This window comes from Streptococcus suis (assembly GCF_002960425.1).
Classification (GTDB): Bacteria; Bacillota; Bacilli; order Lactobacillales; family Streptococcaceae; genus Streptococcus; species Streptococcus suis_S.
In genome coordinates this window covers 1-57,671 of sequence record NZ_POIZ01000043.1, presented here as the reverse complement: position 1 = coordinate 57,671, position 57,671 = coordinate 1, and the positions used below count along the sequence as shown (strand labels likewise).

Annotated in this window: 53 protein-coding genes, 3 tRNA genes and 3 pseudogenes; 44 read left to right on the top strand and 15 right to left on the bottom strand. The window is 41.3% G+C overall.

From position 1 onward, the window contains the following. Positions 1-25 precede the first annotated feature (25 nt). Positions 26-505, top strand: a complete 480-nt coding sequence (gene rlmH / locus C1G57_RS05605; RefSeq protein WP_105114106.1) for a 23S rRNA (pseudouridine(1915)-N(3))-methyltransferase RlmH — start codon at positions 26-28, stop codon at positions 503-505. A 24-nt stretch (positions 506-529) separates the two neighbouring features. Continuing rightward, on the top strand, positions 530-1,204 hold the full coding sequence (locus tag C1G57_RS05600) for a YoaK family protein (protein WP_105114105.1): 675 nt from the start codon (positions 530-532) through the stop codon (positions 1,202-1,204). 7 nt (positions 1,205-1,211) lie between these two features. Here C1G57_RS05600 and C1G57_RS05595 read toward each other — a convergent pair. Next, positions 1,212-1,285, bottom strand: a tRNA-Arg gene (locus C1G57_RS05595). A gap of 113 nt (positions 1,286-1,398) precedes the next feature. Here C1G57_RS05595 and C1G57_RS05590 point away from each other — a divergent pair. Next, positions 1,399-1,470 (top strand) — tRNA-Glu (locus tag C1G57_RS05590). A 5-nt stretch (positions 1,471-1,475) separates the two neighbouring features. Next, positions 1,476-1,548 (top strand) — tRNA-Asn (locus C1G57_RS05585). A gap of 77 nt (positions 1,549-1,625) precedes the next feature. On the opposite strand, the gene C1G57_RS05580 is transcribed toward C1G57_RS05585, so the two are convergent. From C1G57_RS05580 to C1G57_RS05570, 3 genes are all read right to left on the bottom strand, one after another. Further along, positions 1,626-4,205 carry a YfhO family protein gene (locus C1G57_RS05580; protein ID WP_105114104.1) on the bottom strand — a complete coding sequence of 860 codons (2,580 nt, stop codon included), beginning with the start codon at positions 4,203-4,205 and terminating at the stop codon, positions 1,626-1,628. 36 nt (positions 4,206-4,241) lie between these two features. After that, positions 4,242-5,864 carry an ABC-F family ATP-binding cassette domain-containing protein gene (locus C1G57_RS05575; protein ID WP_105114103.1) on the bottom strand — a complete coding sequence of 541 codons (1,623 nt, stop codon included), beginning with the start codon at positions 5,862-5,864 and terminating at the stop codon, positions 4,242-4,244. Positions 5,865-6,092: 228 nt separating this feature from the next. Next, positions 6,093-6,965: a YitT family protein gene (locus C1G57_RS05570; RefSeq protein WP_105114102.1), complete on the bottom strand. Its 873-nt coding sequence runs from the start codon at positions 6,963-6,965 to the stop codon at positions 6,093-6,095. 359 nt (positions 6,966-7,324) lie between these two features. On the opposite strand from C1G57_RS05570, the gene trpS reads away from it, so the two are divergent. Both trpS and guaB read left to right on the top strand, forming a co-directional pair. Next, the gene (gene trpS, locus C1G57_RS05565; RefSeq protein ID WP_105114101.1) at positions 7,325-8,350 is read left to right on the top strand and encodes a tryptophan--tRNA ligase; all 1,026 of its coding nucleotides are present in this window, start codon (positions 7,325-7,327) and stop codon (positions 8,348-8,350) included. A gap of 229 nt (positions 8,351-8,579) precedes the next feature. Then, positions 8,580-10,061: an IMP dehydrogenase gene (gene guaB, locus C1G57_RS05560; RefSeq protein WP_105114100.1), complete on the top strand. Its 1,482-nt coding sequence runs from the start codon at positions 8,580-8,582 to the stop codon at positions 10,059-10,061. 84 nt (positions 10,062-10,145) lie between these two features. Here guaB and recF read toward each other — a convergent pair whose 3' ends face one another. Beyond that, complete coding sequence (gene recF / locus C1G57_RS05555; RefSeq protein ID WP_105114099.1) at positions 10,146-11,240, bottom strand: DNA replication/repair protein RecF; 1,095 nt, start codon at positions 11,238-11,240, stop codon at positions 10,146-10,148. 2 nt (positions 11,241-11,242) lie between these two features. Continuing rightward, positions 11,243-11,626 carry a S4 domain-containing protein YaaA gene (gene yaaA / locus C1G57_RS05550; protein ID WP_105114098.1) on the bottom strand — a complete coding sequence of 128 codons (384 nt, stop codon included), beginning with the start codon at positions 11,624-11,626 and terminating at the stop codon, positions 11,243-11,245. A 73-nt stretch (positions 11,627-11,699) separates the two neighbouring features. Between yaaA and yfmF the strand changes: the two genes are divergently transcribed. From yfmF to C1G57_RS05490, 12 genes are all read left to right on the top strand, one after another. Beyond that, positions 11,700-12,953 carry an EF-P 5-aminopentanol modification-associated protein YfmF gene (gene yfmF / locus C1G57_RS05545; protein ID WP_105114097.1) on the top strand — a complete coding sequence of 418 codons (1,254 nt, stop codon included), beginning with the start codon at positions 11,700-11,702 and terminating at the stop codon, positions 12,951-12,953. Then, the gene (yfmH, locus tag C1G57_RS05540; RefSeq protein WP_105114096.1) at positions 12,950-14,233 is read left to right on the top strand and encodes an EF-P 5-aminopentanol modification-associated protein YfmH; all 1,284 of its coding nucleotides are present in this window, start codon (positions 12,950-12,952) and stop codon (positions 14,231-14,233) included. Before yfmF ends, yfmH begins: the two co-directional genes overlap by 4 nt. A gap of 82 nt (positions 14,234-14,315) precedes the next feature. After that, a complete protein-coding gene (locus tag C1G57_RS05535; protein WP_105114095.1) occupies positions 14,316-15,152 on the top strand; it encodes a helix-turn-helix domain-containing protein in 837 nt (278 codons plus the stop codon). 12 nt (positions 15,153-15,164) lie between these two features. Further along, positions 15,165-15,704: a CDP-diacylglycerol--glycerol-3-phosphate 3-phosphatidyltransferase gene (gene pgsA / locus C1G57_RS05530; RefSeq protein ID WP_105114094.1), complete on the top strand. Its 540-nt coding sequence runs from the start codon at positions 15,165-15,167 to the stop codon at positions 15,702-15,704. After that, entirely contained in the window at positions 15,704-16,540 is an 837-nt protein-coding gene (locus C1G57_RS05525; protein ID WP_105114093.1) for an energy-coupling factor ABC transporter ATP-binding protein, read from the top strand. The genes pgsA and C1G57_RS05525 overlap by 1 nt, the downstream gene beginning before the upstream one ends. Then, entirely contained in the window at positions 16,516-17,358 is an 843-nt protein-coding gene (locus C1G57_RS05520; protein ID WP_105114092.1) for an energy-coupling factor ABC transporter ATP-binding protein, read from the top strand. The genes C1G57_RS05525 and C1G57_RS05520 overlap by 25 nt, the downstream gene beginning before the upstream one ends. Next, positions 17,351-18,148 carry an energy-coupling factor transporter transmembrane component T family protein gene (locus C1G57_RS05515; RefSeq protein ID WP_105114091.1) on the top strand — a complete coding sequence of 266 codons (798 nt, stop codon included), beginning with the start codon at positions 17,351-17,353 and terminating at the stop codon, positions 18,146-18,148. Before C1G57_RS05520 ends, C1G57_RS05515 begins: the two co-directional genes overlap by 8 nt. Before the next feature lie 187 nt (positions 18,149-18,335). Then, a complete protein-coding gene (locus C1G57_RS11360; RefSeq protein ID WP_238142274.1) occupies positions 18,336-18,962 on the top strand; it encodes a peptidoglycan-binding protein LysM in 627 nt (208 codons plus the stop codon). 287 nt (positions 18,963-19,249) lie between these two features. Further along, positions 19,250-19,828: a LysM peptidoglycan-binding domain-containing protein gene (locus tag C1G57_RS05505; protein ID WP_105114090.1), complete on the top strand. Its 579-nt coding sequence runs from the start codon at positions 19,250-19,252 to the stop codon at positions 19,826-19,828. A gap of 114 nt (positions 19,829-19,942) precedes the next feature. Then, the gene (locus C1G57_RS05500; RefSeq protein ID WP_105114089.1) at positions 19,943-21,325 is read left to right on the top strand and encodes a sensor histidine kinase; all 1,383 of its coding nucleotides are present in this window, start codon (positions 19,943-19,945) and stop codon (positions 21,323-21,325) included. Position 21,326: 1 nt separating this feature from the next. Beyond that, a complete protein-coding gene (locus C1G57_RS05495) occupies positions 21,327-21,995 on the top strand; it encodes a response regulator transcription factor (protein ID WP_105114088.1) in 669 nt (222 codons plus the stop codon). 114 nt (positions 21,996-22,109) lie between these two features. Further along, on the top strand, positions 22,110-22,751 hold the full coding sequence (locus C1G57_RS05490; RefSeq protein ID WP_105114087.1) for a hypothetical protein: 642 nt from the start codon (positions 22,110-22,112) through the stop codon (positions 22,749-22,751). A 40-nt stretch (positions 22,752-22,791) separates the two neighbouring features. Here the strand turns inward: C1G57_RS05490 and sdaAA are convergent, their stop codons facing one another. Then, positions 22,792-23,664 carry an L-serine ammonia-lyase, iron-sulfur-dependent, subunit alpha gene (gene sdaAA / locus C1G57_RS05485; RefSeq protein WP_105114086.1) on the bottom strand — a complete coding sequence of 291 codons (873 nt, stop codon included), beginning with the start codon at positions 23,662-23,664 and terminating at the stop codon, positions 22,792-22,794. Between the two features lie 12 nt (positions 23,665-23,676). Next, positions 23,677-24,348 carry an L-serine ammonia-lyase, iron-sulfur-dependent subunit beta gene (sdaAB, locus tag C1G57_RS05480; protein ID WP_105114085.1) on the bottom strand — a complete coding sequence of 224 codons (672 nt, stop codon included), beginning with the start codon at positions 24,346-24,348 and terminating at the stop codon, positions 23,677-23,679. A 218-nt stretch (positions 24,349-24,566) separates the two neighbouring features. Here sdaAB and mnmA point away from each other — a divergent pair, with 218 nt between their 5' ends. Beyond that, complete coding sequence (gene mnmA, locus C1G57_RS05475) at positions 24,567-25,691, top strand: tRNA 2-thiouridine(34) synthase MnmA (RefSeq protein WP_105114084.1); 1,125 nt, start codon at positions 24,567-24,569, stop codon at positions 25,689-25,691. A gap of 42 nt (positions 25,692-25,733) precedes the next feature. Here the strand turns inward: mnmA and C1G57_RS05470 are convergent, their stop codons facing one another. Then, positions 25,734-26,123 (bottom strand): nuclear transport factor 2 family protein, encoded by a 390-nt coding sequence (locus C1G57_RS05470; RefSeq protein ID WP_024389859.1) that lies wholly within the window; start codon positions 26,121-26,123, stop codon positions 25,734-25,736. A 125-nt stretch (positions 26,124-26,248) separates the two neighbouring features. Here C1G57_RS05470 and C1G57_RS05465 point away from each other — a divergent pair, with 125 nt between their 5' ends. The 23 genes and pseudogenes from C1G57_RS05465 (at position 26,249) to nrdI (ending at position 47,571) form a co-directional block, all read left to right on the top strand. Beyond that, positions 26,249-26,575, top strand: a complete 327-nt coding sequence (locus C1G57_RS05465; RefSeq protein ID WP_014638837.1) for a winged helix-turn-helix transcriptional regulator — start codon at positions 26,249-26,251, stop codon at positions 26,573-26,575. A gap of 142 nt (positions 26,576-26,717) precedes the next feature. Beyond that, positions 26,718-27,149, top strand: coding sequence for an NUDIX hydrolase (locus C1G57_RS05460; protein ID WP_105114083.1), 432 nt, complete (start codon positions 26,718-26,720; stop codon positions 27,147-27,149). Further along, positions 27,139-27,600 (top strand): NUDIX hydrolase, encoded by a 462-nt coding sequence (locus C1G57_RS05455; protein WP_105114082.1) that lies wholly within the window; start codon positions 27,139-27,141, stop codon positions 27,598-27,600. Before C1G57_RS05460 ends, C1G57_RS05455 begins: the two co-directional genes overlap by 11 nt. After that, positions 27,597-29,513 carry a tRNA uridine-5-carboxymethylaminomethyl(34) synthesis enzyme MnmG gene (mnmG, locus tag C1G57_RS05450; RefSeq protein ID WP_105114081.1) on the top strand — a complete coding sequence of 639 codons (1,917 nt, stop codon included), beginning with the start codon at positions 27,597-27,599 and terminating at the stop codon, positions 29,511-29,513. Before C1G57_RS05455 ends, mnmG begins: the two co-directional genes overlap by 4 nt. A gap of 241 nt (positions 29,514-29,754) precedes the next feature. Next, a complete protein-coding gene (locus C1G57_RS05445) occupies positions 29,755-31,722 on the top strand; it encodes a DHH family phosphoesterase (protein ID WP_105114080.1) in 1,968 nt (655 codons plus the stop codon). Between the two features lie 3 nt (positions 31,723-31,725). Continuing rightward, entirely contained in the window at positions 31,726-32,178 is a 453-nt protein-coding gene (rplI, locus tag C1G57_RS05440; protein ID WP_032511287.1) for a 50S ribosomal protein L9, read from the top strand. A gap of 34 nt (positions 32,179-32,212) precedes the next feature. Continuing rightward, entirely contained in the window at positions 32,213-33,568 is a 1,356-nt protein-coding gene (dnaB, locus tag C1G57_RS05435) for a replicative DNA helicase (RefSeq protein WP_029998154.1), read from the top strand. Between the two features lie 3 nt (positions 33,569-33,571). Then, on the top strand, positions 33,572-33,823 hold the full coding sequence (locus C1G57_RS05430) for a Veg family protein (RefSeq protein ID WP_105114079.1): 252 nt from the start codon (positions 33,572-33,574) through the stop codon (positions 33,821-33,823). A gap of 139 nt (positions 33,824-33,962) precedes the next feature. Next, positions 33,963-34,658 carry a cytochrome c biogenesis CcdA family protein gene (locus C1G57_RS05425; protein ID WP_105114078.1) on the top strand — a complete coding sequence of 232 codons (696 nt, stop codon included), beginning with the start codon at positions 33,963-33,965 and terminating at the stop codon, positions 34,656-34,658. Positions 34,659-34,676: 18 nt separating this feature from the next. After that, positions 34,677-35,240: a TlpA family protein disulfide reductase gene (locus C1G57_RS05420; RefSeq protein ID WP_105114077.1), complete on the top strand. Its 564-nt coding sequence runs from the start codon at positions 34,677-34,679 to the stop codon at positions 35,238-35,240. 207 nt (positions 35,241-35,447) lie between these two features. Next, complete coding sequence (rpsD, locus tag C1G57_RS05410; RefSeq protein WP_024407736.1) at positions 35,448-36,059, top strand: 30S ribosomal protein S4; 612 nt, start codon at positions 35,448-35,450, stop codon at positions 36,057-36,059. A gap of 384 nt (positions 36,060-36,443) precedes the next feature. After that, positions 36,444-36,914: a sigma-70 family RNA polymerase sigma factor gene (locus tag C1G57_RS05405; protein WP_105114075.1), complete on the top strand. Its 471-nt coding sequence runs from the start codon at positions 36,444-36,446 to the stop codon at positions 36,912-36,914. 175 nt (positions 36,915-37,089) lie between these two features. Further along, complete coding sequence (locus C1G57_RS05400; RefSeq protein WP_161941112.1) at positions 37,090-38,103, top strand: glycosyltransferase family 2 protein; 1,014 nt, start codon at positions 37,090-37,092, stop codon at positions 38,101-38,103. A gap of 131 nt (positions 38,104-38,234) precedes the next feature. After that, positions 38,235-38,603 carry a BlaI/MecI/CopY family transcriptional regulator gene (locus C1G57_RS05395; protein ID WP_105114073.1) on the top strand — a complete coding sequence of 123 codons (369 nt, stop codon included), beginning with the start codon at positions 38,235-38,237 and terminating at the stop codon, positions 38,601-38,603. Between the two features lie 20 nt (positions 38,604-38,623). Then, positions 38,624-40,240, top strand: a complete 1,617-nt coding sequence (locus C1G57_RS05390) for a M56 family metallopeptidase (RefSeq protein WP_105114072.1) — start codon at positions 38,624-38,626, stop codon at positions 40,238-40,240. A gap of 275 nt (positions 40,241-40,515) precedes the next feature. After that, the gene (locus C1G57_RS05385) at positions 40,516-41,313 is read left to right on the top strand and encodes a PepSY domain-containing protein (RefSeq protein WP_161941111.1); all 798 of its coding nucleotides are present in this window, start codon (positions 40,516-40,518) and stop codon (positions 41,311-41,313) included. A 76-nt stretch (positions 41,314-41,389) separates the two neighbouring features. Further along, the gene (locus C1G57_RS05380; protein ID WP_105114070.1) at positions 41,390-42,133 is read left to right on the top strand and encodes a polyphosphate polymerase domain-containing protein; all 744 of its coding nucleotides are present in this window, start codon (positions 41,390-41,392) and stop codon (positions 42,131-42,133) included. After that, a complete protein-coding gene (locus C1G57_RS05375) occupies positions 42,114-42,800 on the top strand; it encodes a DUF4956 domain-containing protein (protein ID WP_238142275.1) in 687 nt (228 codons plus the stop codon). Before C1G57_RS05380 ends, C1G57_RS05375 begins: the two co-directional genes overlap by 20 nt. A gap of 66 nt (positions 42,801-42,866) precedes the next feature. Then, a pseudogene (locus C1G57_RS05370) lies at positions 42,867-43,778 on the top strand (aldo/keto reductase). 192 nt (positions 43,779-43,970) lie between these two features. Beyond that, positions 43,971-44,345: pseudogene (locus C1G57_RS05360) on the top strand (GNAT family N-acetyltransferase); the annotation flags it as partial. Positions 44,346-44,439: 94 nt separating this feature from the next. Next, positions 44,440-46,191: an aspartate--tRNA ligase gene (gene aspS, locus C1G57_RS05355; RefSeq protein ID WP_105114069.1), complete on the top strand. Its 1,752-nt coding sequence runs from the start codon at positions 44,440-44,442 to the stop codon at positions 46,189-46,191. Continuing rightward, positions 46,178-47,116 (top strand): YitT family protein, encoded by a 939-nt coding sequence (locus C1G57_RS05350; protein WP_105114068.1) that lies wholly within the window; start codon positions 46,178-46,180, stop codon positions 47,114-47,116. Before aspS ends, C1G57_RS05350 begins: the two co-directional genes overlap by 14 nt. A gap of 2 nt (positions 47,117-47,118) precedes the next feature. Continuing rightward, positions 47,119-47,571 (top strand): class Ib ribonucleoside-diphosphate reductase assembly flavoprotein NrdI, encoded by a 453-nt coding sequence (nrdI, locus tag C1G57_RS05345; protein WP_105114067.1) that lies wholly within the window; start codon positions 47,119-47,121, stop codon positions 47,569-47,571. 165 nt (positions 47,572-47,736) lie between these two features. Here the strand turns inward: nrdI and pulA are convergent, their stop codons facing one another. The 6 genes from pulA to C1G57_RS05315 form a co-directional block, all read right to left on the bottom strand. Next, positions 47,737-49,788, bottom strand: a complete 2,052-nt coding sequence (gene pulA / locus C1G57_RS05340) for a type I pullulanase (protein ID WP_105114066.1) — start codon at positions 49,786-49,788, stop codon at positions 47,737-47,739. Positions 49,789-49,811: 23 nt separating this feature from the next. Further along, positions 49,812-50,795: a LacI family DNA-binding transcriptional regulator gene (locus tag C1G57_RS05335; RefSeq protein WP_105114065.1), complete on the bottom strand. Its 984-nt coding sequence runs from the start codon at positions 50,793-50,795 to the stop codon at positions 49,812-49,814. A gap of 9 nt (positions 50,796-50,804) precedes the next feature. Continuing rightward, positions 50,805-51,536 (bottom strand): DUF1189 family protein, encoded by a 732-nt coding sequence (locus tag C1G57_RS05330; protein WP_238595271.1) that lies wholly within the window; start codon positions 51,534-51,536, stop codon positions 50,805-50,807. Between the two features lie 110 nt (positions 51,537-51,646). Further along, positions 51,647-52,486: a sugar ABC transporter permease gene (locus tag C1G57_RS05325; RefSeq protein ID WP_105114063.1), complete on the bottom strand. Its 840-nt coding sequence runs from the start codon at positions 52,484-52,486 to the stop codon at positions 51,647-51,649. 1 nt (position 52,487) lies between these two features. After that, complete coding sequence (locus tag C1G57_RS05320) at positions 52,488-53,777, bottom strand: sugar ABC transporter permease (RefSeq protein ID WP_105114062.1); 1,290 nt, start codon at positions 53,775-53,777, stop codon at positions 52,488-52,490. 101 nt (positions 53,778-53,878) lie between these two features. After that, positions 53,879-55,135 (bottom strand): extracellular solute-binding protein, encoded by a 1,257-nt coding sequence (locus tag C1G57_RS05315; protein ID WP_105114061.1) that lies wholly within the window; start codon positions 55,133-55,135, stop codon positions 53,879-53,881. Positions 55,136-55,449: 314 nt separating this feature from the next. Between C1G57_RS05315 and malQ the strand changes: the two genes are divergently transcribed. Next, a complete protein-coding gene (gene malQ, locus C1G57_RS05310; protein ID WP_105114060.1) occupies positions 55,450-56,988 on the top strand; it encodes a 4-alpha-glucanotransferase in 1,539 nt (512 codons plus the stop codon). A gap of 81 nt (positions 56,989-57,069) precedes the next feature. Then, positions 57,070-57,671: pseudogene (locus C1G57_RS05305) on the top strand (XRE family transcriptional regulator); the annotation flags it as partial.

The following is a 57,671-nucleotide window of genomic DNA, read 5'->3' as shown; positions in this document are numbered from 1 at the left end:
CCTGTGGATATGTTACAATATTTTTATGAAAATAAAATTGATTACCGTTGGAAAATTGAAAGAGAAATATCTCAAAGATGGGATAGCAGAATATAGTAAACGATTGGGTCGTTTTACCAAGTTGGAGCTGATTGAGTTTGCAGATGAAAAGACACCTGACAAGGCAAGTCAGGCCGAAAATGAACAAATATTGAAAAAAGAGGCTGAGCGAATTATGGCTAAAATCAGCGATCGTGATTATGTTATTGCTCTAGCTATTGAAGGTAAACAGTTTCCATCTGAGGAGTTCAGTAAGAAATTATCTGATATTACAGTGAGCGGCTATTCCGACATTACCTTTATCATTGGCGGTAGCCTAGGTTTGGATCCTCAAGTGAAGAAAAGAGCCAATTTACTGATGAGTTTTGGTCAACTAACCCTTCCTCATCAACTAATGAAATTGGTTCTTATCGAGCAAATTTATCGTGCTTTTATGATCCAACAAGGTAGTCCCTACCATAAATAGTTTCACGTGAAACAAGGAGTTAGAATGAATCAGAAAGATTATCGTGTTTTTGAAGGATTACGCGTAGCTTGTTCCTTGACCTTTATCAGTGGTTATCTCAATGCCTTTACCTATGTGACCCAAGGTGGACGTTTTGCAGGTGTACAATCTGGTAATGTGATCTCTCTTGCTTACTATATGGCCAAGGGAGATCTTGTTCAAGTAGTTAATTTTTGTATCCCTATTTTATTTTTTGTGTTTGGACAATTTTTCACCTATTTAGCCAGGAGGTATTTTGAAAAAAAATCTTGGTCCTGGCACTTTGGAAGTAGTCTCATTATGTTGATTTTCATCCTATTGACTATCTTCTTATCCCCTATTATGCCTGCTTATTTTACCATTGCAAGTTTGGCCTTTGTAGCTTCTATTCAGGTGGAAACCTTTAGAAGATTGAGAGGGGCACCCTATGCCAATGTTATGATGACTGGTAATGTAAAAAACGCAGCCTATCTGTGGTTTAAAGGTATGATTGAACAAGACGCAGAGCTGAAAAAGACAGGGAGAAATATTTTATTTACCATTATAGGATTTATGTTAGGTGTTATTATTGCAACCCAACTGTCTTTTCAATTTGAAGAATATGCCTTAATCGGAATTCTCATCCCTGTCCTTTATATCAATTATAAATTATGGCAAGAAAAAAGACCTATCTCACGATAGGTCAATATGATTCCAGCAGGATTCGAACCTGCGACCGTTCGCTTAGAAGGCGAATGCTCTATCCAGCTGAGCTATGGAACCTTAACTACTTTATTGTACATTAAACAACTAACTCTGTCAATACGGTAAAAATTTTTAAAAAAGTGTTGACAAAAAATAGGTGGTGTATTATACTAGTTATTGTTCTGAAAAATGGTCCGTTGGTCAAGGGGTTAAGACACCGCCTTTTCACGGCGGTAACACGGGTTCGAATCCCGTACGGACTATTCTTTCCGCCATAGCTCAGTCGGTAGAGCGCATGACTGTTAATCATGATGTCACAGGTTCGAGCCCTGTTGGCGGAGTAGATAAAGCATAGGAAACCTTGAGAAATCAAGGTTTTATTTTTTAAAATTAAAAAGAAAACATCTCAGTAATTCATTCATACTGAGATGTTTTTAGTATACTTGTGTTTAAAAATTTGGTAGCTAGTAAAAAGAATGAGAGCGCATATAGAAATAATGAAACCTAGGTAAAATCCTTGAGGTGTAAAGGTAAGAATTGCTTGTGCTTGTCCTGGCTTGACATCGATTTTCATAAAGCCCTTTTGAGCTCTATGAATTTTTACTGGCTTACCATCAATAGTTGCAGACCACCCCTTATCGTAAGGCAGAGTAAAAAGAAGTGATGCTTCATTCTCTGTTTCAAAATCAACAGTTACCTTATTTCCCTCAGCTTGTGTCACCACTTGCTTTTCTTTTAGAACAGTGGCAGCTTCTTGGAAAGCAAGTAAATCAATACGATAAAACTGTGGTTTATCGAAGGAAACTTGATTATTTTCAGGGAAATGGATGTCAACTTGGACTACCTGTTCTTCTGAAAAACTACCGATATTAAAGAAAGAAAAGGCATTATCCAGTGTAAATTCACTTGACTGATTATTGACAGTGATGACAACTTTCTTATGATTTTCATTTGAAAAAGTTATCTTTGGTAAATTGAGGTAAACCTGACTATTTGCAGGTACTGTTAAGGTGTAACTAATCTTAGCATTCGTTTCCTCACTTGCTTTATTCACAGTGATGCGATTTCCCAACTCTGTAGCATTTTGAACAGAGCTAATTGGAATGCTGTAGTAATATTTATGATTTAGTCCCGATAATTGATTGAGAAAATTGGTTTGGTTGTCAAGTGTGAGATTCGTAAACTTGACATCCTTGTAAACTTGATTAGTGAGAATAGCTAAACCTTGATTAAAACTACTTTCATAGAGATTGATGGTATCGGAACTTTTATAAAGTGAAAAACCAAATTTATTTGGATCAAGGGTTGCAAGATTATATTTTATACCAAATAAGCTATCAGCGATAATTGTATTGTTTTGATAGCGGAGGTTGAGGTTGGTTCCATCTGAACGGAAACCTAATTTATCTAGGACTGAGCTAGAAGCTCTATTACGGATAGAAGAAAATTGCGAAATACCATTGTAGTTATACTTCATACTATCGTTTCCAGTTTGTGGTAATAGTCGTTCAGTACGATAGAAACTAGTGTTATCAGATGTAGCAGTCTTTACAAGATTGTCAATATCTGTCAATTTTTCTTCATAATTGGAGCGACTAGGGAAATGCCACTCTTGAGATAATCCCTGTACCTGATAATGTGTATGGATACTGATTTCAAACAGCCCAAAGAGTAGGAAAATAGTAGCAATCCATTTAGCTGATAGTCGGTGACGAAATAGGAGTAAGAATAGAATACTGTATAGAATGAGAAATTCAAGTGTCAATAAGAAGTTGACATCTTCTAAGAATGCGTACTGTTCTCTAAAGAAAAAAGTCAGTAAGAAGCCTAGCGTTAGAAAAGCAATTACTCTATAGAAGTTTTTAAGGGAAATCTGCTTTAATCGGATGCTGGTTTCTGCAGCCAGATAGATGAGGACAGTAGATAAAACCCAGGCATATCGATAGAGAAACATATTTGGAGCATGCATTCCTTGCCAAAACAGGTTGAGAGGTTGTAAATAGAAGCTGGCCAGAATGGTTGCTAGTAATAGAGCATAAGATAGCTTTACACGCCATTTTATCTCTTTCAAAGTAAAGAATAGGATGGTCAGTAGAATTGGTAGTAAACCTACATAAATCATCGGAATTGAACCGAATTTTGTTGTATCAAAACTACCGACTAAATTCTTAGCAAAAAAGTCTAAATACCAAGAGTCTTCCGTTTTTAAGTTGACAATCTTTGTAAAGGTCTCTCCGTGCGTTTTTAAGTCTAAGTATGTAGGAAGCAACATGAATAGACTGCTAAGGGCGGATAGAATTGACACTACTGTAAAGTTAAGAAAAATCTTTATTCTTTGTTTCTCTAACCAAGATAATTGAACTAGCGTCCATAAGGTTAGAAAAATAGCAGTCATGTAACCGAAGTAATAGTTTTGGACAAATAGACAGGTCAAAGCTATATAGTAAATAATTTGATTTTTTCCTTCCATCAATCGATGTAGACCGAGAAGGATAATAGGAATGAGGATGAAGACATCTAGCCAGCTATTGATTTCTAGTTGACTGGTAGAGAAGCTCATCAAAGAGTAGGATGTAGACAGGAGAAGAGCCCAAACGCTATCTATTTTTTGATAAATCCCTTTTAAACTGTAATAGGTTGACAACCCTATCAATCCAAACTTGACAATAGTGACAAGATAGAGGGCGTCGGGCATGGATTGTAAATCAAAGAAGAATACAAGTGGGGAAAGGAAGGAGCCTAGATAGTAGGAGGATAGGGCATAGAAATTCAAACCTAGACCACTTGTAAAGGTATAAAAGAGAGAACCGTTCCCATGTAAAGTATTTCGTAAAGTTTGATTAAAGATAACATACTGATGAAAGCCATCACTGGCTAAAATAGTGGTGTCACTACCAAACCAAATACCTTGAAAGGCTAGGACAAGTGAAATAATGCCTAGAGGTATCAAAAAGGCTAGGAGATAATAAGTAGATTTTTTTTTAAAGATTGTTTTCATAGATTTAAAAGAAAAGGCGAATGAATCGCCTTTTTATTATGCTTTCCAAAGTTCTTGTACTTTAGCTTGTACTTCAGCGTTTTCCAAGAATTCGTCATAGGTTTCGTCAATACGGTCAATGACGCCATTTTTTGAAATAACGATGATGTGGTTAGCAAGTGTTTGGATAAATTCGTGGTCATGGCTAGCAAAGATGATAGACTCTTTGAAGGTTTTCAAACCATCGTTCAGACTGGAAATAGATTCCAAGTCTAAGTGGTTGGTTGGGTCATCCAATACCAAGACATTTGATTTGAGAAGCATGAGTTTTGACAACATCACGCGCACCTTTTCGCCCCCTGACAAGACGTTGACAGGTTTATTAACCTCATCGCCAGAGAAGAGCATGCGACCTAAGAAACCACGCAAGAAGGTATTGTCATCTTCTTCCTTGCTGGCAAATTGACGGAGCCAATCAAGGATAGATTCGTTTGTATCGAAGTCACGAGTATTGTCTTTTGGTAAGTAGGATTGACTAGTAGTGACACCCCACTTGACAGTACCTTCATATTCAATATCGCCCATAAGAGCACGGATAAGAGCAGTCGTTTGAATGTCATTTTGACCAATGAGAGCAGTCTTGTCACCTGGACGCAGGATAAAGCTGATATTGTCTAAGATTGTTTCACCGTCGATGACAACTTTCAAGTTTTCAACAGTCAAGAGGTCATTACCGATCTCACGTTCTGCCTTGAAGTTGATAAATGGATACTTACGGCTAGAAGGGATAATTTCTTCCAATTCGATTTTATCCAGCATCTTTTTACGTGAAGTGGCTTGCTTAGACTTTGAGGCATTGGCAGAAAAACGGGCAACGAATTCTTGCAACTCTTTGATTTTTTCTTCTGCTTTTGCGTTACGGTCTGCTTGCAAACGAGCAGCCAATTCACTGGATTGTTTCCAGAAGTCGTAGTTACCAACGAAAATCTTGATTTTTCCAAAGTCTAGGTCGGCCATGTGGGTACATACTTTGTTGAGGAAGTGGCGGTCGTGGGATACGACGATAACCGTATTTTCAAAGTCAATCAGGAAGTCTTCCAACCAGTTGATGGACTGAATATCCAAACCGTTGGTTGGCTCGTCCAAAAGAAGAACATCTGGTTTACCAAATAGTGCCTTAGCCAAGAGAACTTTGACCTTCTCACCGTTGGTCAATTCGCTCATGTTTTGGTAGTGGAGGTCTTCTGAAATGTTGAGGTTTTGGAGTAATTGTGAAGCTTCACTTTCAGCTTCCCAACCACCAAGTTCAGCAAACTCACCTTCTAATTCAGCGGCACGAACACCATCTTCATCAGAAAAATCTTCCTTCATGTAAATGGCATCTTTTTCTTTCATGATGCTGTAAAGTTGCTCATTCCCCATGATAACAACGTCAATCACGCGCTCATCTTCATAGTCGAAATGGTTCTGACGAAGAACAGATAAACGTTCATCTGGACCGAGTGAGATATGACCTGTTGATGGCTCGATGTCACCTGCAAGGATTTTCAAGAAAGTTGATTTACCAGCACCATTGGCACCAATCAATCCGTAGGTATTTCCTGCTGTAAACTTGATGTTGACATCGTCAAATAATTTGCGGTCGCTAAAGCGGAGCGACACATCTGATACTGTAAGCATAGTTTCTCCTCTATTTCTGTCTATTAGTTTTATTGTACTAGAAAGAACTTGAATTTTCAATGAATTATAGTCTTTTAGTTTGCTTTTAGTACTAGGCAACAAGTTGCAGATAGCTTCAATAGTCCAGTGGACTATTGAAGGTTGGAAATCATACTTACGATAGTAAGTAACATTCGTGTAGTACGGCAAAGCGAGTTAACGACGTAATAAAAGATAAACTAAATGACGTTACATTGGAATCAAGATATCTTCATCGTAGTGTTTGTGGTCTTTCTGTAAACTGAAGCCACGTCCACGCACCTGACTCGCAGGCATAACAACCATAAAGGCAGTTTCATCAATTTCTAATACCGCTGTCTCCAGTTTCTGCATTTCTGGAATAGAGATGGTAGTCATCAACATACGCTTGTCCACCCCTGTAAAGCCACCGATAATTGGAAGTTCTGTTACACCGCGATCAGCAACTTTTGTGATGTAGTCTTTGATTTGACTTGATTTTTGAGAAATAATCATGACATTTCGAGATGATTGGGTACCGGACATCATGCGGTTGACAATGTAAGTAATGGTCATAAGGGCAATGATGGAGTGCATGACAGTATCTGGGTCAAAAGCGATAAAACCTAGTCCGACGATTATTCCGTCGATGATAGCCATTGTTACTCCTAGAGAGAGAGGAGTGTATTTATGGATAAATTGAATGAGGATACCTGTACCACCGGTAGAAGAGTTTCCTAGGAAGACAAGTCCAAGCCCAAAACCAAGAATAATCCCTCCAAAAATAGCAGCAAGCAAAGGGTTTTCTGTCAAGCTTGGTAAACCTGCTGTCAACTTGATGCAAAATGGATAAATGATAGCGCCGTAAACTGTTTTAACAAAGACAGACTTTCCTAGAAACACCCAACAAATAATGAGCAAAGGAATGTTGCAGTAGAGAACAAAATCAGCAGGATTCCAGCCCAAGAGCGTATTGAGTGCTATAGCAAGACCTCCAACTCCTCCAGAAACAATATTATTCTCTAAAAATAGACTGTTAAAACCAACAGCCATGATAATGGAACCCAAAGTTACATAGGCAAAATCTTTGATCCGTTCTTTCATAGCTTCTCCTTATTTGAATATCATAGAATGCAACTTCTATTATCCCTAAAATCCAGCTTATCGTCAAGGCTTGGAAGTATTGACTTTCTATTTTTTAAAAGATATAATAGAGTTCAATCAGAAGAGTAGGTAATCTTCCATTTTTAGAGAGCTTGTGGTCGCTGTAAACAGGTAATGGTGATTGGTGAATGGACTGATTTTATAATGAATTCGAACCAATAAGGATTCGGCTAGCAGGCCTTATGTGCATAGAGATGGGAGTATGTTCTCCTAAGTAAGGTGGTACCGTGTCCTTGACGCCCTTGCACAGTTTCTGTGCGTGGGCTTTTTTTATGAAAATTATCAGATGAGGTGAAGGAATGACCAAACCAATTATTTTGACGGGAGACCGTCCAACAGGTAAACTCCATATCGGCCACTATGTTGGCTCCTTGAAAAATCGTGTTCTACTGCAAAATGCTGGACAACATGAACTATTTGTCTTTTTAGCTGACCAACAAGCCTTGACAGACCATGCCAAAGAACCACAAAAAATTATCGAATCAGTTGGTAATGTGACATTGGACTATCTTGCAGCAGGACTTGACCCAGCTAAGACAACGATTTTTATCCAAAGTCAAATTCCTGAATTGGCAGAGTTGACCATGTACTACATGAACTTGGTATCTGTGGCTCGTTTAGAACGCAATCCGACAGTGAAGACGGAGATTGCTCAGAAGGGATTTGGCGAAGGAATTCCAGCTGGTTTCTTGGTCTATCCTGTGTCACAAGCGGCGGACATTACAGCCTTCAAGGCAAATTTTGTCCCTGTTGGAAATGACCAGAAACCGATGATTGAGCAGACCCGTGAAATCGTTCGTAGCTTTAACCATGCTTATCAGACGGATATTTTGGTGGAGCCAGAGGGCATCTATCCTGAAAATGAGGCAGCTGGTCGCTTGCCAGGTTTGGACGGTAATGCCAAGATGTCTAAGTCACTTGGAAATGGGATTTACTTGGCAGATGACATGGATACACTCAAAAAGAAAGTCATGTCCATGTACACAGATCCAAACCACATTCGTGTAGAAGACCCAGGTAAGATTGAAGGAAATATGGTTTTCCACTATCTTGATGTTTTCGGACGTGAAGAAGATAAGGCTGAGATTGAGGCGATGAAGGAGCATTACCAGCGTGGTGGCTTGGGTGATGTGAAAACCAAACGCTATCTTCTTGACATTTTAGAACGGGAACTGGGACCAATCCGTGAGCGTCGAATCGAGTTTGCCAAAGACATGGGGCAAGTCTATGCTATGTTAGAAGCAGGCAGCCAAAAAGCTCGTCAGGTCGCAGCTACTACCCTTGATCAAGTCAAAGGGGCTATGGGAATTAACTACTTTAAATAAGGTTAACGATGGAAGAGCAATGTTTAAAAAACGTTGCTTTTTTCATTTGTTTTATAATAAAGTAAAAACCAAACGTTCGAATTTCTAAAAGGAAGTGGTAAAGAATTTTCTGAATTTTTATTATTCCCTGTTTTAATGCGAATAATATTTGACAAATGATTTCAAAATGTTATCATAAATAAAATAATTGTAGCGATAGCTAGTAACAAAAAAAGAAAAGAGGAAGAAAATGTCAAACTGGGACACTAAATTTTTGAAAAAAGGCTTTACCTTTGATGATGTATTACTTATTCCGGCTGAAAGTCATGTATTGCCACATGATATTGATTTAAAAACGCAATTAGCACCAAATTTGACCCTTAATCTTCCGATTATTTCTGCTGCCATGGATACTGTAACAGATAGCAAAATGGCTATTGCTATGGCACGTGCAGGTGGCTTGGGTGTTATCCATAAGAATATGTCTATTGCAGAACAGGCTGAAGAAGTGCGTAAGGTAAAACGTTCTGAAAATGGTGTCATTATCGATCCATTCTTCTTAACTCCTGAGCACACAATCGCAGAGGCTGAGAAACTCATGGGGACCTACCGTATCTCTGGTGTGCCAATTGTAGAAACCATGGAAAATCGTAAGTTGGTTGGTATCATCACCAATCGTGATATGCGTTTTATTTCGGATTACTCACAGCCAATTTCTACAAACATGACTAGCGATGGCTTGGTAACAGCACCAGTTGGAACAGACTTGGCGACAGCTGAGGCTATTCTTCACAAGCATCGTATTGAAAAATTACCATTGGTTGATGAAAATGGTCGTTTGTCTGGCTTGATTACCATCAAAGATATTGAGAAAGTCATTGAGTTCCCAAATGCTGCGAAGGATGAATTTGGTCGTCTCTTGGTTGCGGGTGCTGTTGGTGTCACATCTGATACTTTTGAACGTGCAGAAGCCCTTTTTGAAGCGGGTGCTGATGCCATTGTCATCGATACAGCTCACGGTCACTCAGCAGGTGTTCTTCGCAAGATTAAAGAAATCCGTGACCATTTCCCAACTCGTACCTTGATTGCAGGTAACATTGCCACAGCTGAAGGCGCTCGTGCTCTTTATGAGGCTGGTGTGGATGTTGTCAAGGTCGGTATTGGCCCAGGTTCCATCTGTACAACACGTGTCATCGCAGGTGTTGGTGTACCACAAGTGACTGCTATCTATGATGCAGCTGGTGTTGCGCGTGAATTTGGCAAAACCATTATCGCTGATGGTGGTATCAAGTATTCAGGTGATATCGTTAAGGCACTTGCTGCTGGTGGTCACGCAGTTATGCTTGGTTCTATGTTTGCAGGAACGGACGAAGCACCAGGTGAGACAGAAATCTTCCAAGGTCGTAAGTTCAAGACCTATCGTGGTATGGGTTCTATCGCAGCCATGAAACAAGGTTCAAAAGACCGTTACTTCCAAGCATCTGTCAATGAAGCCAACAAGCTTGTTCCAGAAGGAATTGAAGGACGTGTAGCTTATAAAGGTTCAGTTGCAGATATGATTTTCCAAATGGTTGGTGGACTTCGCTCAGGTATGGGCTATGTAGGTGCTGGTAACTTGGCTGAATTGCATGAAAATGCACAATTCATCGAAATGTCAGGTGCTGGTTTGAAAGAAAGCCATCCACACGATGTTCAAATCACAAACGAAGCTCCAAACTATTCAGTACAATAAACAAAAATAAGACCCTGATTGACAGGGTCTTTGCTATGTTGTAAACAAAGTTGACAAATTTGTAAAGATTTTTGTAAACACCCGTTATTCCGACTCCGTAACCTTACCAGACTCAATATGGAAGATTTTTAAACTATTTGGTAGCCTATGTAAATGGTCTAAAGATGTCGTTGTAATAAATGTTTGAATCGTATCCGTAATAGTTTCTAGTAGTTTGATTTGGCGATTATTATCCAGCTCACTCATAACATCGTCCAAGAGTAGAATTGGGTATTCTCTTGTGACTTCCTTCATCAGCTCGATTTCAGCCAGTTTGAGTGATAGAACGAGACTGCGGTGCTGACCTTGGCTACCATAATGGGCATTCATTCCATTTATAAAGAAAGCGACATCATCCCGATGTGGTCCAACTCCTGTATTTTTCTTAAATAAATCACGTTTACGAGACTTTTCAAGTTCTGTCAAGAATTTGTCAATTAAATTGACATCATCTGTCAATCCGATTGAGGTTTGATATTCGATAGTCAGTTCTTCCCGACTGCCAGATATTTCCTGAACTTTTCTGTTTCCAAATTCCTCTAGTTTTTTGAGGAAATCAAGTCGATGTTGGATGACACGACTGCCATATTCAGCTAGTTGCTGGTCAAGTACAGATAGAAAGGTTTCGTCTACTTTGTCAGTGGATTTTAGGTAGGCATTACGTTGTTTGAGAGTGTGGTTATAATTAGTCAAATCAGAGAGGTAGAGTGGCTTGATTTGACCGAGCTCGACATCGATGAACTTTCTTCTCAGAGCAGGCGCACCTTTAATCAGCTGTAAATCTTCTGGTGCAAAGAGGACTACATTCATATGCCCTATATAGTTGGATAGTTTGGCTTGCTTGAGATGATTAACCTTGGTAATTCGTCCCTTTTCTGTCAAGTGGATGTCAAGTGGTACTTTACCATTTGTACGATGGAGTAAACCAGAAATAGACAGCTCTTTTTCTTGAAATTGGAGCAGGTCCCTGTCCGTTCGAGTACGGTGGCTACGTGTCAAGGCTAAAAAGTAAATAGATTCCAAAATATTGGTTTTACCTTGGGCATTTTCACCCAAAAAGACATTGAGTCCTTTGTTGAACTCAATATCTTGTTGACTGTAGTTGCGAAAGTGCCGTAATTCTAATCTTTCAAGCCACATGTTTACATACCAGGAAAGCGGACAGGCTTCTTATCGGCTTTTTTTGTACTTTTTTTAGTAGGGGTTACTTGTTTCTTATTCTTTTTATTTTCTTGATTTAACTTTTTAACGATTGCAGCCACACGTTCTTTTTCAGCTTGATCCTCTTGGTGCTGTTTGATTTCCTCTGCACTAGGAGCGACGATTGTGATGCTGGTGTTGTGGTCTGGGAGTGTGATAACATCTCCGATACGGATTTTTTTACCACGTCTTTTTTCATCTTCTCCATTGAAAAGGATGGTATTTTCTTCTAAAAATCCTTTAATGGCACCTCCTGAATGGAGAATACCAGTTGTTTTTAATAATGCTTGTAATGTGATGTAGTCATTAAATAATTTAAATTCCATAAGTCACCTCGTTACAGAATATTATATCACAAAATGATATAATGGAAGGTACAATGTTTGAAAGAGGAAGAAGATGAAATTACAAGAAGGAATTGATTTGCATTTTATTGAAACGGATCAGTTTACTACAAACAGAATTAAAGTGCGTTTTGCTGCTGAGATGAATGAGGCAACGGTTGCAGGACGTGTATTAGTAGCGAATATTCTTGAAATGGGGAACCAGGATTATCCTTCCGCTCAGGCAATGCGTAGACGCTTAGCAGAGCTATATGGGGCACATTTTTCAACATCGGTTGCAAAACGTGGACGTGTACATATGGTAGATTTTACAATCTCCTATACCAATCCAAGCTATCTACCCAATAATGAGGATATTACAGGAGCCATTCTTGATTTTTTATATGCCTGTCTGTTTCGTCCACTAAAGCAAGGTCAGGGGTTTGACCAGAAGATTTTTGAAGTTGAGAAAAAGAATTTAATCAATTTTCTTGAGTCTGAAGTAGAGGATAATTTTTATCATGCGGATGTCGAAGTGAACAAGTTATTTTATCAAGACCCAGCCTTGCAAATTCCACGTGTCAGTCGCCTAGATTTGGTTGAGAAAGAGACAGCCGAGTCGGTATATAAAATCTATCGAAACATGCTACGTGTAGATAAGATTGATATTTTTGTACTTGGGACCGTAAATCAAGACCTTGTTCGAGAAAGATTTGAACAATTTAATTTTACCTATCGCAAGCCCAAACTAGAGTTGGAGTACCAACAAGAGTATTCAAATATTACAAGAGAGAAAGTTGAGAGAAAGCAGGCAAGGCAATCGATTTTAGAAATGGCCTATCATTTACAGGTCCTTTACAATGATGTAAATTATCCAGCCTTGATGGTCTTTAATGGGCTACTTGGAGCTTTTTCACATTCGAAATTATTTGTAAATATTCGTGAGAAGGAGAGTTTGGCTTATACAATCGGAAGTCAGGTGACTATCTTTTCTGGGATGATGAAGGTTTATGCTGGCATCAATCGTGGAGATCGTTTAAAGGTTATGAAGCTGATTAGTAAGCAAATTCTTGATTTGAAGCGTGGAAAGTTTACAGAAGATGAATTAGAGTTGACAAAGAACATGCTCGTTCACTCAGCAACACTGGCTCAAGATAGACAGAATAATTTGATAGAACAGGTTTACAATCAAATTAGCTTAGGCGAGCGAAACTTGACTTGGATGGAATGGATAGAAGCTGTAAAGGAAGTGTCAACTGAAGACATTATTCGCGTTGGGAAAATGATAAATTTACAGGCGGTTTACTTTATGGAGGGGACAGAGGAATGAAGTTAATTGAGAAAAAATATCCTTATATGAAAGAAGCTGTCTATTATGCTAAACTTGACAACGGCTTGACAGTAGTTCTCTTGCCTAAGATGGATTTTCATGAAACCTACGGAGTTATTACAACTAGTTTTGGAGCTTTACATACCCACCTTCTTTTAGAGGATGGGAGGGAAATCGCCTATCCTGCGGGAATTGCACATTTTCTGGAACATAAGTTGTTTGAAAATGAGGATGAAGAAGATGTGATGAATGAGTTTGCTAAATTTGGTGCGAGTGCAAATGCCTATACCAGCTTTGGTCAGACTAGCTATCTATTTTCAACAACTCAGGAAGTCTTGCCAGCCTTATCTTTGTTACAATCCTTTGTTCGTCAACCTTACTTTACAGATGAGAATGTTGCGAGAGAACAGGGGATTATCGAACAAGAAATTGAAATGTACCAAGACGATGTGGATTACCGTTTGTTTACAGGTATTCTAGGTTCCTTATATCCTCAAACACCTTTAGCCCATGATATTGCTGGGACTGTAGAGTCGATTGGACACATCACAGCTGAAGATTTATATGACAATTTTGATTTGTTCTATCATCCGTCGAATATGACATTATTTGTGATTGGACATTTTGATTTGGACCAGGTATGGCAGCAAATTTCAAGTTATCAGACTGCGCAACTTGATGAGAGAAAGTCAAAATTTGAAGTAAAGCCAATCGAAAAGCTACCTATTCTTCAACACCGTATGGAAGAGTTTGAAGTGTCCACTCCTAAATTAGCGGTTGGTTTAAGAGGTAATGATGTATTTGAGCGTGAGGAGATACAAAAGTATCGCCTGTGTTTGCAGCTTTTATTTGCCATGTTGTTTGGTTGGACTTCAAAACGATATCAGAGTTTGTATGAGCAAGGTAAGATTGATTCATCCTTCCAATTTCAGTTAGAAGTTACTCCAGACTATCATTATTTGGTTATTTCTGGTGATACACAGGAACCAATTACCTTGTCTAGTATGCTTATGAAAGCTGTTCGTAATTTTGAACGAGATGAAGATGTGAATGAAAATCATCTGCACTTGCTAAAAAATGAAATGTATGGAGATTTTATTCGGAGTTTGAATTCCTTGGAATTTACTGCCAGTCATTTTGTGGCTCAGTATTCAGATGTAGAGAATATATTTGATTTGCCTCAAATGATACAGGAACTACAGTTGGATGATATTAGAGAGGCTGGCCGTCGCTTTATTAGCAACTGTGATATGACAGATTTCACGATTATTCCCAAATAAATGGACCTAACTCATCGAAATTTCCTTAGATTTTTGTTAGAATAGAGTATTGTATATAAGTGAACGGAGGGGAGAGTTAGTAGTGAGACAAAAGAGTATAGGTGAGGTACTTAGATCAGCGCGTGAGTCACGAGGTTGGACTTTTGTTGATTTACAGAGAATGACAAAGATCCATGCCAGGTACTTACAGGCCTTGGAGTACAATGATTTTGAGACCATTGCGGAACATGAAGATGTTGAGCGTGTTTTAACGGTTTATGCAGATGCTTTAGAATTGGATGCGGATGTTCTCTTGGAGGCTTATGATAGCAATAGCTTGATAAAGTATCATGAAGAGGGGGAAGAGGAAATCTTAGCAGCAGAATTGAAGAGGAGTTATCGAGTGAAAAAGAAAACGCAGAAATCTTTTCTTCCCCTGCTTTATCTCTTACTTGCTTCTAGTTTTATTATCATTTTTATAACCTATATCGTGTATAACCGCATGCAAAGTCAGGTGTTGCCGACTTCAGAAACTTCTTACACTGTTGTGGGACAAACTGCTACAAGTACGACTTCTGAAACCAGTACGACAGAGCAGTCCACAACTTCTTCAAGCAGTTCTTCTGCTAAGAACATCAGTATTTCTGGGACGGGTGACTATATTGTAGCGACTGTTAAAGAAACGGTTTATCCAGTAGAGGTTACTATTTCAGCTAAAGATGTCACTAGCTGGATTAGTCTATCAGGAACAGAATTGGCAGAGGGAGTGGTGCTTTCTCCTGAAAATCCGACGGTTACGACCAGTCTGCCAGAAGGTACTAGTGAAGCCTATCTTGTTCTAGGTGTGGTAAAGGGGGTAGACATTACCATTGCAGGTCAAAAGTTGGATACCCAAGCATTAACAAGTGATACAGGTTCTATTGGACTTGTATTTGAATAAAAAGGAAACACAATGAAAAAAGAAAATATTCCCAATTCTTTGACAGTAGGGCGGATTCTGATTATTCCAATCTTTATCCTCCTTCTTACTGTCTGGCAGTCACCGATTAGCCATGTGTTAGCGGCGATTATTTTTGCTTTAGCCAGTATTACGGATTACCTAGATGGTTATTTGGCTCGTAAGTGGCAGGTTGTGACAAACTTTGGTAAATTTGCGGACCCAATGGCAGATAAGATTTTGGTCATGTCAGCTTTCATTATGTTGGTGGAGCTTGGTTTTGCTCCAGCTTGGGTGGTGGCTGTTATTATCTGTCGTGAATTGGCAGTGACTGGTCTTCGTTTGCTCTTGGTTGAAAATGGAGGGACCGTTTTAGCTGCTGCTATGCCAGGTAAAATTAAGACTTTTTCACAGATGTTTGCGGTGATTTTCCTGCTCTTACACTGGAATTTGTTGGGACAGATTACGCTTTATATCGCTCTTTTCTTTACCCTTTATTCAGGTTATGACTATTTCAAGGGTGCATCTTTTTTGTTCAAAGATACGTTTAAGTAATGACAAATATTATTGAAGTAAAAAATCTTAGATATAAATATCATCAAGAGGATGAGCATTATACCTTAAAGGATGTTTCGTTTCACGTGAAACAGGGCGAATGGTTGTCCATCATCGGTCATAATGGGTCTGGTAAGTCCACAACGGTTCGTTTGATTGATGGTTTATTGGAAGCTGAGTCTGGAGATATTGTAATTGATGGTGATGTCTTAACAGTCGAGAATGTCTGGGATAAGCGTCGTCTGATTGGTATGGTATTTCAGAACCCGGACAATCAATTTGTGGGCGCAACAGTAGAAGATGATGTTGCTTTTGGCTTGGAAAACCAAGGGATAGCCTTGGAAGAGATGCAGACACGGGTTAATGAAGCCTTGGCATTGGTTGGAATGGCAGATTTTAAAACGCGTGAACCTGCTCGTTTATCGGGTGGTCAGAAGCAACGGGTAGCTATTGCTGGAGTGGTAGCCTTGCGTCCAAAAATTATTATTTTGGATGAGGCTACGTCTATGTTGGATCCAGAAGGGCGCCTTGATTTGATTAAGATTGTCCGTGAGATTAAGGATCGTCATGGGATGACAGTTATTTCCATCACGCATGATTTAGATGAGGTTGCATTGAGCGATCGAGTGATTGTGATGAAACAGGGGCAGGTTGAGTCCGTTAGTACTCCAACTGAGCTATTTATGCGAGAGGATTTAGCAGATTTAGACCTGGATAGACCGTTTACAACAGAACTGGCAGCATCTTTGCGTCAGGCTGGGCTTGATTTACCGCTCCGCTATTTTACAGAGGAAGAATTAGAGGAAACTGTATGGGAATTCATCTCCAAGAAGTAAGCTATACCTATCAAGCTGACACGCCTTTTGAGGGGCGTGCGCTTTTTGGTGTGGATTTGGAGATTGTTGACGGCTCGTATACGGCGCTTATTGGGCATACGGGGTCGGGGAAATCAACGATTTTACAACTCTTGAATGGATTGAATGTGCCGACAGAAGGAAGAGTGGTTATTGATGACTTTGTAATCACAGCAACGTCTGAAAATAAGGAGATTAAGCAAGTCAGGAAGAAAGTTGGTCTTGTGTTCCAATTTCCTGAAAGTCAGGTCTTTGATGAAACGGTCTTAAAAGATGTTGCTTTTGGTCCACAAAATTTCGGAGTTTCTCAGGAAGATGCTGAGCAGATTGCGCGTGAAAAGCTGGCCTTGGTCGGAATTGATGAAAGCTTGTTTGAGCGTAGTCCATTTGAACTATCTGGTGGCCAAATGCGTCGAGTAGCGATTGCTGGGATTTTAGCCATGGAACCAAGTGTCTTGGTCTTGGATGAGCCGACAGCTGGTCTGGATCCTGCTGGTCGTCAGGAATTGATGGATATTTTCAAGAAATTGCATGAATCAGGTATGACCATTGTTCTAGTCACGCATTTGATGGATGATGTGGCCAATTATGCTGATTTTGTTTACATTATGGAGAAGGGAAAATTGGTGCGTTCTGGAAAACCAGTCGATATTTTTCAAGAGGTGGATTTTTTGGAGAGTATTCAACTGGGTGTTCCTAAGATTACCAAGTTTGCAGCTAATTTGGAGAGAAGAGGCTTTGTATTTGAACGTCTTCCGATTACAATCGACGAATTTACGGGGATGGTGACGCATGGATAAATTGATTTTGGGTCGCTATATTCCAGGGAATTCCATTCTTCATCGTTTGGATCCGAGAAGCAAGCTCTTGGCCATGTTTGCCTTTCTCTTGATGATTTTCTGGGCCAATAACCTGATTACCAATGCCTTGTTGATTGGATTTATAATTGGTTTGGTTGTGCTATCGCGTATCCGCCTGTCGTTTTTTATCAACGGTCTAAAACCAATGATTGGGATTATTCTCTTTACAACCTTTTTCCAAGTTTTCTTTACTCCCGGTGCGACAATTCTATGGGAGTTTTGGATTTTCAAAGTATCATTAGAGAGTTTGCAACAAGCAGGAATTATTTTTGTTCGCTTTGTCTTGATTATTTTCTTTTCAACCTTATTAACACTGACGACAACGCCGCTTAGTTTAGCAGATGGTATTGAATCAGGTCTGTCACCTTTGAAACGATTCAAGGTTCCTGTACATGAGATAGGCTTGATGTTGTCCATGAGCTTGCGTTTTGTACCGACCTTGATGGATGATACCACCCGTATTATGAATGCACAAAGGGCACGTGGAGTGGACTTTAATGAGGGAAATCTTATCCAGAAGGTGAAATCTGTCATTCCTATCCTAATTCCCTTGTTCGCTTCTAGTTTTAAGAGGGCTGACGCTTTGGCAACAGCTATGGAGGCGCGTGGTTATCAGGGAGGAGAAGGTAGAACCAAGTACCGTATTTTAGCTTGGAAATGGGCAGATACTGTGGCTATTCTTCTAATGATTTCTTTAGCGGTTGCTCTATATTTATTAAAGAGTTCCTAATAAGTAAGCGTTTTACTGAATTGTAATATTTTTTTAAATAAAAAGTAATAATTTGGTAGTATGATAGGAATGGTTATAATAATCAGATAGAGGATAGTTCTTTTTGATGAAAAAGAGTTTTATAAGTAAGTTTATCAAAGGTATAGTAGGGGTTATTATTATTTCAGTTCTTGTTTTATGTGGTCTGATGTTGACAGGTAACTATTCTTATACCAAGCTTGTAAGAGCAGTGTCAAATGCGCCCTATAATGTGGTTAATGCTATCAGTAAGATTGGAAGTGGATCTGGGTCTACAACAGAATACGTTGCTGTCAGTCCTGTTTTTGAGTTAGGTTACGATACAATGTTAGCAGTAGAAACAGATGCCCAGCCTCTACAGGTAGAAAATCCCAATATTGCGTTTGAAGAGCCGCAAATTATTGAATCGTCAGATGTAGTAACGTCTACATCAGTAGATGAGACAAAAATGGTTGAGCAGACAGAGGTTACAGAGGTATATCACGATAGCCCTAGGGAAGAATCTATAATTGAAGTTACTTCAACTCCTCAAGCTCAGGTTCAAGTAGCTACGGTTTCGACAGGTTCAATAGTAGACGATGCTACTGCTAAAGAATGGATTGCTCAAAAAGAATCGGGTGGTAGCTATTCCGTAAATAATGGTATTTATATAGGACGTTATCAACTGAGTAGCGCTTATCTAAATGGAGATCATTCACCTGAAAATCAAGAACGTGTAGCAGATGCTTATGTCTTACAACGCTATGGTTCATGGTCGGCAGCCTATCAGTTTTGGTTGGCAAATGGCTGGTATTGATAGGAGTAAGATGTCTAGATGTATCCTAGGCATTGATTCGCTTTCTCATTTCCGTATTCAGATAAAAGGTTCACTGGACCTTTTTTTCTTTACAGTAATTGTCAAAAAGCTAGGGATTACTGTAAAGAAAACTGTAAATGATTTTGACAAAAAAACTTCTAAAATCGCGAAAATAGTCCTTTTATAGTGTAAACTCAATGTCATTGTAATATTTGTAATAGATTTACAAAGCGAGAGTAATAGTCAGAAGGTATGATAGATACATAAGAGAAAGGAATGTGACTATTATGAATATTACATTGAAGAAAAACATGAAAACAACAATCGCTGGTTTGGTAGCAGGAGCAACCTTATTGACTGCTGGTGTTGTTAGCGCGGAAACCTATACTGTACAATCTGGCGATACCCTGTCAGCGATCGCCTCAAAATACAATACAAGTGTAGAGAAATTGGCAGAACAAAATAAAATCTCCAATCCAAATCTTATCCATGTTGGACAGGCTATTGAAGTTAGTGAAACAGCTTCTACTACAGAAGAAAAACCAGCGGAGCAAGTTCCAGCAGCTGAAACTGTTGCAACTGAATCTACAACAAGTGAAGCGACAACTACTACCACTGGTTCTTACACTTCAAACTTGAGTGCTGAGGATGCAGCGGCAAAAGAATGGATTGCCATGAAGGAATCAAGCGGTAGCTACGATGCACGTAACGGTATCTATATCGGTCGTTACCAGTTAACCAATACTTATTTGAATGGTGACTATTCACCAGAAAACCAAGAGCGTGTGGCAGATGCCTATGTAGCAGAACGCTACGGTTCATGGTCAGCAGCCTATCAGTTTTGGTTGGCAAACGGCTGGTATTAAGAACACAATAAAAAGTCTAGTTTTACTAGGCTTTTTTAGTTGAGGGTTTTCCATGCTTTACAAATGCTACGAATTTGCTTATAATGTGGAAAAATTGACTAGAAGAGAAGAACAATGAATTTACAGAAACGAATATTTCGCTTGAATATGATGATGCTGGTCCTGTCATTGATAGCCATGCTGGGCGTCAGTGTCTATGTGGTGAACAGCATTTATCGTAGTCAGGGTACTTGGCAATCAACCAGTCAGAAGACAGCTAGCAGTCAGCAAATGCTGGAAAGCTTTTCAGGTACAGATTTTCCAAAATTAGCTGACGATTTAGCATTAAGTGATGCAAAATTATACGTAGAGAGCAATGGTGAAGTCTTATTTTCAAATCTGACAGATGATGCAGATGAGTTGTCAGAAGTGACAGTGTCTGCTACAACCCACACTTCCTATGTAGATGGAGAAATTGTCATTAGTCGCAAGGTCGCAACAGATGGTCAGATTTACTATCTCTATGCCTTGCTAGAGGATATGGAAGAACAGCAAGAAAGTCAGGAATTTCAAGCCTTTCTACTACAACTTTTCTTGGTTGGCGGAGCGGGTATCCTCATAGTTGTGGTGCTGAATTTCTTCTTTACTCGCCGTCTTTTAAGTGTCGTCATGCGTCCTTTGGATGAATTGCATAGCGGTGTAGACCGTATCCAGCAGGGAGATTATACAGTACCCCTAACCTACCAAGGGGATAAGGAATTTGAAGAATTGACCCAAGGGTTCAATCAAATGCAGTCTTCCTTGTTAGCTGCCCATGAGAAAAATCGATTGTATGAGCAAAACCGAACGCAGATGGTTGCGGATATTTCTCATGATTTGCGGACCCCTTTGACTTCAATCAAAGGCTATGCCAAGGGAATTTTGGATGGTATTGCTAATACGGATGAAAAACGCAATCAGTACCTGACGGTTATTTATCAAAAATCTCAGGTGATGGAGAAGTTACTGGAAAAATTATTTGCATTCTCACAGTTACAAACAGACAAGATGCCTTTTGATAAAGTGAAACTTGATCTAACTCCATTTTTACAGGAATATGTAAGAGAAAAAACAGCTGAGTTGGCAGATGAAGGCGTTCAGTTCCAACTGAATCTATCTGAACACTTGCCTGTTGAGATAGATCCGACCCAATTCCGTCGGATTTTGGATAATCTGGTTGATAATGCCAGAAAATACGCAGCTGTTCGTCCATTGAAAATAAGCCTTTCTGGTCATCTAGAAGAGCAAGAAGTTGTTTGGACCTTTACGGATAATGGAAAAGGTCTAGAAAAGAATAAACTTAACTTGATTTTTGAAGAATTTTACAGGGAAGATGATACACGTCAACAAGTAGAAGGACATGGTTTAGGATTAGCTATCGTAAAAAATATTATTGAGAGATTGGGTGGTCGTGTGTCTGTTGAGGCAACTCCAGGACTTCGATTTACCTTTAGACTACCGAGAAAGGATATGACATGACATGACACGGATTTTAATTGCGGAAGATGATCTAGAAATTGCTTATTTGGAGCGAGATTATCTGGAAATGCAGGGCTACCAAGTTGACTTGGTTCATGATGGAGGACTTGTTGAGGAACAACTCAAGAAAGAGGATTATGCTCTTCTAATGCTAGATGTTATGCTTCCAAACAAAACTGGCTATGATTTATGTCGAGATTTACGGGACAAGGTGGATTTTCCTATCTTGATGGTCACGTCTAAACAAGAAACCATGGATGTGGTGAGAGGCTTGGGCTTGGGAGCGGATGATTATATCAGCAAACCCTTTGATCCTATGGAGCTGGTGGCGCGTGTCAAGGCCCACTTGGCTCGCTACCAACGTTTCCAAAAGGATGATAGCAGTAATGAATTGATTGTTGGAAATGTGACTATTTTCTTGGACAATTGGAAGGTGACTTTGGATGGTCAAGAACTCAAATTGCCCAACCGCGAATTTGAGTTACTTGTTTACCTGGCAAAACATCCCAATCGTGTCTTCTCTAAGGACCATCTGTTTGAAACCATTTGGGGATATGATTATGTTGGAGATAGTGCCACAGTGGCTGTCCATATCAATCGTCTGCGAGATAAATTGGGAGCTGATTTAATCGAAACGGTTTGGGGAGCAGGTTATCGTCTTAATGCATAATTTAAAAGTGTTTAAAATTTGTTTATAAAGTTTCCCCAAAGTGTTCAAGATTGTCCTCTATAATAGACTTATCAGCAGGAGCTGAAAAATAGATTTAATCAAGAGGAATAGAACATGGAAAACAAAAATCAACAAGAAATCATTGAAGTGACAGAAAACAAGCAAACAGGTGCTTGGGAATCTGTGAAAAGCAAGGTTGCAGGCATGAGTAAGAAATCAATTATCTTATTGTCAGTAGGTGCCTTGACCTTGGCAACGATTGGTTTTGTCGCAGGAGAGGTGTATGAAAATAAACTTGATGCTTTGGAGAGTCAAATTGAGCGACAAGTTGGTATTGTTGATTACGATGATGACAATCAGCAGGTTGTTGCGACCGCTAACTCCTCATCTGCAGTAAGTTCATCATCAGCAACGACAAACGCTGCAACAGTTACTACAAATGCACTGTCAGTTAGTGATCTCGCAGCAAGCTATGGTGTAAAGCTGGTTGACACTTCTGAGTTAGATGGTACTTATACAGCAACATCAGGCAATGACACTTACACCTTGACTGTCAAAGGAAATCAGGCTACCTTGACAGAAGTTGACAACGATGGGGATCAAGACATTGAGCAAGTTATCTTTGATTTAGACAAAAAACTTGCTTATGTAGATGGTGAAGCAGATAGCTATAACTTGAGCGGCTCTACACTTACCTTGACAGAAATTGACGCAAATGATACAACCTTAGAGAAACTAACGTTCACGAAACAATAAGAAAAGGACCGCAATGGTCCTTTTTATCTTGACAGGTTTGTCAACTTTCCCCGAAGATTTCTTGTGCCAAGCGGCGACCAGTTGGTGTGGCAGCCAGGCCACCTTCGGCAGTTTCACGGAAGGCAGTTGGGAGGGCTGAACCAACTTGGTACATGGCATTGATGACTTCGTCAACGGGGATTTTGGATTCGATACCTGCTAGTGCCATATCGGCAGCTACCATGGCGTAGCTTGCTCCCATTGCATTTCGCTTGACACAAGGAACTTCTACCAGACCTGCAACCGGATCGCAAATCAGACCCAGCATATTTTTAATGACAAAGCAGATGGCTTGGCTAGCTTGATAGGGAGTTCCACCTGCAGCCAGTGTCAAGGCTGCAGCAGACATAGCAGAGGCAGATCCGACTTCTGCCTGACAGCCTCCTTCTGCACCTGATATAGAGGCATTGTTGGCGATGACCAGACCAAAGGCTCCTGCTGTAAAGAGGAAGTCAAGTTGTTGGTCTTCTGTCAAGTTTAACTTGTCAATGGCAACGCCAAGAACGGCCGGTAAACAACCAGCTGATCCAGCGGTTGGGGTGGCGCAGACCAAGCCCATTTTGGCGTTCAATTCGTTGACAGCCATGGCGTTTCTTGCTGCGGACAAGATAGAGTTATCAGACAGTGTCTTACCACTTTTCATGTAGGCATCTAACTTGGCAGCATCGCCTCCTGTTAAACCAGATACGGATTTGCTTTCAGTAAGTCCATCTACAATGGAGGCTTTCATAACTGTCAAGTTTCTTGACATGATTGTCAAGATTTCTTCGCGGCTACGACCGGTCAATTCAATTTCAGTAGCGATCATGAGTTCAGCTACATTACCAGAAAAGTTGTCTGCTTGCTGAACTAATTCTTCGATAGTATAAAACATGTCTTTCTCTTTCTAGTTGAAGAAGGTTACATTGTGCAAGTGGGGAATTTTTTCAATCTCTGCAATCGAATTTTCACATTGGCGGGCATCCACTTCGATAATCATAATGGCTTTTTCGCCAGCTTGTTCACGCGTCACATTCATTTGGGCAATGTTGATATTGTATTTTGACAGGACATCTGTCACCTTTGCAATCATACCTGGGACATCCTGGTGAACAATGATAATGGTCGGTGTGTTCATGTTAAGGTTGACAGAGAAGCCGTTGAGCTCGGTCACCTGGATATTGCCTCCACCAATCGAAACACCCGTTGCTGAGATAGACTTTTTATCGTTTTTAATGATGATTCGAGTGGTATTTGGGTGTGGGGTATTGCTGTCCTTGTTGACACGCCAGTAAACCTTGATGCCGCGTTCCCGAGCAATGTCCAGAGAGTCAGGAATGCGGGGATCATCTGTATCCATGCCCAGAATACCTGCTACCAAGGCTACATCCGTACCGTGACCACGATAGGTCTTGGCAAAGGAATTGTAGAGTTGAAATTCCACCTCTGTCGGCTCATCGCCGAAAATTGAAGACACAATTTTCCCAATTCGGACCGCACCAGCTGTGTGACTAGAAGACGGTCCAATCATAACCGGTCCAATGATGTCAAAGACCGATTGAAATTTTAAGTTTGTCATAGCTTTCCTCGCTTTTCATTCTTAGGTATATTATATCAAATTATCCTGTCAAGGAATATGCTAAGATGAATGGGTTTTCAATGCCAAATTCCTGTTGCTTCTCCCATTTGTGTGATATAATACAAGTTGTTCAAAATCGACCTTCAAATCGTTTTTTGAAAAAACTTTTGAAATACGACCTTCAAATCGTTATTTCTACGAAAAGATGGGAGAAGATTATGTCAATTGACAATTCTAAAACCCGTGTTGTTGTCGGTATGAGTGGCGGTGTGGATTCATCGGTTACGGCCCTCTTGCTCAAGGAGCAGGGCTACGATGTCATCGGTATCTTCATGAAGAACTGGGATGACACGGACGAAAATGGCTTCTGTACAGCAACAGAAGACTACAAGGATGTGGCTGCAGTGGCAGACCAAATCGGCATTCCTTACTACTCTGTCAACTTTGAAAAAGAGTATTGGGACCGCGTATTTGAGTACTTTTTAGCAGAGTATCGGGCTGGCCGCACCCCCAATCCAGATGTCATGTGTAACAAGGAAATCAAGTTCAAGGCCTTCTTGGATTATGCTATGAACTTGGGTGCGGACTATGTGGCGACGGGCCACTACGCTCAGGTGTCACGCGACGAGGACGGCACTGTCCATATGCTACGTGGGGCAGACAATGGCAAGGACCAGACCTACTTCCTTAGCCAACTCTCACAGGAACAGCTGCAGAAAACCATGTTTCCGCTCGGCCATTTACAAAAGCCTCAGGTGAGGGAAATAGCAGAGCGAGCAGGCTTGGCGACCGCTAAGAAGAAAGATTCGACAGGTATCTGCTTTATCGGTGAAAAGAACTTCAAAGAATTTTTAGGGCAGTATTTGCCAGCCCAGCCCGGCCGGATGATGACGGTTGACGGTCGTGACATGGGAGAACATACAGGCCTTATGTACTATACCATTGGTCAGCGGGGCGGGCTTGGTATCGGAGGACAAATTGGTGGGGACAATGAGCCTTGGTTTGTTGTCGGAAAAGACCTATCAAAAAATATCCTCTATGTCGGTCAGGGCTTCTATCATGAGTCCTTGATGTCAACTTCTTTACAAGCTAGTCAAGTGCACTTTACACGTGATATGCCTGACAAATTCACACTTGAGTGTACAGCTAAATTTCGCTATCGTCAACCAGATAGTCAAGTAACTGTCAAGGTAAAAGGTGACAAAGCAGAAGTCATCTTTGCAGAGCCACAACGGGCCATCACACCAGGACAAGCCGTTGTTTTCTACGAGGGTCAAGAATGCTTGGGTGGCGGCATGATCGACATGGCCTATAAAGATGGAGAGGCTTGTCAGTATATTTAATCAAAAATAAAAGCTTAGCACCCTCATGCTAAGCTTTTTATCTTATCCCCAGAAAGCATCTTCGGCTTTTTGGTCGGCTGAGAAGAGCCAAACTTCCTTGATTTTGCCATCTTCCATACGGAAAAGATCGATGCCATTCATGTTTAGTTCTTCACCATCTGTTCGAGTCCCGAGGAATGTTACGTTAGCGGCAACAAGAGTATCATTATCGGATACCCAGTTTGTCACTACTTTGAAAGTTCCATTTGTTTTTTCGGCAAAAGTTGCTAGATGTGCTCCGAGTACTTCCTTACCAATTTTAGCACCAGATGTTGAATGATTTCCGGGTTGATGCCAGATAATGTCATTAGCCATTGTTTCAAAAAGAGCTGCAAAATCACCAGCGATGAGAGCATTGTTATAGGCATTAAAAATTTCCAAGTTTGTTGACATTTGATGTCCTCCAATTTTTTTGATATAGTACAATTATAGCTGAAGCATTCCATTATGCAAGTAGGTACTTTTGCATTCGTTGGTATCAAAAGTGATACTATTGTGATAAATAAAGGAGAATTTTTTTGAAAAAAGTTAGTGAATATGGTATTTGCCCTTTTGCAACAACACAAAAAGTCTTGACTGGTAAGTGGGGATTGGTGATTATCTACCAACTCAGTACAGGAACGAAACGCTTCAATGAATTACAGCGACTGATTCCAGGTATTACTCAAACCATGTTAACAAGGCACCTTAGACAATTGGAGGAGGATCGCATTATTAGTCGCACGGTCTATGCAGAAGTCCCCCCTCGTGTAGAGTATAGCTTGACTGAGATGGGCGAAAAATTTCGTTCGGTACTGGATGCTGTTGAGGCTTGGGGCTTAGAATATATTGAAACGTTAGCGTAACACTAGATTTGAAATTCTACAAATCTTTTGATAGAATAAGAGTAACAATTATCATGATGGTCAAAGCTCATGGGAATTGTAGGCTTTTTTGTCCTGCAATTTTCGAGAGTTTTGGCTATTTTTTGTGAGATTAGGAGGAACCATGCCTGTCAAACTGATTGCCCATGTTTTACTGACTGTTGCAGACAGTCACCTGATTATTCAGCGTTCTCAGATTAAGCGTGGCAAACCCAATGTCTTTCCTCGATATTGGGATATTCCAGGGGGTCGTGCCGAGGAGAATGAATTGCCTCGTGATGCTGCTGTTCGAGAATGCTTTGAAGAAACAGGCATTTCGATAGCCAAGGAAAATCTGACCATTATCCATGAAGATAGTCAGTTTGATGAAGAGAAAGAGGCGGTGTTTACGAGGCTGGTCTATGAAGTAACACTTCCTGAACGGCCCAAAACAATTCTTCTTGATCCAGAAGAGCATACTGATTTTCTATGGTTTACTAGTCGCGATGAAAACAAGAAAAATTTAGTTCCATATCTCGAAGAAATTTTAGAAAAGAGAAGAAAAAGTGGATTTTAGGACCAGAATTGACAATCAGATTTTTGGTGTTCGTGCGACTGCATTGCTCATAAAAGACGGAAAAATATTTCTCACCAAGGACGCTAAGGGGCGTTATTATACCATTGGCGGTGCGATTGCAGTCAATGAAATGGCACAAGATGCGGTTGTTCGAGAAGTCAAAGAAGAATTAGGGGTTGACAGCCGTGTCAATCAACTAGCTTTTGTCGTTGAAAATCAGTTTACACATGAAGAAATAGATTTTCACAACATCGAGTTTCATTTTATCGTCGATCCTATTGGAGAAATGCCTAAGGAGATGATTGAAGATAGCTTGAAGCAAGCTTGTGAATGGATTGAGCTTGACAAGCTTGTCAACCTAGATATCGTACCAGCCTTTCTGGTTAAAGAATTGCCAAACTGGAATGGGCAAGTCAAACACATCATGAATATGAAGGAGAAAACAATATGACACATACATTTGCAGAAAACTACGATGTCATCGTGATCGGTGCGGGGCATGCGGGTGTAGAGGCGGGATTGGCAGCTAGTCGGATGGGCTGTAAGACCCTGCTTGCGACGATAAACTTGGATATGGTGGCTTTTATGCCATGTAATCCCTCCATTGGTGGTTCTGCCAAGGGGATTGTGGTAAGGGAAATCGATGCCCTGGGGGGCGAAATGGGCCGCAACATTGACAAGACCTATATCCAGATGAAGATGCTCAATATGGGTAAGGGGCCAGCTGTTCGTGCCTTGCGGGCTCAGGCGGATAAGGCAGAGTATGCGGCGGAAATGAAACGGACGGTAGAGCGTCAGGAAAATCTGACCCTGCGTCAAACCATGATTGATGAGATTTTGGTGGAAGACGGCAAGGTTATCGGTGTCCGCACGGCTACCAACCAGAAATTCTCTGCCAAGGCGGTTGTGGTGACGACGGGTACAGCCCTACGTGGCGAGATCATCATTGGAGATCTCAAGTATTCGTCAGGACCTAACAATAGCCTAGCTTCTATTACGCTGGCGGATAATCTGAAAGAATTGGGACTTGAAATCGGTCGTTTCAAGACAGGAACGCCACCGCGTGTGAATGCTCGTACTATAAACTACGAGGAGACAGAAATTCAACCAGGCGATGAAAAGCCAAATCACTTTTCATTCTTGTCCAAGGACGAGGATTATTTGCAGGACCAGATCCCTTGCTGGTTGACCTATACCAATGCGACCAGCCATGAGATTATCAACAGCAATCTTCATCGGGCGCCTATGTTTTCGGGCATTGTCAAGGGGATTGGGCCCCGTTACTGTCCGTCTATTGAGGACAAGATTGTGCGTTTTGCCGACAAGGAACGCCACCAGCTTTTCCTAGAGCCAGAAGGTCGCAATACCGATGAAATCTATGTTCAAGGGCTGTCAACCAGTCTGCCAGAAGATGTGCAGCAGGACTTGATCCACTCCATTAAAGGTTTGGAAAATGCCCAGATGATGCGGACGGGCTATGCCATTGAGTACGATATGGTCATGCCCCATCAGTTGCGGGCGACGCTGGAAACCAAGAAGATTTCTGGGCTTTTCACAGCAGGTCAGACCAACGGAACATCAGGTTATGAAGAAGCGGCAGGTCAGGGAATTATCGCTGGTATCAATGCCGCCCTCAAGGTGCAGGGCAAGCCTGAGTTGATTTTGAAACGAAGCGACGGCTACATTGGTGTTATGATTGATGACCTGGTAACCAAGGGAACGGTGGAGCCTTATCGCCTCTTGACCAGTCGGGCAGAATACCGCTTGATTTTGCGTCATGACAATGCCGACATGCGTCTGACGGAAATCGGTCGTCAGGTTGGCTTGGTAGATGATGAACGCTGGCAGGTTTTCCAGATTCACAAAAATCAATTTGACAATGAAATGAAACGCTTGGAGTCTATCAAACTCAAGCCAATCAAGGAAACCAACGAAAAAGTTGTTGCTATGGGCTTCAAGCCCTTGACAGACGCTTTGACCGCCAAGGAATTCATGCGTCGTCCAGATGTGACTTACGCAGATGCGGTAGCCTTTATCGGCCCTGCGGCAGAGGTTCTGGATGCCAAGACCATTGAATTGATTGAAACAGAGGTCAAGTACGAAGGCTATATTGCCAAGGCCTTGGATCAGGTGGAGAAGATGAAACGCATGGAAGAAAAACGGATTCCAGCTGACATCGACTGGGATGACATTGATTCCATAGCGACTGAGGCTCGTCAGAAATTCAAGCTGATTTCACCAGAAACCATTGGCCAGGCTAGTCGGATTTCCGGTGTCAATCCAGCGGACATCTCCATTCTTATGGTTTACTTGGAAGGACGCAGTCGTTCCATTTCTAAAAACAAATCAAAGGACAGTCACTAAGGCTGTTCTTTTCCTGTATTTAAAGTCATTTGAATTAGCTTTGATACATCGTCACTTTCGGCTTGTAGTACCCTACGAAAGTGACTTGCTTCGCAAGTCCTATTTCCAACCTAGATCAGCCTCTGGGCTGTTCTAGCAACCTGCGCCTCAGTTCCTTGTCTGAAAGCTCTTCATTCGACTATACTAGCGAAAACTAGCAATTTCTGGCTATTTGTGGTAAAATGGCAGGCAGAGGTTAATGATGAAAAAATTTCGATTTTCGACAATTCATTTTGTCATGATTGGCGTTATCTTGTTTGGCTTGGTGGCTTTGATTCATCAATTTTCTCCAACAAGTGCCTTTACAATTTTTGCCTTGCTAGTGTGCTTGGTTGTATTGGTTGCCTTATTTATCTATCAGAAACAATCTTATGAGTTTAGTGAACTAGAACAAATTGAATATCTCAATAATCAGGCTAATTCTGGCTTGATGATGCTTTTGGATAAGATGCCAGTCGGAGTGATTAAGGTTCGTCCAGATAGCAATCAAGTGGAGTGGTTCAATCCCTTTGCAGAACTGATTTTTGCCCAGGAAAATGGGGAGTTTGACCAGAAAAAACTGCGTGAAATTATTGATGTGGGCTTGGATGAAGACCGTGTTTATGCTAATTTTTCTGGAAAACGCTATCTTGTAAACGTTGATTTTGATCATGGGTTGTTTTATTTTTTTGATGCTTCATCAGAGTATTCAGCAACTAATAGTTTGATTGGCAGTCGTCCAGTTATCGGGATTATTTCCGTTGACAACTACGATGAGCTAGAAGATACGGTGACGGATTCGCAGATCAGTCAGGTCAATTCATTTTTAGCTCAATTTGTGTCTGATTTTTGCCACGACTATGGTATTTACTACCGCCGTGGAACCATGGATCGTTTCTACTTTTTCACAGACTATGCTGTCTTGGAGATGTTGATTGAGAATAAGTTTTCCGTTATTGATAAATTCCGTGAAGAAGCCAAAAAATTGGAATTGGGCTTAACCCTAAGTATGGGGCTGGCCTTCGGTGCTGGCAATCATTACCAGATTGGTCAGGTTGCCCTTCAAAATCTCAACATGGCCGAGGTTCGTGGAGGCGATCAGGTCGTTGTCAAGGAAAATGACGAGAGCAAGCAGCCCCTTTTCTTTGGAGGTGGATCAGCTTCGTCAGTCAAGCGTACTCGTACTCGAACGCGTGCTATGATGACAGCCGTTTCTGATAAGCTCAAATCGGTGGATGCTGTGTTTGTTATCGGACATCGGAATTTGGATATGGATGCTTTGGGTTCGGCAGTTGGGATGCAATACTTTGCCCAGAATATCATGAACAATGCTTATACGGTTTATAATCCTGATGAGATGGCGCCAGATATTGCTCGGGCTATTCAAAAGTTGCGTGATGAAAACTGTTCTAATCTGATTACCATTGAAGAAGCTAAGAAATTGGTCACTTTTCAGTCCTTGCTCATTATGGTTGACCATTCGAAGATTGGTTTGACCTTGGACAAGGATTTCTATGAGCAATTCAGTCAGGTTGTTATTGTGGATCATCATCGTAGGGATACAGACTTTCCAAGCAATGCTGTCTTGACATATATCGAAAGCGGTGCGAGCTCAGCCAGTGAATTGGTGACGGAGTTGGTTCAGTTCCAAAATGATAAACGTCATAAGCTCAATCGCTTGCAATCTAGTCTGTTGATGGCTGGGATAATGCTAGATACCAAAAATTTCACTTCTCGGGTAACTAGTCGGACTTTTGATGTCGCCAGCTATTTGCGGACACGTGGCAGTGATAGTCTTGAAATTCAGCAGATTTCAGCGACAGATTTTGATGCCTATCGTCAAATCAATGAGTTGATTTTGCGTGGTGAGAAGTTGGAGTCACATATCGTGATTGCCTGCGGTAATGAGGAGTTAGAGTATGACACAATCATTCCAAGTAAGGCAGCCAATACCATATTGGATATGGCGGGCATTGAGGCGGTCTTTGTGGTTACGAAAAATACCAAAGGGTATGTAGCCATTTCCGCAAGAAGCCATAGCAAGGTCAATGTTCAGCGGATTATGGAAGAAATGGGGGGCGGTGGTCACTTTAATTTGGCTGCAGCTCAGGTCTATGACCAAACCCTTGAACAAGTTAAGGAAAACCTCATCAGTAAAATTTATGAGGAAATTAAAGAAAGTAAGGTGTAGTAAATGAAAGTTATCTTTTTAGCAGATGTAAAAGGTCAAGGAAAAAAAGGTGAAATCAAGGAAGTTCCCACAGGTTATGCCCAAAACTTCTTGATTAAGAAAAATTTGGCTAAGGAAGCTACAAACCAAGCAATCAGTGCCCTTCGTGGTCAAGAAAAGTCTAAAGCCAAGGCACACGCAGAAATGGTTGCCGAAGCAGAGGCTATCAAGGCTAAGTTGGCAGAAGAAGCTACTTTAGTGAAATTTGTTGAAAAAGTTGGTCCAGACGGTCGTACTTTTGGTTCGATTACCAGCAAGAAAATTGCCGAAGAATTGGAAAAACAATTTGGTATCAAAATTGACAAACGCCATATTCAATTAGACCACCCAATTCGTGCCCTTGGCTTGATTGATGTTCCAGTTAAAATCTATCAAGATGTGACAGGCGTTATCAATTTGAGCATTAAAGAGGCTTAATTCATATCAATACCATCAGTGAGGAGGTGAAATCTTGGCAGAGTTAGATGAATTGCGGGTGCAGCCCCAGGATATTCTGGCAGAACAATCGGTCTTGGGTGCAATTTTCCTGGATGAAGGCAAGTTGGTCTTTGTTCGTGAATATATTGAGGCAGAGGATTTTTTCAAGCATGCCCATAAGCTGATTTTCAAGGCAATGATTGCCCTTTCTGATAAGAATGAGGCTATCGATGCGACCACCATGCGGAACTATCTGGTCAACCATGGGGATTTGGAAAATATCGGTGGTCTGGCTTACTTGGCGGAAATCATTAGTTCCGTTCCGACAGCAGCCAATGCGGAATTCTATGCCAAGATTGTCGCTGAAAAGTCTAATCTCCGTAAACTGATTGCCCGCTTAACAGATGCTGTCAATCAGGCATACGAGGGTGCGGATGGCTCAGATGACATTATCGCCAATGCTGAAAAAGCCTTGATTGATGTCAGTGAGGGAGCCAGTCGAAGTGGTTTCAAGCGGATTGATGATGTCTTAAATATCAACTTTGATAACCTTGAGACACGTGCCAAGCAGACCTCGGACATTACAGGGATTGCGACTGGTTATCCTGCCCTTGATGCCATGACAACGGGGCTGCATGAGGAAGAGTTGATTATTCTTGCGGCTCGTCCTGCGGTTGGTAAGACAGCTTTTGCCCTCAATATTGCGCAAAATATTGGTACAAAACTGGGTTTGACCGTTGCTATCTTCTCCTTGGAGATGGGTGCAGAAAGCTTGGTTGACCGTATGCTCGCTTCTGAGGGGGTCATTAACTCGCGTTCTATTCGTACGGGTCATTTGACACAGGAAGAGTGGAACAAGTACATGGTGGCTCAGGCTAATTTGGCTCGGGCAAGCATCTATATTGATGACACACCTGGTATCAAGATTACGGAAATTCGTTCGCGGTCACGCAAGTTGGCTCAGGAAACTGGAAACTTGGGCTTGATCTTGATTGACTATCTTCAGTTGATTACAGGAACAGGTCGTGAAAACCGGCAACAAGAGGTTTCGGAGATTTCCCGTCAGTTGAAGATTTTGGCTAAGGAATTGAAAGTTCCAGTTATCGCCCTCAGTCAGTTGTCGCGTGGTGTGGAGCAACGTCAGGATAAGCGTCCTGTCTTGTCAGATATTCGTGAGTCTGGGTCTATCGAACAGGATGCGGATATCGTTGCCTTCTTGTATCGTGATGATTACTATGAGCGTGGTGAGCAGGAAGATGGAGGCATTCCAAACAATACGGTTGAAGTTATCATCGAGAAAAACCGTTCCGGTGCGCGTGGTACCGTGGAACTCATGTTCCAAAAAGAATACAATAAATTTGCAAGTATTTCCAAGAGAGAGGATGGATAGAGAATGAGTGATGCATTTACAGATGTTGCTAAGATGAAGCAAATCAAACAAGATATTAAAGACCACGAGGGACAAATTGTCGAGTTGACTCTTGAAAATGGTCGGAAACGTGAGAAGAATAAGCAAGGTCGGATTACAGAAGTTTATCAGTCTTTGTTTATCGTTGAATTTGAAGATCCAAACAATACTTTTGTAGAATCTTATACCTACTCGGATGTATTGACGGAGAAAATCTTAATTCATTATTTGGATTAGGAATGGGAGCCTGTGTTTGCAGGCTTTTTTGTATGTTTTAACCAAACTATATATTGACTAAGATAAAGCAGTGTGTTACAATAGTAGTACATAAAAACGTTTTCAACAATATTCGTGTGCGAGATAGAAAGGAGTTTGTATGGACTTGCAATGGTTTACATTTTTGGCTTTGTTTGCTGAGGGTCTTCTGTCTTTTCTTTCTCCCTGTGTTCTGCCAATTCTCCCTATCTACATTGGTTTGTTGGCAGGTGGAGCTGAAGGGAAAGAGGGGGATAGGAATGTCCTGGTTAATACGCTGAGTTTTGTGGTGGGGATTGCTGTGACCTTCTTCTTATTAGGCTTTGCCTCTAGTTTGCTGAGTAGGGTCTTACAAGCCAATGCTCAAGTCTTGCAAATCATCAGTGGTCTGCTGATTATTCTCATGGGGATTTTGCAGTTGGGCTGGTTCAATATTCCCATGTTGGAGCGTGAATTTTCTGCGAAAAACAAGGTCTATCAGGCAGGGAAACAGGTCACTCCATTTTTAGCTTTTTTGATGGGCTTTACCTTTAGTTTTTCTTGGACACCTTGTATTGGTCCAATTCTGGCTTCTGTCTTTATCTATGCTAGCAGTCAGGAGGGCTGGTTGAGCGGTATCTTGCTGTTGGTTTATTGTCTTGGTTTTATTCTTCCCTTTATTTTGGTTGCCTTTTTTTCTCAGAAAATGTTGGCTTTCTTCAAGAATAATCGGCACTATTTGGCTTGGACCAAGCGTATTTCAGGTTATCTATTGCTCTTGATTGGCTTGAGTATTTTAACAGGTTTCTTCCAGCATCTTGTTCGTTTTTTCCAGTAGGATAGAAAGGATTTGTTTATGAAAAAGTTGCTATCTATTGTCGCTTGCTTACTTGCTTCCTGTTTTGTGTTGACGGCTTGTTCCTTGTTACCATTGGTAAGTCCGTCTTCTACGGAGTCAACTTTACAGGCTAATCAACCTGTCACGCTAGATTTTTCCCTCAAGGATAAGGAGGGAAATGATGTCAATCTGGCAGATTACAAGGGGAAAAAGATTTATATCAATGTTTGGGCGACCTGGTGTGGTCCTTGTCAGAGAGAAATCCCAGAATTGGAGGAGGTCTATCAAGAGTATAAGGATAAGGAAGATTTTGTCTTTTTGTCGATTACATCACCTGAGGATGCTGAGTTTGAGAATACCAATCCTGCGGATGTGAGCAAGGCTGAGATTTTAGAGAAGGCTAGTGAGCTAGGTGCGACCTATCCTGTCTTGTTTGATACAAAAGATCAGGCGATGACACAGTTTGGCATTGCTGCATTTCCGACCCATATCCTCATCAATAGTGATGGAACCCTCAAGGTTTCCTTTGCAGGACAGGTTCAAAAGGATAAATTGGTCCAATTATTGGAAGAAATACAATAAGAAGGATGAAAAAGGCTTTACAGAGCCTTTTTTTTGTGTTATACTAACCTTTGTGCGAAATAACAGCAGAGCAAAATGAAGCTCGTCAACAGAAGGTCAGCAAGAAGAGTAATCGTTGCTGTTTCGATGAAGGCCTCCTGCACGAATCAGGTTTGCTTAAAACGTTATTTCCTACAATAATATTTTTTATTTTAGGAGGACATAACTATGTCACGTTATACAGGACCATCTTGGAAACAAGCTCGTCGTCTTGGCTTGTCATTGACAGGTACAGGTAAAGAATTGGCACGTCGTAACTACGTACCAGGTCAACACGGACCAAACAACCGTTCTAAATTATCAGAATACGGTTTGCAATTGGCTGAGAAACAAAAATTGCGTTTCTCTTACGGTTTGGGTGAAAAACAATTCCGTAACTTGTTCGTACAAGCTACTAAAATCAAACAAGGTACTCTTGGTTTCAACTTCATGCTTCTTTTGGAGCGTCGTTTGGACAACGTTGTTTACCGTCTTGGTTTGGCAACTACTCGTCGTCAAGCACGTCAATTCGTAAACCATGGTCACATCCTTGTTGACGGCAAACGCGTTGATATCCCATCATTCCGCGTTGAAGTTGGTCAAGTTATCTCAGTTCGTGAGAAGTCAATCAAAGTTCCAGCTATCCTTGAAGCTGTTGAAGCAACTCTTGGCCGTCCAGCTTTCGTATCATTCGATGCTGAAAAGCTTGAAGGTTCATTGACTCGCTTGCCAGAACGCGACGAAATCAACCCAGAAATCAACGAAGCTCTTGTCGTAGAATTCTACAACAAAATGCTCTAAGATAAGACTTTATATTGTAAGAAGCCTACAACAGTGGGCTTTTTGCTTTGTCTTAAAATGTTGATTTCTTGGTTTGCTCCCCTTTTTGCTTCCAATATGGAGATTGTGGAATAATCCAAGCCTATAGTCATTTGAATGAACTTTGATACATCGTCACTTACGGTTTGCCCTACTTCTACGAAAGTGATTTGCTTCGAATGTCTTATTTCCAACCTAGAACAGGCTTTAGACTATTCTAGCAACCTGCACCTCAGTTCCTTGTCTGAATGCTCTTCATTTGTTTATATTATAGAATACCTTAATAAAGCTAGTTAGACAAAAATGTCCTGTAGAAAAATAATCCTTTTCGATAAACTTAAACCATCAACCAAAGGAGATTATAAGATGGAATTTGAAAAGGTCTATGATAGTGTAAAAGGGATTGTCAACAAGGCTCGAAAAGAGTTTTACATCAAGCTGTGGGACAGAGATGATTGGGAACAGGAAGGCATGATGATCTTGTTTGAATTATTGGAAGACCAGCCGTGGTTGCTTGGTGAGCAGGCTCAACTATATTGTTACTTCAAGGTCAAATTCCGAAATCGGATAAAGGACCGTGTTCGCAAACAGGAAAGTCAAAAGCGCAGGTTTGACCGCATGCCTCATGAGGACATACATGACCTATCGCATATGATCCAATCACCTGGTTTGGTTAATGATGAATTGTTGATGTTGAGAGGTGCCTTGAGAGATTATCGGAAAAATCTATCCATGGACCAAGTGGAAAATTATGAAAAATTGATAAGTGGACAATGCTTCAATGGTCGTAGGAATATGCTTCGGGACCTGCAAGAACATTTAAAGGATTTTCGATGAGGAAGCGCTAGGACCATGATTTCACAATGGTTATCCACAGGAAAACAAAGAATTCCACAACTTATCCACAACTTGTTGATAAGTTGGTTAGGTTTGGTCTTTAAAACAAAAATGCTCAGCAACTTTCCTGAAAATGTGATAAAATAGTAACAAATTGTGTCAAATGGAGAGAAAGATGACCTTACTAAGTATTGCCATTCCGAGTTATAATTCGGAGGCCTACCTTCATTACTGTGTTCATTCCCTTGTAATGGGTGGTGACAAGGTTGAAATTCTGATTATCAACGATGGTTCGACCGATCGGACTCAGGAAATCGCAGAGGGACTAGAGAATCAATTTTCAAACGTACGTGCCATCTATCAGGACAATAAGGGTCATGGCGGAGCTGTTAATACGGGGATTTTTGAGGCTAAAGGTAAGTATTTTAAGGTAGTGGATTCAGATGATTGGGTTGATACCAGAGCCTATTTGAAAATCCTAGAGAGTTTGCAGGCTTTGGAAGATGAAAATACGCCAGTTGATGCCTTCATTTCCAACTTTGTTTACGAAAAAGAAGGGCAATCTCGGAAGAAATCCATGTCCTATCAGGATGTCTTACCCGAAAATCGTATTTTCGGCTGGGAGGATGTAGGTGCCTTTTCCAAGGGACAATACATGATGATGCATTCCCTGATTTACAGGACAGATTTATTGCGTGAGGTTGGTCTCGTTCTACCAGAGCATACCTTCTATGTGGATAATATTTTCGTATTTACTCCTTTGCAGGCTGTGAAAACCATGTTCTATCTGCCAGTAGATTTTTATCGTTACTTTATTGGTCGAAATGACCAGTCTGTCAATGAATCTGTCATGATTAAGCGCATTGACCAGCAGTTAAAAGTCAATCGGATCTTAGTGGATAATTTAGACTTGGAGGCGGTTGACAATCCTGATTTACGAAGTTATTTGCTCAATCATGTGGAAATTACCACCATTATCTCCTGTGCCCTTCTCAATCGTGCTGGAACAGCTGAGCATATGATGAAAAAACAGGAACTCTGGCACTATATTCGGGATAACAATCCAGCCCTTTTCAAGATTGTCCGCAATGGCTTGTTGGGGCAGTTGACCAATCTCTACGGTTATCCAGGTCGAAAAATTTCCAATGCCGTCTATAAAATCGCTAAAAGAATTTATGGTTTCAACTAAAACTCAGTTTCGGCTGAGTTTTTTCTTATCGGTCTTCTAGTTAGTAGTAGCTGCTTAAAAAATAAGTAGGATGGTTGACATTTATAAACGACAAGTGTAGAATATTAGAGAAAGAAGAGAGGAATTCGAGTATGAATGAATTAAAACGTCTACCAGATACAGAATTTTCTGTACTAAGAACCATTTGGCACCTGCCAAATCCAGTAACTTCTGCACAGATTATTAGCAACTTAGGTGAAGAGAATCATTGGAAGCCACAAACCTTATTGACTATTCTTGCGCGCTTGACGGAAAAAGGTTTTTTGAAGAGTGAGCGAAATGGTCGGGAACGTCATTATACGGCCATTGTGTCTGAAGAAGAATATATGGCGGTTGAAACATCAAATTTTTTAGACCGTTACCAGGGGAATTCACTTGGTGGTTTGGTCAAAACCCTCTTCTCCTCCAATGCTTTGTCAGCCGATGAACTGGATGAGTTAAGGAGCTTGTTAAATAAATAATATATAGTTGGAGATTTGAAATGTCATCACTCATCTTACGCTTTTTCTTAATGAGCCTCTACAAATCGGCCCTGATTTTAGTGGTTAGCGGCCTGTTTATCTTATTAAAAAACAGGGTTTCAGCTAGGGTTCGGTACTTGACCTGGTTGGTCTTGTTAGCCAGTCTGATTTTTCCTTTCAGACCTCGCTTTGGTTCGGGCTTGGTAACCATTGAACACAGTCCAAAGGCAGTATCGACTGCTGTTGAAATGACAGGTACCGTAGCTAGTTCAGTAACCGCTAGTCAACCAAGTTTGTTGGATCTCTTTCTCGGTTTGCCTTGGTTGCAGATTTTCTTGTTTGTCTGGTTCCTAGGTTTTGTGGTGGTGATTGGACGTTCGATCTTTGCCTATGTAAAATTCAGTAATCTTTTGAAGAGATGGGGGACGCCTATTTCTGATTTGAGAATTTTAGAAACTTTTTATATCATCAAAGAAGAGTTTGGTATTAAAAAGGATATTCGTCTGTTCCACTATCCACAGGTTTCCAGTCCTATGATTTTTGGTCTGCGTCATCCGATTGTCTTGTTGCCAGCGACGGACTATACGGATGAAGAGCTGGATCTAATCTTTGAACATGAGTTGACCCACTACAAGCATAGGGATATTTATGTCAATCTCTTGGTCTTGCTTGTAAAGGCTGCGCACTGGTTTAATCCCATTGTGGCCTTTGCCTGCAAGGAAGTACAGGAAGCTGCAGAAAGTTACTGTGATCATAGCGTTCTCAACCAACGCGATCAATCCTACCGTTCTTTCTATGGTGAAACCATTATCACCATGATTCACAAGAGCCAACAGCCTGTTCTGCTTTCTAGTTGCTTCTATTCAAACAAGTTTAACCTCAAGCGTCGTATTATTGCGATCATGGATAACCGTATTCCCATGCGTTCACTTGGCTTGTTGGTGACAACTTTTATGACTCTTGCCCTGGTCTTTTCAGGTTCCATTTTTGTGGTGGCAATGACAGAAGATCAAGTTAATCAGGTTATTCAAGAGGAAGGTTTGACCGATAAGCAAGCCTTAGAGGCGGCACTAAAAGACCAGAACTTCAAGCAAACAGATGTTAAAGATGTTAAGGTGACAGAGGGAGCGGATTACTGTTTGGTTGAATTTTCTAAGGGGGAAACGCGTTACCATATCCAAGTTGATAAATTGACCAAACAGGTAAGGAAAGTGGAAAAAGAAACCTTGAAACTTGTGTCATCATCATCTTCAACGACAAAATCTTCATCAACAACCACAACGACTACAAAGGCATCTTCAACTGCAACCAGCACAGCAAGCTCCACGATAGCGACTACAACAACCACAACAAATGCTGGTAATGCTGGAGTGACTTCAAATGGTTCTGCAACTACTAATTCTCAAGCTCCAGCCTCAAGTGTAGTGGAAACGCCTGTAGTTACTGAAACTCCAACCACAACCTATACCCCTCCGGCTACAACATCTACTCCAACCACGACTTACACCCCTCCGGCGACAACCTATACTCCTCCGGCTACCTACACACCGCCTGTAGACACCAGTGACGATGTAGATGTCAGCGATGATACAGATGATGTAGATACCAGTGATGATACAGATGATTCTGATGACTAACCCCAAGCACCTCTGATTAGAGGTGTTTTTTGATATACTTGCATAGCATAATCATTGTGTAATATGAGAATAGGTGAGCTACCACGGTATTTTTTTTACTCTTAGAAGACAATCTTTAAAAAATTTTTACTTTTTTGAGTTTTTAGGCTTGACTTTTTAAAACGACAAGTGTAGAATATATTTATACTACAGTTGTAGAAAATGAGTGGGTGACCACTCTATTCTAAAATTCAAAAAACGACAAATGTAGAAAAAACAAAAAAATGGAGTTTATTATGAAACACTTGAGAACTTTAGCATTTACAGCACTAGTAGCAGCAACTCTTGGCTTGCAACAAACAGCATCAGCTGCTCAAATTAAAACCATCGACTCTGCCAAAACAATCGTTCTAAAAGATTTGGGTTTAAAAGCGAATCAAGTTCGCTTCAAGGAAGTTGACTTTGAAAAAGGCATTTATGAGATTGATGTCCTTGCTAATAATGTTGAATACGATTACGATATCCAAGCTAGCACAGGCAAGATTCTTAAGAAAAAGTCTAAGACTTTAGCCCCTAAAAAGACTACAGCTCAACCTACTCAACCAAAGAAAACAACAGTTTCCGTAACGATTTCAATGGAACAGGCAAAAAATATTGCCTTGAAAGATGCAGGTTTGGCAGCCAATAAGGTTCGCTTCAAAGAAGTTGACTTAGAAAAGGGTGTTTACGAAGTTGATTTTGTTGCGAACAATCTTGAGTATGAGTATGATATCAATGGTTTGACAGGAAAAATTATCAAGAAAAAGACAAAATCAGTAGCCGTTAAACCAGCAGCTCCAAAGAAAAATCCGGTAGTGGTAACACAGCCTAAGAAAGTTTCAGTAGTGCCAACACTTTCAGTAGAACAAGTGAAAACAATTGTTTTGAAAGATTTAGGTTTGGCAGCCAATAAAGTTCGCTTCAAAGAAGTTGACCTTGAAAAAGGTATCTATGAAGTTGAAGCTATCGCCAACAACTCTGAATTTGACTATAAGATTAATGGAACAACTGGTCAAATTGTGAAGAAAAAAGTAGAGGCAAAAAAAGGCTGGTAATAGATAAGAGTTACAAGAGTGGGGAACCGCTCTTCTCTTAACCGCTTAAAACGACAAATGTAGAATAGAGAAAAAGATGAAAGAAACAGTACAAACCAAATTTAAACGTATCGAAACAAAATATATCCTTGACCGCCACCAACTAGCAGCCGTTATGGCAGAGCTACAGGCCCATGTTGTGAAGGACGATTATCCAACCTCAACCATTACCAACATTTACTTTGATACCAATGAGTATCGAATGATTCAAGATTCAGCAGAGCGCTTGTGGAAGCGTGAGAAGATCCGTATGCGGACCTACGATGCCCAGCCACACGCAGATAGTCAAGTCTTTTTGGAAATCAAGAAAAAGGAAAATGGTGTTGGTTTGAAGGATCGCTTGACATCAAAACCAGCCTCTGTATTGAAATTTATGAGCCACAACCTAGTAGACGAAACCATCAGCAATCCTGTGCTTTTGGAAACCATGGCAGAGCTACGCGAGCGTTATGGCAAGATTGAGCCGATGATGTATATTTACTATGATCGTTTTTCAATGAAGGGGATTGAGGATAAAAAGGTTCGTATTACCATTGACCAAAATATTCTTTACCGTCATTACGATGTGGATTTATTTGCAGGAAAGTATGGTTATCCTTTGCTAGAGGATGATCAAGTTATTATGGAAATCAAGGTGCCTGAAACCTACCCAGAATGGCTTCAAGCCATTATTGATCAGTATGGTCTGGAGCGCGTGTCATTTTCTAAATATGGGACAGCCCACCGTAAGTTAGTAGAAAGTCAAGAAGAGGACATTATCTTTGAAAGAGCAATTGTTTAAAAGTATCTTTGAAAGCAATACAGGACCTGCAGAGCCCTCTATGCTGGCAACCAGTTTAGTGGTTAGCTTGGTTCTAGGTCTGATTATTGCCGTAGTTTATAAATACAAGACCCTTTATTCTAAGGAATTTGTGATTACCTTGACGGTTCTCCCAGTTCTCATGACCATGATTATTTTTATGGTCAATGGAAACTTGGGAACCAGTGTGGCGATTGCAGGGACCTTTGGGATGATTCGTTTTCGTTCGGCAGCAGGTGGAGCTAAGGAACTCTTGATGGTCTTTATTGCAACAGGTATTGGCCTGGCCTGCGGTATGGGATTTATCATCCTAGCAACGATTTTTACGCTCTTTGTTTGCCTAGTCTTGCTATTCTTGGAGAATTCTTCCTTTGCGGCAGTTAGTCAAACCAGACGGAATATCACCATTCGCGTGCCAAGGGAGTTGGATTATGAACTGCTATTTGAAGCTACTTTTATCAATGCATGTAAGTATGTAGAATTGGTCAGCATTAAGAATATTAAAAAAAGCAATAGCCTGGAATTAGTCTACAATGTTGATTTGGATGCGAATTTGTCCGACAAGCAGGTGATTGACACCTTGCTCAGTATCAATGATTCTATTGAAATTAGCATCAGCAAGTTGGCACAAAAGAAGAAAACTTTATAAGAGGGTGAGAGATTGGCAACAATCTCTTTTTTCGTATATAATGAAGTCAGAAGAGGAGGCAAGTATATGCAAATATTAGGACAAACAGGTCTGGAAGTATCGCGAATTGGTCTAGGCTGTATGCGAATGGCTAGTCTGATAGAGCAGGAAACAGCCAAAGTGTTAGATACAGTTGTTGGATAGGGAATTACCTTTTTCGACCATGCAGATATTTATGGTGGTGGTGAGTCAGAAATTCGCTTTGCTCAGGGCGCCAAGTTGGCAGGCCTCAAGCGTGAGGACATGATTCTCCAGTCCAAATGTGGTATTCGTAAGGGCTATTTTGATTTTTCAAAGGACTATATCTTGGAGTCTGTAGATGGGATTTTGAAGCGCTTGGATACAGATTATTTGGATGTTCTTGCCTTGCATAGACCAGATGCTCTGATGGAAGCAGAGGAGGTGGCAGAAGCCTTTTATCTCTTGAAGCAAGCGGGTAAGGTTCATCATTTCGGTGTCAGCAACCAGAATATCTACCAAATGGAATTACTTCAGTCCTATCTGGACCAGCCCCTAGCGGTCAATCAGCTCCAGCTGTCGCCTGCCCACACGCCATTGATAGATGCTGGATTACATGTCAATATGAAAGATGATGCTGCGACCATGCGGGACGGAGGGCTGATTGATTATTGCCAGCTTAAAAAAATCACTATCCAAGCCTGGTCACCTTTCTTGATTGATTTGCAACAAGGTATTTTTGCCAACCATCCAGACTATGCTGATTTAAATCAAACGATTGGGGAAATAGCAGAGCGCTACCATGTTTCACATGAAACTATTGTCGTAGCTTGGATTTTGAGACATCCAGCTAAGATTCAAACCATTGTGGGCTCAATGAACCCAGAACGTTTGATCAAGATTGCACAAGCTAGTCAGATTAGCTTGACTAGACCAGAATGGTACGAGATTTACAGAAGCGCAGGTAATATTTTGCCCTAGGAGGTGCTTATGCAGTGGGAGATGAAAGCATTTGACCAATTAAGTTTACAGGAACTTTACAGTATCTTGACACTGAGGACGGATGTATCAGTCATTTAGTTTTTCTTTTATTACTTCGTTAACTCGCTTTACCGTACTTTAGTACAGCTTGCAGCTCGTTGCCTCGTACTAAAAGTAAACTAAAAGACTTAATTTGTACTTGAACAGGCCCGTCCCTATCCTGAAGTTGATGGAAAGGATCCAAACTGTCTTCATCTTTTGGGAACTGATGAAGGAGAGTTAGTAGCTTACTTGCGAATATTGCCTGCAGGATTAAGTTATGATGAAGTTTCCATCGGCCGTGTAGTTATCAAGTCAAGTCATCGTGGTAAGGGATTGGCTCGACCCATGATGGAGCAGGCAATTCACTTTATTACAAACGAATGGAAAGAAAGTCAGATTAAAATTGGTGCCCAAGCCCATTTAGAAAAGTTCTATAGTTCGTTAGGTTTTGAGTCAGTTTCTGAAGTCTATTTGGAGGATAATATTCCGCATCTGGATATGTTGTACAGTAAACCAGTCAACTAAGGCTGGTTTTTCGATTTTTCTTGGCAAATTCCCCCAAAAATCAGCCATTTTATGGTAGAATGAATAGGTATAAAATCAGTAAAAGAGGAAGAAAATGAAACGTTCTATGTACGCTGGGCGTGTTCGTAAGGAGCACGTCGGACAGGAAATTACTTTGAAAGGTTGGGTTGGTCGCCGTCGTGACTTGGGTGGCTTGATTTTCATCGACTTGCGTGACCGTGAAGGCATTATGCAGTTGGTCATCAATCCAGAGGTGGTCGCCAGTGATGTTATGGCAACTGCTGAAAGCCTCCGCAGTGAGTTTGTTATCGAAGTAACGGGAACGGTTGTGGAGCGTGAACAAGCCAACGACAACATCCCAACAGGAGCTGTTGAATTGCAAGTAACCAGCTTGACAGTGCTCAATACGGCTAAGACGACACCGTTTGAAATCAAGGATGGCATCGAAGCCAGCGATGATACCCGTCTTCGTTACCGTTACTTGGATCTTCGTCGTCCAGAAATGCTTAACAACTTCAAATTGCGTGCAGCGGTAACCCACAGCATTCGCAACTACTTGGATGACTTGGAATTTATTGATGTGGAAACGCCAATGTTGACCAAGTCAACGCCAGAGGGTGCGCGTGATTACTTGGTACCATCTCGTGTATCTAAAGGCCATTTCTACGCATTGCCACAAAGTCCACAGATTACTAAGCAGCTTTTGATGAATGCTGGCTTTGACCGTTACTACCAAATTGTTAAGTGTTTCCGTGATGAAGACTTGCGTGGAGACCGTCAACCTGAATTTACACAGGTGGACTTGGAAACCTCATTCTTGAACGAAGTTGAAATCCAAGACATTGTAGAAGGATTGATTGCTAAGGTCTTGAAAGATACCAAAGGGATCGAGTTGGCCTTGCCATTCCCTCGTATGGCCTATGATCATGCCATGAACTTCTACGGTTCAGACAAGCCAGATACTCGTTTTGATATGCTTTTGCAAGACTTGACAGCTACTGTCAAGGAAGTTGACTTCAAGGTCTTCTCAGAAGCACCTGTTGTTAAGGCTATTGTTGTCAAAGGAGCAGCGGATAGCTACTCTCGTAAAGAAATTGATAAACTAACAGAGTACGCCAAACAATTTGGTGCCAAAGGACTTGCTTGGGTCAAGGTTGACAAGGGAGAATTAGCGGGTCCAGTTGCTAAGTTCTTGACAGGTATTACAGATAAGTTGACAGCAAGTTTACAACTTGAAGATAAGGACCTGGTCCTCTTTGTGGCGGATGAATTGGAAGTAGCCAATAATACCCTGGGAGCTTTGCGTAACCGCTTGGCAAAAGAACAAGGTTTGATTGACGAAAGCAAGTTCAACTTCCTCTGGATTGTAGACTGGCCAATGTTTGAGTGGTCTGAAGAGGAAGGTCGCTACATGAGTGCCCACCACCCATTCACTTTGCCAACGGAAGAAACAGCTCATCATTTGGATGGTGATTTGGCAGAGGTTCGTGCGGTTGCCTACGATATTGTTTTGAATGGTTATGAATTAGGTGGCGGTAGCCTTCGTATCAACCAAAAAGACATGCAAGAACGGATGTTCAAGGCTCTTGGTTTCTCAGCTGAGGATGCACATGAGCAATTTGGTTTCTTGCTAGAAGCTATGGACTACGGTTTCCCACCACATGGTGGATTGGCTATCGGTTTGGACCGCTTTGTCATGCTCTTGGCTGGTGAGGATAATATTCGTGAAGTCATCGCCTTTCCGAAGAACAACAAGGCATCTGACCCAATGACACAGGCACCAAGTACTGTAGCATCAGCTCAATTAGAGGAATTGGCTTTAGACATTACACTTGAAAATGAATAAATTTTTCAGAAAACAGCGTGTACGCTTTCTACGTTTGGCTAAGAAGAATAAATTTTGGTCAATCATTTCGGGAATTTCTCGAGAAAAATATGCAGAACGGATATCGGGGTCCATTATTTATGGGCTCCTATCTAGTATTGCGGTCAATTTTTTCTTTCGACCAGGGAATGTCTATTCGTCTGGAGTTACTGGTCTAGCTCAGATATTGTCAGCTCTCGCTGGGACTTATCTTGGTTGGACCTTACCTATCGCCGCGGTTTATTATGCCCTCAATATTCCTTTGCTCATCATAGCTTGGTATAAAATTGGCTACAAATTTACCATCTTTACTTTTATCACCGTATCTCTCAGTTCCTTGTTTATTCAGTTTATGCCTCCAGTCACTTTGACAACGGATCCTCTGGTCAATGCTATTTTCGGTGGTCTTGTGTTGGGAACTGGGATTGGATTTGCTCTTAGGAATAATGTATCCAGTGGTGGTACAGATATTGTCTCCATTCTTATTCGGAAGAAGACAGGGCGACAGGTTGGCTCCATTTCCCTGATTGTCAATATCCTGATTATGCTGATAGCGGGAATGACCTTTGGCTGGAAGTATGCCTTGTATTCCATGGTGGCACTGTTTATCTCTAGTAGGATGACGGATGCCATTTATGTTAAACAAAAGCGGATGCAGGCCATGATTATTACTAATCAACCAGAGCGAGTTATCAAAAAGATCCATAAGAAGCTTAATCGCGGTGTGACCATTATCAATGGCGCAGAGGGTGCCTATAACCATGAGCAAAAAACAGTTCTGATTACGATCATTACTCGTGCAGAGTTTAGCGAGTTCAAACAAATTATGAAAAAAGCGGATCCGTTAGCTTTTGTATCTGTTGCTGATAATGTCAATATTATCGGGCATTTTGTGGAAAGTGAGTAGGAATGAATAAAAAATTGTATCTGGTTTATATCAGTTTGAGTGGCAATACAGAGAGTTTTGTGAAACGCCTAAAGTCTTTTTTCCAATTTCAAACTGACTGGGAGATTGAACTGGTCCATGTCAAAGAGTTGGTTAAGCAGGATATGCCCTTCTACCAGCTAGATGCCCCCTTTGTCGCCTTTTTACCAACCTACTTAGAAGGTGGAAATGGAGTGGACAATGGAGATGTGGAAATTCTGACCAATCCTCTCGGAGATTTTATCGCTTTGGGGACTAATGCAGAGCTCTGTCTAGGTGTTGTCGGCTCAGGCAATCGCAATTTCAACAACCAATATTGTTTGACTGCCAAGCAGTATTCTGAACGATTTGGTTTTCCAGTTATTGATACCTTTGAGCTCAGAGGAATGCAGAATGATATTGAGCGCATTGGTCGGAAAATCATTGAATTGATGTAACATCTGTCAACCCAGTCAAGTGCTGGGTTGTTTTCTTTTGGGTTTTCTTTGTGACACAAAAAACTCACCAGCAAGGGCTGATGAGTTCTAAGGAGATTTATGAAAAATATTTAGGAGTGATTATAGTATATCCTAGATTCTGATTTCCTACATCCGTCTTAGGTCCTATTTATCTTCCAAAATGCAAATGCTTTGTCCAGCCAGTGTGATGTGCTGGGCTTTTTTATCGTCGACAGGCGGGAAGCTGAAACGAATGGTTTGTTCATCCTCATTTTCAAAAACAAAATCGCTGTCCGCAAAGTTGATAATGAAGTGGATGGTTTTCTCGCCATTTGTGACTTGATAGCGGAGAACATATTCGGTCAACCAGTAGAAATCACAGGTTTCTTGAATGGTTTCATAGCTATCTTGGCTGAGAATTGGATTGTCTTTACGGAAGGCAATCAATTCTTGGATAAATTCGATATGTTCTTTATAGTGTACAGCTCGTGTCCAATCCAGACGATTGATTCGGTCGGGAATATTGTAGCTATTGTCAATCTCATCTTTGGTACGGAAGAATTCTTGTCCACTATGAATAAAGGCCATACCTTGAGAAATAAGGATCAACTGTAGTCCAAAACTTGCAGCACGCTTTTGTTGTTGCGGTGTCCAGCTTGGATTTTCAATATGGAAGTAATCAAAGGCTGTCGCATTATCATGGCACTCGATATAGTTGAGTGACTGCTGCGGTTTAATGAAGTGGCTATAGCGGCTACCTGTCAAAAGATGCTGCACTTTTTCGTGTAGTTGCTTGTCAACCAAACGATGTGGGTTGAGTAAGAGTTTTTTGAAGGTATCACGGTAGTCATCGTTGAAGAAGCTCACTTCAGGGAGTTGGTCTGCGTTGTATTGGTGGGCTAGTCTTTCATATTCTAAACCAGTTGCCATCTTCCAGCCTTCGCCATAGAGATAGACATTTGGGTGGATGGCAGCCAATTCTGCTTGGATTTGATTGATGGTTTCGCTGTCCAAAATTCCCATTAAGTCAAAGCGGAATCCATCAAAACCATAGATTTCTAGCCATTGACGAAGGGACTGCTTGATGTAGTTGCGGACCATGCTGCGTTCGCTGGCGACATCGTTGCCACAGAAGGTTCCATCCGTACGCATACCATGCTCGTTGTAACGGTAGAAATAACCAGGTACGATGAGTTCGAATGCGTATTTTTCAGCGTGATACACATGGTTGTAAACAACATCCATATTGACCGAAATATCTGCATCGTGATAGGCTTGAATGGCCTCTTGGAGTTCTAGGATGCGGGCGTAGGGGTCATTTGGCAGGCTGGAGAAGGATCCTTCAGGCAGATTGTACTGCATAGGATCGTAACCCCAGTTGTAAACAGCTTGGGGTTTGTTTTCATCTACACTGCCAAAATCATATACTGGTAGGAGTTGAATATGGGTAACACCCAGGTTTTTGATATAGTCCATGCCCAGTGGCATGTCGTCTAAGATAGGAGATTCGGTTAGACCGAGGAATTGGCTACGGCGTTTGAAGCCTGCTTCTGTCTGCCAGGAGAAATCACGGACGCTCATTTCATAGACAATAGCCTGAGAGATAGGGCGTTGAGTCTTGGCACGACGAACCTTGTGGAGCTTACTTGGGTTGATGACGTAGCTATCGCCAGAATTAGCCTTGGAAGAAAGGGCATACGGGTCGTGAACAGCAATCCACTCGCCATTGACCTTGTGGAGATAGTGGTAGCTTTGACTGTCTAAATCCCCCTCTACTGTGACCTGCCAGACACCATTAGAACCCTTAGTCATTGCATGAGGCTTGCCCTCTAGGACTAGAAAGACTTGCTTGGAGATAGGTGCCCAAAGCTTGAAGCTGGTGGACTGAGGGCTATAACTAGCTCCCAAATCACTTCCATCATAGGTATAGTTCTGTTCGAAAATAGCAGAGCGGACGATATGACCATAGCCTAGCTCGGTTTTATTTCTGTCCTGGTCGTAAATGATATAGTCCGTGTCCAAACTGAGAGGGTGTAGGCTAGTTAGATAGTAGAGAACCAGATTGTCCACCTCTAAACAGGAATGAATAAAGAGTTGAGATGTAGTGTCGGATGATTCGAGTGAGAAACTCATATGCTCGGAATCAAATCGTTTTTCCATTACTAGGCGAATAGTAGCTACATCATCCAGAAATGCTTGAAATTGTCGTAATGCCATGAGCCAAACGGCTCCTTTCTAGGTTAGAGTTCGGTAATAGTATGTGGAATGACACGGCGGTAGCAGACCTGCTTGTCTTCCTTATTGTCATTGATAATTTGGTGGAGGGTATTGAAGGCCACGCGTCCAAGTTTAATGGCATGGACATCAACGTAGGCTTCAATATCCAATTTTGGTTTGACAGAGTCAAAGGAGATGATGGGTAGTTTGGTACCGGCTTCGTTGAGGTATTTGACAATCCCTTCCGCGACTATGGTATCGGTTGTGACGATTGCGTCTATATCCTGTTTGAGTAATTTCTTGGAGATTTTATAGGCACTATCTTCCAAAAGGAAACCTGATACAAACTTGACCTTGTTTTCATCGAGAGGGATATTGTGGGATTTTAAGGCGTTCTTATAGCCAGCATAGCGGTCTTGGGACACGACTAGCTCCTTGTTACCAGCGACAAAGGCGATATTCTTGTAGCCTTTATTGATAAAGTAATTGGTCGCTTCAAATCCAGCTTGGATATTATCGTTATCGACTAGGGAGATAAACGGGGAATCTGCCTTTCCGAGAATGAGGAAGGGAAATTTATGCTGAATGGCTAGCTGGACAAGTGGATCATCTGGCTTGGAATAAAGGAAAATCAGCCCGTCTACTCGTTTCCCATAAACCATTTGAGAAATAGCTTCCAGACGCTGCTCTTCGTTTTTACCTGTGGAGATTTGAAGGGCGTAGTTGTGGTCAGCAGCCACCTGTGAAATGCCACGTAGGGCTGTCGGGAAGAAGGGGTTTTGGTAGAAGACATCTGAGTCTTCAGGCAACACTAGCCCAATCACCTGAGTGTAGCTGGAAACCAAGCTACGAGCATTGAGATTAGGATGGTAATTGAGGTCTGCCATGGCTTTTCTAACTAAGTCTTTGGTTTTTTGGCTAATGGCAGAGCTATTCTGAATGACGCGGGTAACGGTAGAAGGCGAAACACCTGCTAATTTAGCGACGTCTTTAATGGTAGCACGCATAGAAACCTCCTAAATCTCATCTCTGAATTTGGTTTTGAAAAAGACCCAAATCAATACTATCACAAAGAGAATATTTTGAACAGTCAAAACAGTTGTAACAGGCTGACCCAAAATCCCTATCAGGCAGGCTAAAATGGTGGGCAGCCCCAAGCAATGAAGAGAGAAATTGAAGCATTCTTTAAAGGTTTCAAAATGGAAGAAACGGGATTTTTTAGTTAGATAAAGAAAGATACTTGCTCCTAGCAGGATAAAGAGGAGATTTGTCGCCAAAATCATGGTGGAAACCAGAGTGATACTCAGGCCAATCACAGCACGATTGGCTTGGTACCAATTTTTTGAAATAGCTGTGGTCAGCTTTTCCTTGTTAGAAAAATCAGCACTAGTAAATCCCTCGTAGCTCAATTGGGTCAAGACATCCTGACCTTTTCGGATGGTCAAAGTTTGTGTGTCAAATTGATAGGAGAAATCTGAGCTTGTAGGCACGGTGCCGCCAAAGGTCACTTGTTCCCAACTGCTATTTCCAGTATAGGTTAATTGTTCATTTTCAAGGGATACATGTTGACTGAGGTCTTCCATGACTTCAACATTGAGCGGTTGATACACCCCTTCTACAAAGTTTTCCATTGGATAGGTTTCCAAGCTGATGGTTTGGAGAGAGCTGGGAATGACTAAGAGGGACATTAAAAAGAGTGTGGTGAATAGACCTTGCCAGACCTTCATCCATCTGCGATGGGCAAACATCTTTCTTGGAGAAAAAATACTGGAAAAATAAGAGAATGGGTAGGGTAGCATGTCTTGTACCTTTCATAAATATCTTTGCTGTATCTAAAAAGGGAAAAGGTGGGACAGGGTTATCCCTTGTCACCACCACTTGTTAAACCAGATACAAAGTTCTTTTGTAGGAAGAAGAATAGGATACTGATTGGGAGGGCGATGAGGATAGCACCTGCCGCGAAGTAGGCAATCTTCAAGTTTTTCACATCAGAGATGAAGGTTTGAAGACCGACTGCTACAGTATAAAATTCTTTTTCACGAAGCAAGAATTTGGATAGGATGTAATCTCCAAAAGGTCCCATGAAGGCCCAGAGTGCCTGTACAGCAATCATTGGACGAACAAGTGGAAGAACGATTTGCCAGAAACGTCTGAAGTGACCAGCACCGTCTAGTTTTGCAGATTCATCGAGAGAAATTGGCACCGTATCGAAGTAGCCTTTCATGAGCCAAGCGTTCATTGGGATACCACCACCAACATAGAGGAAGATGAGGAACCAGCTTTGGTTGAGCGCATTGAGCATGAGGGCCATAACGAAGAAGGCTGTAAGAGCCGCCATGGTTGGCACCATTTGAATAATCAAGAAGAAGACCAAACTCTGTTTACGAGCGATGAAGTTATAACGGCTATATGCGTAACCTGCTAATACCACTATACTTGTTTGGATAACCATTGTCAAGAGAGCAATGATAAGCGTATTGAGGTACCAAGTTCCGTAGAGCGTTTCGCTAAATAGTCCTTTGAAATTGTCCAAAGTAAACTGGATTGGTTCCAGCTTGAAAGCTACCACGTTGCCTGATTTAAAGGCTGTCATGATGGTAATCAATAGAGGGTAGATAATGATGATAGACAGGGCAATCAGATAGAGATAGGTAAAAGTCTGATTGAGCATACGTCTCGTTTTTACAGATACTTTCATCTTATACATCCTCCATTTCAAATGCATTTAATTTCTTGAAGGCAATCATAGAGATACTGATGACGATCATAGAGATAATCAAGGTCACCGCTGCAGCCATTGAATACTGAGGAGCAGTACCAGTTGTCAATTTGTAAATCCATGAAATCAAGATGTCAGTTGAACCAGCACCACCACCGACGCTACCAGGTCCACCGTTGTTGAAGAGGTAGATGATAGAGAAGTTGTTGAAGTTGAAGGTGTACTGACTGATAAGAGTTGGAGCAGCCACTGCCAAGATCATTGGAAGTGTAATGCTGCGGAATTTTTGAATAGCACTTGCACCGTCAATATAAGCTGCTTCGTACAAGTCGTTTGGAATGGATTGCAAAATACCCAAGGTCAAGACGTAGATATATGGGAAACCAAGCCAAGCCTGCATCATGATAAGGGCAACCTTAGTCCAGAATGGATCTGTTTTCCATGGAATAAGGAAGTTGTCAATAAATGGCAGGAATTTGCTCAAGAATGGCAATACTTGTGTGTTAATGGCACCGACACTATCGTTGAACATGTTACTGAAAGTCAAGATCGTCACGAAGGCCGGAACAGCCCATGGGAGCAAGAAGATAACACCGAAGATACGCTTGCCTTTGATAAATGGCTGGTTGGCAATAATGGCTGTCAAGATACCGATAACAATCTGTGCTGTTGATGCAGCCAAGGCCCAGATGATTGTCCAACCTAGAACAGAACCGAAGGCTGAACGGAAGGTACTGAGTTTCCAGATATTTGTAAAGTTGGTAAAGCCAATCCAATCAAGAAGGGCACCAGGAGGTAGGTGTTGGAAATCGTAGTTGGTAAAGGCGATAAAGAGGGTTACCACAACAGGAAAGATAATGGCAAAGGTCATGGCAATGTAAGAAGGGATAATCAAGAGATAAGGGAAACCATTCTCATAGATACCTTTTACCATATCTTGCAATGTAACGGCTACAGGAATGCCATTATTGATTTGTTTGGCAGTATCGCGGGCATCCTTCAAGTTGAGGGCATAAAAAGCAAGATAGACAACTGTAATGATGAGGTGGAAGGAACCACGAATCAGCATGAAGAGAGAGTTGTCACGACCACGTTGGCTACCCAGAGTAATCAAGTTTCCGATTTCACCAGCTGCGATTACAATAAAGTAAATCAGGAAAGCCAGCGTTACGCCAAGAAAAATGTAGCCTTTTGCTTTTTGCTTGTTATAGATTTGTCCAAGACCAGGAATCAGGGACAAAAGGAGTGCCTTATTTGGATTTTGTTTCATAGTTGTAATCTCCTTTAGGTCAGTCCTAAATATCAATATACTTTTTAGGTTGTAATTAACAAAGTAGACTGGGAAGAAATCCCAGTCCTACTTAAGAATGACTAGTTGCCGTATTTTTGTGCGATTGTGTCTTCAATCAATTTCACAGCGTCAGTAGCAGCAGTTTTAGGATCTTTCTTACCGCTTACTGCTTCAAAGAGCATGTTGGCAGCTGGTTCCCAAACTGTGCTCATTTCTGAGATGTTTGGCATTGGTTGTGCAGAAGCAAATTGCTCTACAACCGCAGTTGTCAATTCATCGTTCTTACTTACTGCATACTCACGAGCTTCAGTGTTAGCTGGAACTTCGTTTGTAGCATCGTAGAATGCTTTTTGTTGCTCAGTTGAAGTCAAGTGGTCAACGAATTTTTGAGCCAAGTCAGGGTTTTTAGAACCTGCAGGGATAACCCAAGCCTTACCACCACCGAATGCTGAGTATGCTTTGCCGTCAGCAAGTGTAGGGATAGTAGCAACGCCGTAGTTGACACCAGCATCTTTCAAAGCAGAAGCTTTCCAAGGACCGTCGATGATGACAGCTGTTTTGCCTTCAGTGAATTGAGTTTGGATCAAGTTACCAGCAGCAGATGCGTCTTGAAGACCTTGAGGCCATTTTTCATACCAAGTTTTAGCGTATTCGATAGCCTTGATAGCACCGTCGTTAGCAAGACCGATGTCTTTTGGATTGGTACCATTTTCACCGAATACATAACCGCCGTAACCTGAAAGAAGTCCGTAAGCGTAGTAGAAGTTTGTCCAGTCAGCTAGGAATGCTGAAGTCTTACCTTCTTCACCAGCAAATGCGTATTTGCTATCTTTTGCCAATTCTTCCAATTCAGCAAATGTTTTTGGTGCTGCAGAAACAAGGTCTTTGTTGTAGTAAGCAACCAATGTTTCGATAACGGCAGGTGAACCATAAACTTTACCGCCAGAAGTTACCAATGTTTCAGTAGTGTCATCTGTCTTGCTTGTTTCAGCCAATTTCACTTCTGAAAGCTGACCTTCTGCCCCAAGGCTACCTACACGGTCGTATGGTGCCATCATCACGTCTGGAGCTGAACCTGATTGGTTGTCAAGTGACAAGTTGTCCAAACCTGTAAGAGCATCACCAGTCTTCACTGTAACAGTTACGCCTTCATTTTCTTTTTCAAAGGCAGCTTTTGCTTCGTTGATGTATGCTTCGTATTGACCATCAACGTAGATTGTCAACTCTTTTCCGCCTTCAGCAGAAGAGCTTGAAGTGGATGATGAGCTTGAGCAAGCAGCCAAGACAGCAGTAGATGCAGCTAGAAGAGCAACGCTCTTAAGAAGTTTGTGTTTCATATTCTTCCCTCCAAGAATAAATGGTTTATTGTGAAACGTCCACTAGCGCAAACGTTTTCCTAAGTTGACTTTATTATACCTCATAATGAATCTGTTTGCAAGCGTTTTTATAAAAAAATTAAAAAATTTTTTTAGGTTAATATAAAATGTCGAAAATTTTTTTGAAATATAATGAAGAAACTTGTAAACTCTATTGAAATTATGTGATATAGATGTAAAAAAGGCTTGATTTGTTACCGTTTTCATTATATAATGAAACAAAGCAATCGTTTGCGTTTATAAAAAGAATATTTAGAAAGATATAGGGGACTATTATGAAAGAACGCCAAAGCGGTGTGCTTATGCACATCTCATCTCTACCTGGTCAATACGGCATTGGTTCTATGGGACAGGCTGCCTATGATTTTGTTGATTTTTTGGAAAGAACCAAGCAACGTTACTGGCAGATTTTACCTCTAGGAACAACCAGTTATGGTGACTCACCTTATCAATCTTTCTCTGCCTTTGCAGGAAATACCCACTTTATTGACCTTGATTTCTTGATTGAAAAGGGTTGGTTGACAGAGGCTGATCTTGCTGGGATTGACTTTGGTGCCAATGCTACAGAAGTGGATTATGCCAAAATCTTTCACGGTCGTCGTCCTGTGTTGGAAAAGGTTGTGCAGGCTATAAAAGCAGAGGGCTTACCTGCTGATTATTGGTCTTTTGCAGAGGAAAATGGTTTTTGGTTGCATACTTTTGCGGAGTACATGGCGATTAAGGAGCATTTTGACCTCAAACCATGGACAGATTGGGAGGACCAAGGGGCTCGTCTACGTTACCACGATACTTTAGAGTATTACCGACATCTCTTGGCGGACCAGATGGATTACCACCGGATCACCCAGTATTTGTTCTTCAGCCAGTGGCATGCTTTGAAGGCTTACGCCAATGCCAAAGGGATCGAGTTTGTTGGGGATATGCCGATTTATATCGCAGCTGATTCAGCTGATATGTGGGCCAACCCACACTTCTTTAAGACGGATGAAGAAGGAAAGCCAAGTGTGGTTGCAGGTTGTCCACCTGATGCCTTTTCAGAAATCGGTCAGCTCTGGGGCAACCCAATCTATGACTGGGAAGCGATGAAACATGATGGTTTTACTTGGTGGGTGGCACGCTTACGTGAATCCTTCAAGATTTATGACATGGTGCGGATTGACCACTTTATCGGCTTTGCTTCCTTCTGGGAAATCCCAGCTGGGGAAGAAACGGCAGTTAACGGCTACCGTGTAGAAGCACCAGGTTTTGAACTCTTTGAAACCATCAAGTATCACTTGGGTGATTTAAATATCATCGCAGAAGATTTGGGAACTGTGACAGACAAGGTGATTCAACTGCGTGAAACAACTGGTTTCCCAGGTATGAAAGTCTTGCAATTTGCCTTTGACCCTGAGGGCGACAGCATTGAAATGCCGCACAATCACCGCAATAATGTCGTAGCCTATACTGGTACCCATGATAATGATACGATTCTTGGTTGGTATGAAAAGGAAATGACGGAAGAATCCCGTGCATTCTTAGACAAGTACAGCAATCGTCGTGATGATGAAACGGTTAGCCATGCGATGTTCCGCCTGTTGTTCGGCTCACCTGCCTTTATGGCTGTGGCTACTATGCAGGACTTGCTTGGTCTGGATGGATCCGCTCGTATGAATCTGCCAAATACCCTTGGTGGCAACTGGACCTGGAGGATGACAGCTGACCAGCTCACCCCTGCTATTGAGGCGGACTTGCTTGATTTGACAGTGACCTACCGCCGTGAGAATGCTATTGTCAAATATAAAAAAGAAGAAATGACAGAACCATCAGCCTAGGCTGGTGGTTTTTTGTAAAGGCTTGCAAGATATGGTATACTGTTTAGGTAAGGATGAACAGGTGAAGTAGGGGGAACCGGTATGGATTTAGGACAAAAAATTGAACGCTTACGATTAGAAAAAGGGCTGAGCCGCCCAGATTTTTGTGGAGATGAATCCGAGTTGACAGTACGGCAATTAGCTCGGATAGAAAGTGGTCAATCGCAGCCCTCTATTCCAAAGCTAGAGTACATTGCCCAGCGTGTAGGCATTCCAGCCTATAGCTTGATGCCAGACTATAAGGAACTGCCACAAGGTTATTTGGAACTCAAGTACAAGTTATTGCGGGAGCCGATATATAATAAAGTGGAGGTGTTGGATAAACAGGAAGGGTATATCGAAACCATATATGAAACCTATTTTGAAGAACTCCCAAAATCTGAGCAAAGAATTTGTGAAGCTATGCAGGCTATGGTTGATATGGTGCGGACCAATCAACCAGATTATGCAGTAGGTTTATTGGCAGAAACCATGCCACTTCTTATGAATAAAGAAGTGTGTGATGTCAATGACTTGATCCTTATTCGGCTCTTTTTCTACCATTTGTCAAGTCCATCAAGGTATTTGACGAAAAATATTTTGAGTCTCGAAATCCAAATATGGAAATTATTTTATTTTGGACTAAAGTTTAGTGTAAAAAGTGT

Bases quoted from the DNA above. Each gene is read 5' to 3' on its own strand.
- C1G57_RS05495 (WP_105114088.1), top strand. From the start codon at position 21,327: ATGACACGGATTTTAATTGCGGAAGATGATCTAGAAATTGCTTATTTG.
- C1G57_RS05425 (WP_105114078.1), top strand. From the start codon at position 33,963: ATGGACTTGCAATGGTTTACATTTTTGGCTTTGTTTGCTGAGGGTCTT.
- aspS (WP_105114069.1), top strand. From the start codon at position 44,440: ATGAAACGTTCTATGTACGCTGGGCGTGTTCGTAAGGAGCACGTCGGA.
- C1G57_RS11360 (WP_238142274.1), top strand. From the start codon at position 18,336: ATGTTGACAGGTAACTATTCTTATACCAAGCTTGTAAGAGCAGTGTCA.
- C1G57_RS05470 (WP_024389859.1), bottom strand. From the start codon at position 26,123: ATGTCAACAAACTTGGAAATTTTTAATGCCTATAACAATGCTCTCATC.
- yaaA (WP_105114098.1), bottom strand. From the start codon at position 11,626: ATGGAATTTAAATTATTTAATGACTACATCACATTACAAGCATTATTA.
- C1G57_RS05320 (WP_105114062.1), bottom strand. From the start codon at position 53,777: ATGAAACAAAATCCAAATAAGGCACTCCTTTTGTCCCTGATTCCTGGT.
- C1G57_RS05430 (WP_105114079.1), top strand. From the start codon at position 33,572: ATGAGTGATGCATTTACAGATGTTGCTAAGATGAAGCAAATCAAACAA.
- C1G57_RS05505 (WP_105114090.1), top strand. From the start codon at position 19,250: ATGAATATTACATTGAAGAAAAACATGAAAACAACAATCGCTGGTTTG.
- C1G57_RS05400 (WP_161941112.1), top strand. From the start codon at position 37,090: ATGACCTTACTAAGTATTGCCATTCCGAGTTATAATTCGGAGGCCTAC.
- C1G57_RS05575 (WP_105114103.1), bottom strand. From the start codon at position 5,864: ATGCTTACAGTATCAGATGTGTCGCTCCGCTTTAGCGACCGCAAATTA.
- sdaAA (WP_105114086.1), bottom strand. From the start codon at position 23,664: ATGTTTTATACTATCGAAGAATTAGTTCAGCAAGCAGACAACTTTTCT.
- rpsD (WP_024407736.1), top strand. From the start codon at position 35,448: ATGTCACGTTATACAGGACCATCTTGGAAACAAGCTCGTCGTCTTGGC.
- C1G57_RS05385 (WP_161941111.1), top strand. From the start codon at position 40,516: ATGAAACACTTGAGAACTTTAGCATTTACAGCACTAGTAGCAGCAACT.
- recF (WP_105114099.1), bottom strand. From the start codon at position 11,240: ATGTGGCTTGAAAGATTAGAATTACGGCACTTTCGCAACTACAGTCAA.
- rplI (WP_032511287.1), top strand. From the start codon at position 31,726: ATGAAAGTTATCTTTTTAGCAGATGTAAAAGGTCAAGGAAAAAAAGGT.
- trpS (WP_105114101.1), top strand. From the start codon at position 7,325: ATGACCAAACCAATTATTTTGACGGGAGACCGTCCAACAGGTAAACTC.
- C1G57_RS05600 (WP_105114105.1), top strand. From the start codon at position 530: ATGAATCAGAAAGATTATCGTGTTTTTGAAGGATTACGCGTAGCTTGT.
- C1G57_RS05490 (WP_105114087.1), top strand. From the start codon at position 22,110: ATGGAAAACAAAAATCAACAAGAAATCATTGAAGTGACAGAAAACAAG.
- C1G57_RS05380 (WP_105114070.1), top strand. From the start codon at position 41,390: ATGAAAGAAACAGTACAAACCAAATTTAAACGTATCGAAACAAAATAT.
- C1G57_RS05395 (WP_105114073.1), top strand. From the start codon at position 38,235: ATGAATGAATTAAAACGTCTACCAGATACAGAATTTTCTGTACTAAGA.
- C1G57_RS05500 (WP_105114089.1), top strand. From the start codon at position 19,943: ATGAATTTACAGAAACGAATATTTCGCTTGAATATGATGATGCTGGTC.
- malQ (WP_105114060.1), top strand. From the start codon at position 55,450: ATGAAAGAACGCCAAAGCGGTGTGCTTATGCACATCTCATCTCTACCT.
- C1G57_RS05420 (WP_105114077.1), top strand. From the start codon at position 34,677: ATGAAAAAGTTGCTATCTATTGTCGCTTGCTTACTTGCTTCCTGTTTT.
- pgsA (WP_105114094.1), top strand. From the start codon at position 15,165: ATGAAAAAAGAAAATATTCCCAATTCTTTGACAGTAGGGCGGATTCTG.
- C1G57_RS05570 (WP_105114102.1), bottom strand. From the start codon at position 6,965: ATGAAAGAACGGATCAAAGATTTTGCCTATGTAACTTTGGGTTCCATT.
- C1G57_RS05515 (WP_105114091.1), top strand. From the start codon at position 17,351: ATGGATAAATTGATTTTGGGTCGCTATATTCCAGGGAATTCCATTCTT.
- rlmH (WP_105114106.1), top strand. From the start codon at position 26: ATGAAAATAAAATTGATTACCGTTGGAAAATTGAAAGAGAAATATCTC.
- C1G57_RS05315 (WP_105114061.1), bottom strand. From the start codon at position 55,135: ATGAAACACAAACTTCTTAAGAGCGTTGCTCTTCTAGCTGCATCTACT.
- guaB (WP_105114100.1), top strand. From the start codon at position 8,580: ATGTCAAACTGGGACACTAAATTTTTGAAAAAAGGCTTTACCTTTGAT.
- C1G57_RS05325 (WP_105114063.1), bottom strand. From the start codon at position 52,486: ATGAAAGTATCTGTAAAAACGAGACGTATGCTCAATCAGACTTTTACC.
- sdaAB (WP_105114085.1), bottom strand. From the start codon at position 24,348: ATGACAAACTTAAAATTTCAATCGGTCTTTGACATCATTGGACCGGTT.
- nrdI (WP_105114067.1), top strand. From the start codon at position 47,119: ATGAATAAAAAATTGTATCTGGTTTATATCAGTTTGAGTGGCAATACA.
- mnmA (WP_105114084.1), top strand. From the start codon at position 24,567: ATGTCAATTGACAATTCTAAAACCCGTGTTGTTGTCGGTATGAGTGGC.
- yfmH (WP_105114096.1), top strand. From the start codon at position 12,950: ATGAAGTTAATTGAGAAAAAATATCCTTATATGAAAGAAGCTGTCTAT.
- mnmG (WP_105114081.1), top strand. From the start codon at position 27,597: ATGACACATACATTTGCAGAAAACTACGATGTCATCGTGATCGGTGCG.
- C1G57_RS05580 (WP_105114104.1), bottom strand. From the start codon at position 4,205: ATGAAAACAATCTTTAAAAAAAAATCTACTTATTATCTCCTAGCCTTT.
- pulA (WP_105114066.1), bottom strand. From the start codon at position 49,788: ATGGCATTACGACAATTTCAAGCATTTCTGGATGATGTAGCTACTATT.
- C1G57_RS05330 (WP_238595271.1), bottom strand. From the start codon at position 51,536: ATGTTTGCCCATCGCAGATGGATGAAGGTCTGGCAAGGTCTATTCACC.
- C1G57_RS05335 (WP_105114065.1), bottom strand. From the start codon at position 50,795: ATGCGTGCTACCATTAAAGACGTCGCTAAATTAGCAGGTGTTTCGCCT.
- C1G57_RS05405 (WP_105114075.1), top strand. From the start codon at position 36,444: ATGGAATTTGAAAAGGTCTATGATAGTGTAAAAGGGATTGTCAACAAG.
- C1G57_RS05390 (WP_105114072.1), top strand. From the start codon at position 38,624: ATGTCATCACTCATCTTACGCTTTTTCTTAATGAGCCTCTACAAATCG.
- C1G57_RS05525 (WP_105114093.1), top strand. From the start codon at position 15,704: ATGACAAATATTATTGAAGTAAAAAATCTTAGATATAAATATCATCAA.
- C1G57_RS05460 (WP_105114083.1), top strand. From the start codon at position 26,718: ATGCCTGTCAAACTGATTGCCCATGTTTTACTGACTGTTGCAGACAGT.
- C1G57_RS05445 (WP_105114080.1), top strand. From the start codon at position 29,755: ATGAAAAAATTTCGATTTTCGACAATTCATTTTGTCATGATTGGCGTT.
- C1G57_RS05520 (WP_105114092.1), top strand. From the start codon at position 16,516: ATGGGAATTCATCTCCAAGAAGTAAGCTATACCTATCAAGCTGACACG.
- yfmF (WP_105114097.1), top strand. From the start codon at position 11,700: ATGAAATTACAAGAAGGAATTGATTTGCATTTTATTGAAACGGATCAG.